Annotated in this window: 53 protein-coding genes and 2 pseudogenes (2 of these 55 cut by a window edge); 29 read left to right on the top strand and 26 right to left on the bottom strand. The window is 69.5% G+C overall.

What is annotated here, in order from left to right:
• From PBV52_RS20295 to PBV52_RS20285, 3 genes are all read right to left on the bottom strand, one after another.
• Positions 1 to 721 carry the 5' portion of a MerR family transcriptional regulator gene (locus PBV52_RS20295; RefSeq protein WP_274239960.1) on the bottom strand. Its footprint begins 149 nt before the window's first position, so the window shows 721 of its 870 coding nt (coding positions 1-721); the start codon lies at positions 719 to 721; the stop codon falls past the left edge of the window.
• Positions 722 to 786: 65 nt separating this feature from the next.
• Positions 787 to 1290: a glutathione peroxidase gene (locus PBV52_RS20290; protein ID WP_274239959.1), complete on the bottom strand. Its 504-nt coding sequence runs from the start codon at positions 1288 to 1290 to the stop codon at positions 787 to 789.
• Positions 1291 to 1299: 9 nt separating this feature from the next.
• A complete protein-coding gene (locus PBV52_RS20285; protein ID WP_274239958.1) occupies positions 1300 to 2292 on the bottom strand; it encodes a helix-turn-helix transcriptional regulator in 993 nt (330 codons plus the stop codon).
• A gap of 95 nt (positions 2293 to 2387) precedes the next feature.
• Here PBV52_RS20285 and PBV52_RS20280 point away from each other — a divergent pair, with 95 nt between their 5' ends.
• Together PBV52_RS20280 and PBV52_RS20275 are read left to right on the top strand one after the other, a co-directional pair.
• The gene (locus PBV52_RS20280; RefSeq protein WP_274239957.1) at positions 2388 to 3578 is read left to right on the top strand and encodes an MFS transporter; all 1191 of its coding nucleotides are present in this window, start codon (positions 2388 to 2390) and stop codon (positions 3576 to 3578) included.
• Positions 3579 to 3744: 166 nt separating this feature from the next.
• Positions 3745 to 4542: an SAM-dependent methyltransferase gene (locus tag PBV52_RS20275; protein WP_274239956.1), complete on the top strand. Its 798-nt coding sequence runs from the start codon at positions 3745 to 3747 to the stop codon at positions 4540 to 4542.
• A gap of 18 nt (positions 4543 to 4560) precedes the next feature.
• On the opposite strand, the gene PBV52_RS20270 is transcribed toward PBV52_RS20275, so the two are convergent.
• The gene (locus tag PBV52_RS20270) at positions 4561 to 4992 is read right to left on the bottom strand and encodes an SRPBCC family protein (protein WP_274239955.1); all 432 of its coding nucleotides are present in this window, start codon (positions 4990 to 4992) and stop codon (positions 4561 to 4563) included.
• Between the two features lie 165 nt (positions 4993 to 5157).
• On the opposite strand from PBV52_RS20270, the gene PBV52_RS20265 reads away from it, so the two are divergent.
• From PBV52_RS20265 to PBV52_RS20255, 3 genes are all read left to right on the top strand, one after another.
• Entirely contained in the window at positions 5158 to 5388 is a 231-nt protein-coding gene (locus PBV52_RS20265) for a hypothetical protein (RefSeq protein ID WP_274239954.1), read from the top strand.
• 152 nt (positions 5389 to 5540) lie between these two features.
• Positions 5541 to 6452, top strand: coding sequence for a hypothetical protein (locus tag PBV52_RS20260; protein ID WP_274239953.1), 912 nt, complete (start codon positions 5541 to 5543; stop codon positions 6450 to 6452).
• A 151-nt stretch (positions 6453 to 6603) separates the two neighbouring features.
• Positions 6604 to 6744 carry a hypothetical protein gene (locus tag PBV52_RS20255; RefSeq protein WP_274239952.1) on the top strand — a complete coding sequence of 47 codons (141 nt, stop codon included), beginning with the start codon at positions 6604 to 6606 and terminating at the stop codon, positions 6742 to 6744.
• Here the strand turns inward: PBV52_RS20255 and PBV52_RS20250 are convergent.
• From PBV52_RS20250 to PBV52_RS20240, 3 genes are read right to left on the bottom strand one after another with little or no spacing between them, the layout of a single operon-like run.
• Complete coding sequence (locus PBV52_RS20250) at positions 6725 to 7222, bottom strand: DUF3592 domain-containing protein (RefSeq protein ID WP_274239951.1); 498 nt, start codon at positions 7220 to 7222, stop codon at positions 6725 to 6727. The two genes, PBV52_RS20255 and PBV52_RS20250, sit on opposite strands and share 20 nt — an antisense overlap.
• Before the next feature lie 59 nt (positions 7223 to 7281).
• Positions 7282 to 8460, bottom strand: a complete 1179-nt coding sequence (locus tag PBV52_RS20245; protein ID WP_274239950.1) for a DUF6777 domain-containing protein — start codon at positions 8458 to 8460, stop codon at positions 7282 to 7284.
• A gap of 45 nt (positions 8461 to 8505) precedes the next feature.
• Positions 8506 to 8907 carry a hypothetical protein gene (locus PBV52_RS20240; RefSeq protein ID WP_274239949.1) on the bottom strand — a complete coding sequence of 134 codons (402 nt, stop codon included), beginning with the start codon at positions 8905 to 8907 and terminating at the stop codon, positions 8506 to 8508.
• 177 nt (positions 8908 to 9084) lie between these two features.
• On the opposite strand from PBV52_RS20240, the gene PBV52_RS20235 reads away from it, so the two are divergent.
• The 4 genes from PBV52_RS20235 (at position 9085) to PBV52_RS20220 (ending at position 14504) form a co-directional block, all read left to right on the top strand.
• On the top strand, positions 9085 to 9759 hold the full coding sequence (locus PBV52_RS20235; protein WP_274239948.1) for a response regulator transcription factor: 675 nt from the start codon (positions 9085 to 9087) through the stop codon (positions 9757 to 9759).
• Entirely contained in the window at positions 9756 to 11639 is a 1884-nt protein-coding gene (locus tag PBV52_RS20230; protein ID WP_274239947.1) for a sensor histidine kinase, read from the top strand. The genes PBV52_RS20235 and PBV52_RS20230 overlap by 4 nt, the downstream gene beginning before the upstream one ends.
• A 222-nt stretch (positions 11640 to 11861) precedes the next feature.
• Positions 11862 to 12878, top strand: a complete 1017-nt coding sequence (locus PBV52_RS20225; RefSeq protein ID WP_274239946.1) for a DNA-directed RNA polymerase subunit alpha — start codon at positions 11862 to 11864, stop codon at positions 12876 to 12878.
• A 207-nt stretch (positions 12879 to 13085) separates the two neighbouring features.
• Positions 13086 to 14504 carry a DUF234 domain-containing protein gene (locus tag PBV52_RS20220; protein WP_274239945.1) on the top strand — a complete coding sequence of 473 codons (1419 nt, stop codon included), beginning with the start codon at positions 13086 to 13088 and terminating at the stop codon, positions 14502 to 14504.
• A 303-nt stretch (positions 14505 to 14807) separates the two neighbouring features.
• Here PBV52_RS20220 and PBV52_RS20215 read toward each other — a convergent pair whose 3' ends face one another.
• The 3 genes from PBV52_RS20215 to PBV52_RS20205 all read right to left on the bottom strand — a co-directional run bounded on the left by PBV52_RS20215 (position 14808) and on the right by PBV52_RS20205 (position 19544).
• Positions 14808 to 15179: a hypothetical protein gene (locus PBV52_RS20215; protein WP_274239944.1), complete on the bottom strand. Its 372-nt coding sequence runs from the start codon at positions 15177 to 15179 to the stop codon at positions 14808 to 14810.
• A 522-nt stretch (positions 15180 to 15701) separates the two neighbouring features.
• The gene (locus tag PBV52_RS20210; protein ID WP_274239943.1) at positions 15702 to 18008 is read right to left on the bottom strand and encodes a family 43 glycosylhydrolase; all 2307 of its coding nucleotides are present in this window, start codon (positions 18006 to 18008) and stop codon (positions 15702 to 15704) included.
• 105 nt (positions 18009 to 18113) lie between these two features.
• Entirely contained in the window at positions 18114 to 19544 is a 1431-nt protein-coding gene (locus tag PBV52_RS20205; RefSeq protein WP_274239942.1) for a glycoside hydrolase family 43 protein, read from the bottom strand.
• A gap of 564 nt (positions 19545 to 20108) precedes the next feature.
• Here PBV52_RS20205 and PBV52_RS20200 point away from each other — a divergent pair.
• The 3 genes from PBV52_RS20200 (at position 20109) to chvE (ending at position 23906) form a co-directional block, all read left to right on the top strand.
• Positions 20109 to 21104 (top strand): glycoside hydrolase family 97 N-terminal domain-containing protein, encoded by a 996-nt coding sequence (locus PBV52_RS20200; RefSeq protein ID WP_274239941.1) that lies wholly within the window; start codon positions 20109 to 20111, stop codon positions 21102 to 21104.
• On the top strand, positions 21052 to 22251 hold the full coding sequence (locus PBV52_RS20195; protein WP_274249470.1) for a glycoside hydrolase family 97 catalytic domain-containing protein: 1200 nt from the start codon (positions 21052 to 21054) through the stop codon (positions 22249 to 22251). The genes PBV52_RS20200 and PBV52_RS20195 overlap by 53 nt, the downstream gene beginning before the upstream one ends.
• A gap of 569 nt (positions 22252 to 22820) precedes the next feature.
• A complete protein-coding gene (gene chvE / locus PBV52_RS20190; protein WP_274239940.1) occupies positions 22821 to 23906 on the top strand; it encodes a multiple monosaccharide ABC transporter substrate-binding protein in 1086 nt (361 codons plus the stop codon).
• 120 nt (positions 23907 to 24026) lie between these two features.
• Here chvE and PBV52_RS20185 read toward each other — a convergent pair whose 3' ends face one another.
• Together PBV52_RS20185 and PBV52_RS20180 are read right to left on the bottom strand one after the other, a co-directional pair.
• Positions 24027 to 26270 (bottom strand): protein kinase, encoded by a 2244-nt coding sequence (locus PBV52_RS20185; RefSeq protein WP_274239939.1) that lies wholly within the window; start codon positions 26268 to 26270, stop codon positions 24027 to 24029.
• Positions 26271 to 26318: 48 nt separating this feature from the next.
• Positions 26319 to 28670, bottom strand: coding sequence for a protein kinase (locus tag PBV52_RS20180; protein WP_274239938.1), 2352 nt, complete (start codon positions 28668 to 28670; stop codon positions 26319 to 26321).
• Between the two features lie 238 nt (positions 28671 to 28908).
• On the opposite strand from PBV52_RS20180, the gene PBV52_RS20175 reads away from it, so the two are divergent.
• The 7 genes from PBV52_RS20175 to PBV52_RS20145 all read left to right on the top strand — a co-directional run bounded on the left by PBV52_RS20175 (position 28909) and on the right by PBV52_RS20145 (position 33109).
• Positions 28909 to 29250, top strand: coding sequence for a metalloregulator ArsR/SmtB family transcription factor (locus tag PBV52_RS20175; protein WP_274239936.1), 342 nt, complete (start codon positions 28909 to 28911; stop codon positions 29248 to 29250).
• Positions 29247 to 30971, top strand: a complete 1725-nt coding sequence (locus PBV52_RS20170; protein ID WP_274239935.1) for a SulP family inorganic anion transporter — start codon at positions 29247 to 29249, stop codon at positions 30969 to 30971. Before PBV52_RS20175 ends, PBV52_RS20170 begins: the two co-directional genes overlap by 4 nt.
• Complete coding sequence (locus tag PBV52_RS20165; RefSeq protein ID WP_274239934.1) at positions 30968 to 31273, top strand: pyridoxamine 5'-phosphate oxidase family protein; 306 nt, start codon at positions 30968 to 30970, stop codon at positions 31271 to 31273. Before PBV52_RS20170 ends, PBV52_RS20165 begins: the two co-directional genes overlap by 4 nt.
• Positions 31273 to 31689 carry an ATP-binding protein gene (locus PBV52_RS20160; protein WP_274249467.1) on the top strand — a complete coding sequence of 139 codons (417 nt, stop codon included), beginning with the start codon at positions 31273 to 31275 and terminating at the stop codon, positions 31687 to 31689. Before PBV52_RS20165 ends, PBV52_RS20160 begins: the two co-directional genes overlap by 1 nt.
• Positions 31690 to 31726: 37 nt before the next feature.
• The gene (locus PBV52_RS20155; RefSeq protein ID WP_274239932.1) at positions 31727 to 32146 is read left to right on the top strand and encodes an STAS domain-containing protein; all 420 of its coding nucleotides are present in this window, start codon (positions 31727 to 31729) and stop codon (positions 32144 to 32146) included.
• Positions 32147 to 32160: 14 nt separating this feature from the next.
• The gene (locus PBV52_RS20150; RefSeq protein WP_274239931.1) at positions 32161 to 32514 is read left to right on the top strand and encodes a zinc ribbon domain-containing protein YjdM; all 354 of its coding nucleotides are present in this window, start codon (positions 32161 to 32163) and stop codon (positions 32512 to 32514) included.
• A 256-nt stretch (positions 32515 to 32770) separates the two neighbouring features.
• Positions 32771 to 33109: a metalloregulator ArsR/SmtB family transcription factor gene (locus PBV52_RS20145; RefSeq protein WP_274239930.1), complete on the top strand. Its 339-nt coding sequence runs from the start codon at positions 32771 to 32773 to the stop codon at positions 33107 to 33109.
• Positions 33110 to 33131: 22 nt separating this feature from the next.
• Here PBV52_RS20145 and PBV52_RS20140 read toward each other — a convergent pair.
• The 3 genes and pseudogenes from PBV52_RS20140 to PBV52_RS20130 all read right to left on the bottom strand — a co-directional run.
• Positions 33132 to 33227, bottom strand: a pseudogene (locus PBV52_RS20140) (DUF6126 family protein); the annotation flags it as partial.
• A 39-nt stretch (positions 33228 to 33266) separates the two neighbouring features.
• The gene (locus tag PBV52_RS20135) at positions 33267 to 33833 is read right to left on the bottom strand and encodes a Uma2 family endonuclease (RefSeq protein ID WP_274239928.1); all 567 of its coding nucleotides are present in this window, start codon (positions 33831 to 33833) and stop codon (positions 33267 to 33269) included.
• 1007 nt (positions 33834 to 34840) lie between these two features.
• Entirely contained in the window at positions 34841 to 35788 is a 948-nt protein-coding gene (locus PBV52_RS20130; RefSeq protein WP_274239927.1) for a hypothetical protein, read from the bottom strand.
• Between the two features lie 683 nt (positions 35789 to 36471).
• Between PBV52_RS20130 and PBV52_RS20125 the strand changes: the two genes are divergently transcribed.
• The gene (locus tag PBV52_RS20125; protein WP_274239925.1) at positions 36472 to 37563 is read left to right on the top strand and encodes a transposase; all 1092 of its coding nucleotides are present in this window, start codon (positions 36472 to 36474) and stop codon (positions 37561 to 37563) included.
• A 149-nt stretch (positions 37564 to 37712) separates the two neighbouring features.
• Here the strand turns inward: PBV52_RS20125 and PBV52_RS20120 are convergent, their stop codons facing one another.
• Positions 37713 to 38759: a LuxR C-terminal-related transcriptional regulator gene (locus tag PBV52_RS20120; protein WP_274239923.1), complete on the bottom strand. Its 1047-nt coding sequence runs from the start codon at positions 38757 to 38759 to the stop codon at positions 37713 to 37715.
• A 94-nt stretch (positions 38760 to 38853) separates the two neighbouring features.
• On the opposite strand from PBV52_RS20120, the gene PBV52_RS20115 reads away from it, so the two are divergent.
• Positions 38854 to 39330: a hypothetical protein gene (locus PBV52_RS20115; protein ID WP_274239920.1), complete on the top strand. Its 477-nt coding sequence runs from the start codon at positions 38854 to 38856 to the stop codon at positions 39328 to 39330.
• Positions 39331 to 39429: 99 nt separating this feature from the next.
• Here the strand turns inward: PBV52_RS20115 and PBV52_RS51760 are convergent, their stop codons facing one another.
• The 6 genes and pseudogenes from PBV52_RS51760 to PBV52_RS20090 form a co-directional block, all read right to left on the bottom strand.
• A complete protein-coding gene (locus PBV52_RS51760) occupies positions 39430 to 39696 on the bottom strand; it encodes a hypothetical protein (RefSeq protein WP_346283463.1) in 267 nt (88 codons plus the stop codon).
• Between the two features lie 135 nt (positions 39697 to 39831).
• Positions 39832 to 40022: pseudogene (locus PBV52_RS51415) on the bottom strand (DNA-formamidopyrimidine glycosylase family protein); the annotation flags it as partial.
• A gap of 255 nt (positions 40023 to 40277) precedes the next feature.
• Positions 40278 to 40649: a hypothetical protein gene (locus tag PBV52_RS20105; protein WP_274239919.1), complete on the bottom strand. Its 372-nt coding sequence runs from the start codon at positions 40647 to 40649 to the stop codon at positions 40278 to 40280.
• 195 nt (positions 40650 to 40844) lie between these two features.
• Positions 40845 to 41069 (bottom strand): cold-shock protein, encoded by a 225-nt coding sequence (locus tag PBV52_RS20100; protein ID WP_274239916.1) that lies wholly within the window; start codon positions 41067 to 41069, stop codon positions 40845 to 40847.
• Positions 41070 to 41273: 204 nt separating this feature from the next.
• Positions 41274 to 41762, bottom strand: coding sequence for a DUF6650 family protein (locus PBV52_RS20095; RefSeq protein ID WP_274239915.1), 489 nt, complete (start codon positions 41760 to 41762; stop codon positions 41274 to 41276).
• Between the two features lie 271 nt (positions 41763 to 42033).
• Positions 42034 to 42522: a hypothetical protein gene (locus tag PBV52_RS20090; protein WP_274239913.1), complete on the bottom strand. Its 489-nt coding sequence runs from the start codon at positions 42520 to 42522 to the stop codon at positions 42034 to 42036.
• 804 nt (positions 42523 to 43326) lie between these two features.
• On the opposite strand from PBV52_RS20090, the gene PBV52_RS20085 reads away from it, so the two are divergent.
• The 3 genes from PBV52_RS20085 to PBV52_RS20075 all read left to right on the top strand — a co-directional run bounded on the left by PBV52_RS20085 (position 43327) and on the right by PBV52_RS20075 (position 45437).
• Positions 43327 to 43920, top strand: a complete 594-nt coding sequence (locus tag PBV52_RS20085) for an RNA polymerase sigma factor (RefSeq protein WP_373921888.1) — start codon at positions 43327 to 43329, stop codon at positions 43918 to 43920.
• 1 nt (position 43921) lies between these two features.
• The gene (locus PBV52_RS20080; protein WP_274239910.1) at positions 43922 to 44869 is read left to right on the top strand and encodes a CU044_5270 family protein; all 948 of its coding nucleotides are present in this window, start codon (positions 43922 to 43924) and stop codon (positions 44867 to 44869) included.
• Positions 44870 to 45236: 367 nt separating this feature from the next.
• Entirely contained in the window at positions 45237 to 45437 is a 201-nt protein-coding gene (locus tag PBV52_RS20075; RefSeq protein ID WP_274239909.1) for a hypothetical protein, read from the top strand.
• A 164-nt stretch (positions 45438 to 45601) separates the two neighbouring features.
• On the opposite strand, the gene PBV52_RS20070 is transcribed toward PBV52_RS20075, so the two are convergent.
• Entirely contained in the window at positions 45602 to 46195 is a 594-nt protein-coding gene (locus tag PBV52_RS20070) for a hypothetical protein (RefSeq protein ID WP_274239908.1), read from the bottom strand.
• Between the two features lie 441 nt (positions 46196 to 46636).
• On the opposite strand from PBV52_RS20070, the gene PBV52_RS20065 reads away from it, so the two are divergent.
• The 4 genes from PBV52_RS20065 to PBV52_RS20050 all read left to right on the top strand — a co-directional run bounded on the left by PBV52_RS20065 (position 46637) and on the right by PBV52_RS20050 (position 49463).
• Complete coding sequence (locus PBV52_RS20065) at positions 46637 to 48415, top strand: IS481 family transposase (protein WP_274249465.1); 1779 nt, start codon at positions 46637 to 46639, stop codon at positions 48413 to 48415.
• Between the two features lie 201 nt (positions 48416 to 48616).
• A complete protein-coding gene (locus PBV52_RS20060; RefSeq protein ID WP_274239907.1) occupies positions 48617 to 48952 on the top strand; it encodes a hypothetical protein in 336 nt (111 codons plus the stop codon).
• Positions 48952 to 49260 (top strand): hypothetical protein, encoded by a 309-nt coding sequence (locus PBV52_RS20055; protein WP_274239905.1) that lies wholly within the window; start codon positions 48952 to 48954, stop codon positions 49258 to 49260. The genes PBV52_RS20060 and PBV52_RS20055 overlap by 1 nt, the downstream gene beginning before the upstream one ends.
• A gap of 35 nt (positions 49261 to 49295) precedes the next feature.
• Entirely contained in the window at positions 49296 to 49463 is a 168-nt protein-coding gene (locus PBV52_RS20050; RefSeq protein WP_274239903.1) for a hypothetical protein, read from the top strand.
• A gap of 274 nt (positions 49464 to 49737) precedes the next feature.
• Here PBV52_RS20050 and PBV52_RS20045 read toward each other — a convergent pair whose 3' ends face one another.
• Positions 49738 to 49992 carry a helix-turn-helix domain-containing protein gene (locus PBV52_RS20045; protein WP_274239902.1) on the bottom strand — a complete coding sequence of 85 codons (255 nt, stop codon included), beginning with the start codon at positions 49990 to 49992 and terminating at the stop codon, positions 49738 to 49740.
• 543 nt (positions 49993 to 50535) lie between these two features.
• Here PBV52_RS20045 and PBV52_RS20040 point away from each other — a divergent pair.
• The gene (locus PBV52_RS20040; RefSeq protein WP_274239901.1) at positions 50536 to 52983 is read left to right on the top strand and encodes a SpoIIE family protein phosphatase; all 2448 of its coding nucleotides are present in this window, start codon (positions 50536 to 50538) and stop codon (positions 52981 to 52983) included.
• 734 nt (positions 52984 to 53717) lie between these two features.
• On the opposite strand, the gene PBV52_RS20035 is transcribed toward PBV52_RS20040, so the two are convergent.
• Positions 53718 to 55364 carry an MFS transporter gene (locus PBV52_RS20035; RefSeq protein WP_373921887.1) on the bottom strand — a complete coding sequence of 549 codons (1647 nt, stop codon included), beginning with the start codon at positions 55362 to 55364 and terminating at the stop codon, positions 53718 to 53720.
• A 160-nt stretch (positions 55365 to 55524) separates the two neighbouring features.
• On the bottom strand, positions 55525 to 56103 hold the end of the coding sequence (locus tag PBV52_RS20030; protein WP_274239900.1) for a hypothetical protein. 741 nt of this gene lie beyond the right edge of the window; 579 of the gene's 1320 nt are visible here — the last part of the coding sequence; its start codon lies beyond the right edge, outside the window — the gene reads right to left on this strand; the stop codon is at positions 55525 to 55527.

The raw sequence follows: 56103 nt of genomic DNA, 5'->3' as shown, positions 1-56103 counted from the left end.
GCGGATGGGCCACCTGCGCCTTGGTGATCCGGGCGTAGGCCAGCCGCTGGGCCGGCTCCACCCGTACCTTCGTCTCCCGCGCCCGGCCCTGCTTCTCGACCCACGCCCGCGCCGCCGCCTCGTCGGCCACCGGCACGCACGACTCGGCCGGCCCGTCGCTCTCCATGGACACCTCGGAGTGGTAGACGACGAACGGCGCCGCCGTGCTTCCGCCGCACTCCCGCGCGCCCTCCTCCAGCCGGCCCAGCGACGCGCCGATCCAGGTCGGCAGCTCACCCGCCAGGATGTGCCGGGCCTCGCTGATCACCACCTGTTCGGGCACGTCCACCGTCTCGACCACGAACTTCCCGTACATCTCGGAGCTCCTCCCCGACAGTCGTCCACGGAGGTACTCGGCGAGCGTCCGCTGCCCGGCCACCCGCGCCTCGACGTCCGCCCAGTAGGCGGTGAGCCGGTCTGCCGCCGCGGCCCCGTCCGGTGCCTCGACGACCTCCGCGACCCGCGCGAGCGGCATGTCGAGCTGGCGCAGGAGCGCCACCAGACGGGCGCGCTCGACCTGGCCGACGCGGTAGTAGCGGTAGCCGCTGACCTCGTCGACGTGCGCGGGTGGCAGCAGTCCGAGGCGGTCGTACAGGCGCAGTGCCTTGGCCGACAGCCTGGCCCGCGCGGCGAACGCGCCGATGGTGAGCAGTTCGTCGTCCACGGCCTCATCCTCCGTCACCGGGCGGCTCTTTGGCCCGGTGCGAAGGACGCTCCGCCCTGCCCCAGGGGCAAGGTCAACACCGGCTAGGCGAGCGCGCCCTCCAGCGCCGCCACGATCTCCGCGGCCTCCGGCTCGGTCTGCGGCGAGAAGCGGGCGACGACCTTGCCGTCCCGGCCGATCAGGAACTTCTCGAAGTTCCAGCGGATGTCCCCGCTGTGCCCCTCGGCGTCCGCGAAGCCGGCCAGGCGGTCGTAGAGCGGGTGCCGGCCCTCGCCGTTCACCTCGACCTTCTCGGTCATCGGGAAGGTCACGCCGTACGTCGCCGAGCAGAACTCGGCGATCTCCCCGGCGCTGCCGGGCTCCTGGCCGAGGAACTGGTTGCAGGGCACGCCGAGCACGGTGAAGCCACGCTCCGCGTACTGCTCCTGGAGCTTCTCCAGGCCCGTGTACTGCGGGGTCAGGCCGCACTTGGAGGCCACGTTCACGACGAGCACGGCCTTGCCGGCGTACTGGGAGAGGTCCGCGGAGCCGCCCTGGAGGGCGCCGATCTCGACGTCGAGGGGGGATGCGTTGGTGTCAGCAGTCATAGGCGGATGCTAGCTCCGGTAGGTGCCGGGCCTGTGGCCCGGCCCCGCCGCCTTCACGAGCACCTCCCCGGCCGCCGTACGCGAATACAGCACCGACCGCCCCGCCCGCCGCCGCTCCACCAGCCCCGCGTCCAGCAGCACCCGCAGATGCCGCCCGACCGAGCCCAGCCCCTGCCCGGTCACGGCGACCAGCTGGGTCGTGCTCACAGGGGAGTCGAGGAGTACGAGCACGGCGGCGCGCGCGGGCCCGAGCAGGGCGCCGAGGCTCGCGGGGACCGTCCGGGCGCCGGGGTCGGCGAGGGCGCCCGCGCACGGGTAGATGACGGCGTACCGGTCGGGCTCCTCCCAGGAGACCCAGCCGCCCTTCGGCGTGACCGGTACGAAGACGAGTTCGGCGCCGGAGATCTCGCGGGGCGGGTACTCGTGCAGATTCACCTGGAGCCGGTTGTCGCCGAGCCAGCGCGTCCGCCCGGGCCGCAGCGAGTCCAGTACGGCCGCCCAGCCGCCCCGGCTCACCTGCGCGGTCCGCGCCACCACATCGGCCTCCAGGACGCGCCGACGCCGGTCCCAGTCCGGACGTACGGCCTCGGTCCAGACGTATGCGAGGAGCGCGGCGGCGCGTGCGGGCAGGTCGTCCCGGTCCAGTACGGCGGGGAGGGGGCCGGCGAGGGCGACGGTGAGGTGGGTCCGGGCCTGGCCGGGGTCGGCCGCGCGCACCCGTGCCACGCCCTCCTCGAAGGGCTCGCGGTCCCTCGGGGTCGGGGTGAGGAAGTCGGCGATCCAGTCCTTGCCGAGCCCGGCGTGGACGAGGTGCGCGGTGACCGGGTCGGCGGCCAGGCGGGCCCGGTAGGCGGGACGGTGCGCGTCCAGCCAGGCGCGCTCGCCGGGGTGGGCGGCGCTCCCCAGGTGCAGCAGCTTCAGCGCGGCGAAGGTCTCGGCGAGCGGGGAGAGGACGAAACGGCTGCCGGCGAGCGTGTCGGCGTTGATCTGCCACCAGCCCATGCCGCCCCGCCCCCCCCCGCCTCCCGGTCCACGCCGACCTTTCGCACCCGCGCGAAACAATAACGACCTGTCGCCGGCCCTCTCAGACTCCGCCCATGCGCAGCTATCGACAGCTCTTCCGCACCCCGGAGTTCACGCCTCTCTTCCTCGCCTCCTCCGCCAACGTCCTGGCCCAGACGATCAGCGGCCTGGCCCTCGGCACGCTGGTGTTCCGGGCGACGCAATCGCCGCTGCTGTCGGCGGTGAGCATGTTCGGTCCGTCGCTGGCGCAGATGCTCGGGGCGACCTTCCTGCTGTCCGGTGCCGACCGGCTGCGCCCGCGGTCCGCGCTGACCGGCATCTCGCTCGTCTTCGCCGCCGCCACGGCCGTCCTCGCGCTGCCCGCATTTCCCCTCTGGGCGGTCTTCGCCGTGATTCTCGGCCAGGGCCTGGTCGCGTCGCTGGGCGGGGGAGTCCGCTGGGGGCTGGTGAACGAGATCCTCTCCAAGGACGGCTTCATGCTGGGGCGTTCGGTCTTCAACATGATGGCCGGGATCGCCCAGATCGTCGGATACGCGACGGGCGGTCTGCTGGTGGCGGTGCTGTCGCCACGCCTGTCGCTGCTGTTGTCGGCGGCGCTGTACGTCGTGGCGGCCGCCGTCCTCCGGCTCGGCCTGACCCCGCGCCCGCCCCGCGCCCAGGGCCGCCCGTCGGTCGCGGCGACCTGGCGCAGCAACGCCCTGCTGTGGTCCTCCCGCCCCCGCCGCCACGTCTACCTCGCCCTGTGGATCCCCAACGGCCTCGTCGTCGGCTGTGAGTCCCTCTACGTCTCCTACGCCCCCGACGCCGCGGGCACGTTGTTCGCCTGCGCGGCGCTGGGGATGTTCGTCGGCGACGTGACGGTGGGCCGCCTGGTGCCGCCCCGGCTGCGCCCGCACCTCGGCATCCCCCTGCTGGTGCTCCTGGCCCTGCCGTACCTGTTCTTCGCACTGCGCCCGACGTTGCCCTGGGCGGCCGTCGCCGTTGCCGTGGCCTCGATCGGCTTCGGCGCGAGTCTCGTCCAGCAGGAGCGCCTGATGGCCCTGACCCCGGACGAACTCAGCGGCCACGCCCTGGGGTTGCACGGCTCCGGGATGCTCACGATGCAGGGAGTGAGCGCGGCGCTGGCGGGGTCCGTGGCCCAACTGACGTCTCCGGCGACGGCGATGACGGTGATGGCCGTGGCGTCCCTCGCGGTGACCCTGGCGCTGACGGTGGCGAGCCTGCGCCACGCGGAGGAGGGCGGGCTGGTGGTCTTGGACCAGTGACGGTCACCGGCGGATGGCCAAAACCTCACGGTGCGTGAGGTGTTTCCGCGCCAACTCGGCGTCGGTCAGGGGGAGTTGGGCTTAGGTTGGTTGCTGTTTTGATCACCGGCACCGTCCGCGCCATCCGCACCGTCCGCGCCATCCGCCCCGACCCCAGGAGTTCACCGTGCCCGACCCCCACTCCCGGATCGACACCTCCAAGCCGCACTCGGCCCGCTTCTGGAACTACTTCGTCGGCGGCAAGGACCACTACGAGGTCGACCGGCAGATCGGGGACGAGATCAAGGAGATCTTCCCGGGCCTGGTCGATGTGGCCGTGTCGAGTCGCCGGTTCCTGGGCCGGGCCGTACGCCACCTGGCCGGCGAGGCGGGCATACGGCAGTTCCTGGACGTCGGCACCGGCCTGCCGACCGCCGACAACACGCACGAGGTGGCCCAGCGCGTGGCCCCGGACGCCCGGATCGTGTACGTGGACAACGACCCCATCGTGCTGGCACACGCAAACGCCCTGCTCACGAGCACCCCCGAGGGCAGGACGACGTTCGTGGACGCCGACCTGTACGCCCCCGAGGCCGTCCTGGAGGCCGCCGCGGGCACGCTCGACCTCTCCCGCCCGGTCGCCCTGATGATCCTCAACACCCTCGGCCACGTCGCCGACTACGACCAGGCCCGCGACCTGGTACGCCGCCTGCTGGCCGGTCTCCCCTCGGGCAGTCACCTGGTGATCAGCGACAGCACGGCCACGAGCGAGGGCATGATCGCCGCGTCGGCGGCGTACAACGCGAGCGGCGCGGTGCCATACCACGTCCGCAGCATCGGCGAGATCGCCGGCTTCTTCGACGGCCTCGACCTGGTGGATCCGGGCGTGGTCCAGGTGCCCGAGTGGCGCCCCGACGCCCACGGCCCGGCGGACATCGCGACGGCTGCGGTGGACGCGTACTGCGGGGTGGGCCGCAAACCCTGAGCTACGGTGCGCGCTCACTCACCGCCCTTGTTCCACGTACTCCTTGAACTGCTCGAGATCACTACGGACGAGCCGCTCGATGGCGCTGGCCTGGGCGAACCCCTTCGGCCCGCCGAAGGTCTCCCTGACCGTGCCGGCGTCGTACTCGACCCGTGCCTGTACGCGGGTGCGGTTGCGGTCGATCGGCAGCAGCGAGAAGGAACCCGCCAGGTCAGGAGCGCCCGTGGTGCGCCACTCCAGCACACGTTCCCCCGCCCGATCGGAAACCTCGGCCTCGAACTGCCGGGCCTGCCCCCCGGCCTCCACGTCCAGACGCGCCCGGCCTCCGGCCTCCGTACGGGCGTCACGCACTCCCGCCAGGAAGCGCGGATAGTCGTCCACCCGGTGAAGGCTCTCCCAAGCCGTGTCGATCGGAACGCCCACATCGACGTGTTCTTCGAGGGTGCTCATGGCCCACCTCCACGTCCGGCTCACAAAGCATGACCTGCTGCTTCCAGTGTGCGCCCGGTGCGCTTCGGGCGGCCCGCCCCGCCCCTTCGGCCCCGCTCCACCGCATCGCTCCACCATTGCCGCAGCGCGGCGCACCCTGACGCCAGGCGCGTCGTTAGGGTCGTCATGAAGATCATCGCTACCGCCGCGCTTGCCGCCGCGACCCTCATCCTGACCGCCGCCGTCCCCGCTTCGGCAGACGGGGACCACGGGAATCGCCAGGTCGAGCAGAAGAGCTCGCCCGGCACTGTGACCACGCCCGAGAACCGCATCCCCATGAGGATCAACGTCGACGAGAGTGCGGAGAGCGACCTCCAGCAGGGAATCCTTCCGCGCATCGTGGGCCAGCTGCTCTAGCGGTACCGCGGGGCGCGGAGCCGGGTACCGGGTGACGGCGGAGACCGTCGTGTCCCCGCCGTCGGCGGCCGCTCACCGTCCCGCCGAGGCGACACATGCACCAAAGGTGCAAAAATCGATACGGACCTCTGTGGGCGCGGAGAGGGACGCCGATGGATCTGGACACTGTCGCCGACGAGCTGTACGGCCTGCGGCCGGAGGAGTTCATCGCCGCCCGCGCCACACATGCGGCCGCAGCCCGCACAGCCGGCGACCGCGCCCTCGCAGACCGGATCACCAAGCTGCGACGCCCGAGCCTGTCGGCCTGGGCCAGCAACCTCCTCGTCCGCGCGCACCGCGGCGAGGTCGAACCGCTGCTCCGCCTCGGCGAGGGGCTGAGACAGGCACATCGCAACCTGGACGGCGCCCAGCTGCGCGAGCTCAGCCGCCGGCAGCGGGTTCTGATCAACGCGCTGTCCCGGCAGGCCGGACAACTGGCCGCGGCGGCAGGCCACCCGATCAGCGATGCCGCCCAGCATGAAGTCGAGGACACCCTGCGCGCCGCCCTCGCGGACCCTGATGCCGCCCAGGAATGGGCGAGCGGCAGACTCAGCAAGCCCTTCAGCGCCACCACCGACTTCCCCGCGATCACCGAGAAGGCGGCCCCGCGCCGCGCCCCCGCCGCAGCGCCTCCGACCGAATCCCCGTCATCCCCTCCATCCTCTTCACCCCCTCCACCCCCTCCTCGTGACCGCAAGGCCGACGCTGACCGGCGCAGGCGTCTCGCCCAAGCCCGCAAGGACGCCGACGAGGCCGCGCGGGAACTGCGAGCGCGGGAAGACGAGGCGGCGAGCGCGAGCCGGGAGGCCGACGCGGCCAGGAAACACCTGGATGAGACGCAGCGACGCGTCAGTGAGCTGACCGCCGAACTGCAACGGGCCAGGGACGAGCAACGACAGGCACGCTCCGCCGAGCAGGCGGCACGCGACCGGGTGCGCACGGCCGATCGGCAGGTCCGTGAGGCGCGCCGCCGGGCGGAGGCCGCTGCCGCGGACGTCGAGCGCCGCACGGGCCGCACAGCCTGAGGCCCCCGCCTCCAGCGTGACCACCGATCGACGTCAGTCCCGTCCGGACTCCCACCGAGCGACTGAATCCACCGGCCGGGCAGCGTGTCTGTCAGGCGGGGCGGCCGGCTTGGCGCAGGGTGGTCGGTACTGCCGCCCTGGAGGAGGAACCGTGAAGCGTCGTGTCGTCGCCGCCTTGGCCGTTGCCATCGCCGGGCTGATGCTGTCCGCAGTACCGGCCGCGGCTCAGGCCGGCCATGGCGAAATCGGGCGCGACGAGTGGAACTTCTTCATCACCAACGTCCACCTGTAGGCACGGCCTGGGAACGCCGCCGCCCAACCGTGGCAACGGCCGTCCCGACCCCCGCGATCACCAGCCCGATCCCACCGAAGACCAGCGGCAGCAGCCACAGCGAGGCGAACCCGTTGATCCGCGCGTCCTCGGGGGAGTCGGCGCGGTAGAGCACCTCGACCCGCTCGCCCTCCTCGTACGACGGTGGATTGGAACCCGTCGAGCTCCGGAACGTCCTCGACGTGCCGTCCGCCGACGTGAACTCGACCACCGGATACGCCACGGGCTCGTCGTTCGCCCTCTTCCTGCGGGATGCGCCGTTGTCGTCGTCCCGCCACTCCAGCGCCACCACCGTGCCCGGGGCACGCTCCGCATCGACCAGGAACGACACCGACATCCCCGCCAGGATCAACCCGACGACCAGGAACACCGCCCCGAACGCGATCGCCCCGAAGGCGACCCACCGACGGGCCCCTCGCCCACGCACCTGAACCTGCACGACGTCCCTCTCACTCGCCCGGAGTGAGAGGGACGTTATCTCACGATGATCAGCGCGCTTCAGGAGCTGCTGCCGAACAGGCCTTCCGACGGCGGGGGTTCCGGCGCGGGGGGTGTGTCTCCCGGTGTGGCGACGTCCGTCGGCGTCGGGGTGGCGAGCTCGCCGGGCGAGGGGATCACTTCCGGGTCGGTCACTTGCGGATCGGTCACTTCGGGGTCGGTCACTTGCGGATCGGTGGTGGCCGGAGCGGTGGCCACGGTGAGGGTCACCGTGCTGGATGCCGGGACCGTTTCGCCCGCGGCGGGGCTCTGGCCGAGGACGGTGCCGGGGCCGGCCGTCTCGGAGGGCTCCTCCGTCGTTTCGACGACCAGGCCCTGGTCCCGCAGGATCGCCGCGGCCTCCTCGACGGAGGACTGAGTCACGTCGGGCACCTCGACGTCTCCGCCGTCGCCCTCGCCGCTTGTTTCGCCGCCCGGGTCCTCGGGCAGGGCGGTGTCCCGCGTACCGTCCGAGCCCACCGGCCGTTCCAGGCCGGCGTCCGCCTCCTGGACATCGACCAGCCGGAACGTCCCGACCTCGTCCCCGTCATCAGCGGGCTCGACCTTGACGACCTTGCCGCGGTCGTACGACGCCCACTTCTTGTTCGTACCCTTGAACTCGACGTCGGCCCTGTCGACATCGTGCTCGAACGCGCCCAGCGGATTGCCGCAGCTGCACTGCACCACGGGCCTGCCGTGCAGATCGACCAGGACCGCGATGCCGGCCTCCAGGAGCGCCTCGAAGGCGACCGCCTTGCCCTTCTTGTAGTCGTGGTTCTTCACCAGCGTGTCGTTGCGCAGCAGAACGGGTGTCAGTTTCCCGACGAAGTCCCCGATCTCGTCGATGCCGATGCCCTGCGTCCCGGCCCACTCCAGCGCCTTTTTGCGGTTGGCGCGGTCCTTGAGGAACTCGACGAGTTTCCCCTTGTCGCAGCTCTTGTCGTGCCGTGTGCCGCCGTAGAGGCCGGGCCGGTTGCCCTTCTGCACGCCTCCCCCGAGGGCGAGTGCGTCGCTGATCGGATGGTCGGCGGCGAGTCCGAGTGCGTCCGCGAAGAAGGGCGCGGCGGCCGGAGCCCCGCGGGCGATCGCCTTGACGGCGATCCTGGTGGCCGGCGCGCACGCGGTGACGGCCGGTCCGACGATGCTCAGGATCGCGGCGAGCAGGACCGCGATCCTGATGATCCCCCGTTTGTCGCTCATGGTTCTCCTCGTTCTCCTCGCTGAGAAAGTGGCTTTCGAGCGGTTTCAGGTGAGGGCCGATTCCGGTGCCGGGCGGGACAGGACCAGGGCGATCACGACGACGGTGACCACGATGAAGACCGCGACGACGGCCACGCCCCACGCCGGTACGCCGGTGACGAACAGCGCCGGGAGCGCGGTGATCGCCGACAGGATCCGGGACCCGGCGACCACGCGGGAGCCGGTGCGGTTGGCGGTGCGCCAGGTGTAGACGACGGCCACGACCGTGATCAGTCCGAGGACGGCGTCGGCGACGATGACGCCTGCCGGCGGCCCGGGTTCGTCGCTGTCCGGCGCCCAGACGCCGACCACGTTGATCATGTCGAGCAGCCCGAGTGCTGCGGCGAGCCCGAGGCCCACCTTGTTCTTGCGGCTGAGCGTGGGGCCCGCCGCTTCGGTCCGGCTCATGTCGGTTCCCCCGTACGGGTGTTGGGGCCGCCGGTGCGGCGACCCGGTGGACCGAGCATCGCGGCCGGACCCCTCGGCGCGCATCGTCAGAACCTCCCGGCTCCCCGGGAGGATTTCCCGGACCGGGAGGAAGGGAGAACTCTCCCGGCCGGGAGACCCGTCGGCCATCATCGGGACATGACCTCCCCCGCCGGTCCGATCCGGGTGCTCATCGCCGACGACCATCCCGTCGTACGACGCGGTATGAGCGCGCTGCTGGCCTCGCTGGCCGGCGTGGAGGTGGTGGCGGAGGCGGCGACCGGCGAAGAGGCGCTTCGGGAGGCCCAGTTGAGCCGCCCCGATGTCGTAGTGATGGACGTTCAGATGCCCGCGCTGGACGGGGTGGAGGCGACCCGGCGGCTGACCGCCCTGCTGCCGGACGTGGCGGTGCTCGTGGTCACGATGTTCGAGGACGACGAGACGGTGGTGTCCGCGATGCGCGCCGGTGCCCGCGGCTACCTCCTCAAGGGCGCCCAGCAGGAGGAGATCCTGACCACGCTGCGCTCGGTCGCGGCCGGGCAGTACGTGATCGCGCCCGCTGTCGCGGCCGCCCTCCTCGGCCGTCTCTCCCCGGCGGCCGCCCCGGCCGACCCGTTCCCCGAACTGACCCCCCGCGAGCGGGAAGTGCTCGATCGCGTGGCCCGGGGATACTCGAACGCCCGGGTCGCGGCCGACCTGGCGCTGGCCGAGAAGACCGTGGCGAACCGGCTGTCCGTGATTTTCCTGAAGCTGGGCGTGAGCGGGCGGACCGAGGCGGTGATCCTGGCGCGGCAGCACGGGCTGGGCGGCGACGCGCCGGAGGCGGGGCCGTGACGGTACGGCGCCTGAGGACATGGGTCCTTCTCTCCCTTCTCTCCCTTCTCGCCACCGCGGCCCTCGCCTCCCTCGGGTTCGCCCCGCCCTCCTCCTCCGAGCAGTGGGCGATCTGGGCGGTGATCGTCGGCACGTTCCTGGCGCTGTGCTGCGGGGCGGTCGCCGCCCGCCGCCCCGGCTCGGCGGCGACCCCGTTCCTCGGTGCGTCCGCGGCCGCCCTGCTGGCCGCCCCGCTCACGCTCGCCGCGGGGGCCCACGCGCTCGCCGTGGCCCTGGCCGTCCTCGCGTCGACGGTGGCCCTTCCGCTGGCGGCCCTGCGCGTCGTGCCGAAACGGCCGCCGTCCCGGCTGCTGCTCTGCGCGGACCTGGCCGTCGGCGGCACCGGCGCCGGATGCGCGGTCGCGGCGGTGGCCGGTGTGGAGAGCGCTCAGGTGACCGCGGCGATCGCCGCCGGGACCGCGATGCTCGCGGGGACGTGGGTGCTCTTCGAGGTCACAGCCGGGGACGACCGGCGCCGCGTGCTGTGGCTGGTCCTGGGCGCCGCCGCGACCACGCTGGGCGGCATGCTGCTGTTCGCCGCCGAGAACTCCCTGCCCATGGGGCCGGTGGACACCGTCGTCGCCACCAGCGCGGTGTCGCTGCCGTTCCCCCTCGCCGTCACCGTCGCGCTCGTCGCGCCGCGCAGGGCCGACGTACGGGTCGTGATCCGCGGGGCCACCGTCCTGATCGTCATGCTCGCGCTGAGCGCGGCGGTGTACGAGGGGGTCGCGGCGGTGTGGGAGCTGGTGGTGGGATCCCGGCCGGGCAAGGGGGTGCCGGCCCTGCTGGCGGCCACGATCGCCGCCGGGTACCAGCCCGTACGGCAGCGGGTCGAGGCGAGCATGGACGAGATGCTGTTCGGCAGATCGGCCGACCCGGTCGAGACGCTGACCCGGCTCGGCACGGACCTCACCGCCGGCGCCCCGCCGCCGCTGTGGCTGCACACCCTGCGCTCCACCCTCGGCGTGCCCGGCATCGCCCTGCGTCAGGACGGGACCGCGGTCGCCACCGTGGGCACCATGGACGACGGCCACACCACACGCACCGCCCTGCGCGCGGGCGCCGAACACGTCGGCGACCTCGAGGTGTGCCTCCCGCCCGGGCACCTGCGGCTACCCCGGTCCGCGACAGCGGTGCTCGAACTGGTCGCGGCACCGCTCGCCCAGGCCCTGCACGCCGCGCGGCTCAGCGAGCAACTGCGCGTTTCCCGCGGCCGGGTGGTGACCGCGCTGGAGGAGGAGCGCCGCCGGATGCGCCGTGATCTGCACGACGGTCTCGGCCCGGCCCTGACCGGCATCGCCTACACCACCGACGCCGCCGTCAACCTCATCGCCACCGACCCGGAGCGCGCCGTGGAGACGCTGCGCGGGCTGCGCGCCGACATCGGCGACGCGATCACCGAGATCCGCCGGATCGTGTACGGCCTGCGGCCTCGTGCCCTCGACGAGCTCGGCCTCGTCGACGCCGTCCGCCAGCGCATCGCCCCGCTGCGCGCCGCCGACGGCCGGCCTCTGACCGTCACGATCGACGCTCCGCAACGGCTGCCACCGCTCCCGGCGGCCGTCGAGGTGGCCGCGTACCGGGTGGCGGTGGAGGCCGTGACCAACATCGCCCGGCATTCCGACGGCACCACCGCCGCCCTCACCCTGGACCTCGCGGCCCCCGAGCTCCTGCGCGTGACCGTCGCCGACAGCGGTCAGTGCACCGAGAGGTGGACACCCGGCGTGGGCATCCAATCCATGTACGAACGCGTCGAGGAGATCGGCGGCACCCTCACCATCCACACCACCCCACAGGGCGCCACCATCACCGCCGACCTGCCACTCGTCATCCCTGCCTGACGGTGTGGTCGGCGGGGGTGTCGGCGGGGGTGCCGGTGCCGCGGGGTCGCCGGCCGCGAACGGCCCCCGGACAAGGAATCCGTGACCTGCGGAAACGCTGAGCGCTGCCTTCATGTCGCGGCGACAATCGCTCATGCGTCAGGCTGGAGGCGTACCTGCCCGTACCCTTCGTGGTGTCTACGGCGTCACATAGCGGGCGCAAAACACTGGAGGCAATACCTCGTGCTGATTGCTCAGCGTCCCTCGTTGACCGAAGAGGTCGTCGACGAGTTCCGGTCCCGGTTCGTGATCGAGCCGCTGGAGCCGGGTTTCGGTTACACCCTCGGCAACTCCCTGCGTCGTACGCTCCTGTCCTCGATTCCGGGTGCGGCGGTCACGTCCATCCGCGTCGACGGTGTGCTGCACGAGTTCACCACCGTGCCGGGCGTCAAGGAGGATGTCACCGACCTGATCCTCAACATCAAGCAGCTGGTCGTCTCCTCGGAGCACGACGAGCCGGTCGTGATGTACCTGCGTAAGCAGGGTCCGGGTCTGGTCACCGCCGCCGACATCGCGCCCCCGGCCGGTGTCGAGGTGCACAACCCCGATCTGGTCCTCGCCACGCTGAACGGCAAGGGCAAGCTGGAGATGGAGCTCACGGTCGAGCGTGGCCGCGGTTACGTCTCCGCCGTGCAGAACAAGCAGGTGGGCCAGGAGATCGGCCGTATCCCGGTCGACTCCATCTACTCGCCGGTGCTGAAGGTCACGTACAAGGTCGAGGCCACGCGTGTCGAGCAGCGCACCGACTTCGACAAGCTGATCGTCGACGTCGAGACCAAGCAGGCGATGCGTCCGCGTGACGCCATGGCCTCCGCCGGTAAGACCCTGGTCGAGCTGTTCGGTCTCGCCCGCGAGCTGAACATCGACGCCGAGGGCATCGACATGGGCCCGTCCCCCACGGACGCCGCCCTCGCCGCCGACCTGGCGCTGCCGATCGAGGAGCTGGAGCTCACGGTCCGTTCGTACAACTGCCTCAAGCGTGAGGGCGTCCACTCGGTGGGTGAGCTCCTGGCGCGCTCCGAGGCCGACCTCCTCGACATCCGTAACTTCGGTGCGAAGTCGATCGACGAGGTCAAGGCGAAGCTGGCCGGCCTGGGTCTGGGCCTGAAGGACAGCCCGCCCGGATTCGACCCGACCGCCGCTGCCTTCGACGCGGACGACAACGCGGACGGGGGTTTCGTGGAGACCGAGCAGTACTGAACGCTGCACCGGTTCGCGGGGGAGCCGGGACGACAGAAAACAGCTCCCTCGGAGATCACTCCGAGGGAGCTGTTCGATACGTATTGCCTGGTCAGGCGTGCAACCCCCGGCCGTCCGAGGCCGAATAGAGCAGCCCCCTACTAACGTCAATGTTAGTAACTGTGATGTTAGTATCCATGCTGGGGTGGCACTCTGGAAGGCGACGGCATGGCAGATTTCGTGGGCAGGCGGCACGAGCTCGAGACGCTGGATCGTGAGCTGGGCAAGGTGACGGCCGGGGTCGGTGGGGAGCGGCCCGGGCGGTGCGTGATGCTCCGAGGGCGTCGCCGGGTGGGTAAGTCGCGGTTGGTGGAGCGGTTCGCCGAGAAGTCCGGTGCGCCGTTCCTCTTCTATGCCGCCACCGGGGCGTCGCCGGGGGCGGACCTGGAGCGGCTCAGCCAGGATGCGCAGTCATCCAGCCTTCCGCTGGCGAATCTGCTGTCCGCGGCACGCCCGGCGAGCTGGGATGCCGCCTTCGACGTACTGGCGGCGGCACTGCCGCACGACCGGGCGAGCGTGGTCGTCATGGACGAGGTGCCCTACTTGATGGATGCGGAGGGCGCCTTCGAAGGCATGCTTCAGCGGGCCTGGGATCGAGTGCTGGAGAAGAAGCCGGTTCTGCTGGTTCTCATCGGCTCCGACCTGTCGATGATGGAGGCGCTGAACGGCTATGGACGCCCGTTCCACCAGCGCGGACGGGAGATGGTGCTGGGTCCGCTCAACCCGGCGGAGGTGGGCGAGATGCTCGGCCTCGATCCCGCCTCGGCCTTCGACGCGGCCCTGATCACCGGTGGACTGCCTCTGATCTGTGCGGAGTGGACGCACGGCGCCGGGATGTGGGAGTTCCTGCGGGCGGCACTCAGCGATCCCGTCTCGGCCTTGCTGGTGTCGGCGGAGCGCTCGCTCGCCGCAGAGTTCCCCCAGCAGGTCCAAGCCCGCACCGTCCTGTCGGCGATCGGCAGCGGTGAGCGGACGTTCTCCAATATCGCCCGAGCCGCCGGTGGGATCGGGGCGACCCCGCTCCAGCGGTCGTTGGGGATCCTTGCGGACAAGCGGGTGATCGCGGCGGAGCTACCCGTGTCCACGCGGCCTTCGAAGGATCGCCGCTACCGGGTCGCGGATCCCTACCTCCGCTTCTGGCTGAAGCTCCTGGGTCCCGCCATGGAGGAGATCGAGCGGGGCCGGGGTGACCTGACTCTGCAGCGCATTCGCGAAAACTGGACCAGCTGGCGCGGCAGGGCCGTTGAACCTCTGGTGCGCGAGGCGCTGACACGGCTGCTCCCCGACGCGAGCCTCCCCGCCGCCCCTGCCATCGGCGGTTACTGGACCCGTACCAACGATGTGGAGATCGACATCGTGGGAGCGGACCGCGCCCCGATCGCCAAGGAGCTGTTGTTCGTCGGCTCGGTGAAGTGGCTGGAGAACTCCCCGTTCGACCGGCACGATCTCGCGGCGCTGCACCGACACCGCGCCGCGCTCACGCCTGATCCCGTGCCCGTGATCGCTGTCTCGCGCAGCGGGATCGACTGCGCGGGGCTCGACGCTGCGTACGGCCCGGCGGAACTCCTCGCGGCGTGGTCCTCCTGAGCACGCCGGGACGCATGTCGGCGGCGGCGTTTCCGGTTGAATTGTTCAACGCAGTGCGCAGGATGGTGAATTCGGCCTTGTTCAGGGTGCCGTCCCCATCGGCGTGTCAGCTTCCCGTCCCCGTACGCGTCCATCATGGCGAAGATACGGCCCTCGCAGCGGTCAAGGGAGCTGCAAGCTCAGAGGCTCTCCCATCTATCGGATGGAAGAGCCCCTGACCAGGTGTTTCTCTAGGCCCTGGCCGTCCCCGCGTCCAGGGCCCATGACGGGGCCCGGGGGGCCCGGCGCCGAGACCCTTGCGGGCTACTTGCCGAGGACGACGGTGTTGTTGCAGCCCTGGCTTGAGCCGAGGGTGGTGGTCTGCGTGCCAGGCGAGCCCTCGCCGTTGTTCCGGTTGCCCTCCCGGCCGTTCTGGAACCCGGTCTGGCCCTGTACGTCGATGTTCTCTTCGGTCGTGCTGCATGACGTGCTCTGGCTGATGAGGAGCGTCTGGCTCTCTTTACCGACGCGCTTGTGCCCGTGCTTGTGCCCGTGCTTGTGGCCGTGCTTTTGTCCCTGCTTGTGTCCCTGCTTGTGTCCGTGCCCCTGCCCGTCGGCGTAGGCGGTGCCGGTGCCGAGGAAGCCGATGGCGCTGAGGAGGACGGCCACGACAGCGGTCTTGCGATGCTTGCGCATGTCTTCTCCGAGCGTTGAAGCGGACGCGTACGCGATCCGCCACGTCATAAGTTGACGAGAGGTTAATGCGCAAATATCCGATATCTGCTCGTCGGCACGCCGGATAGTCTGACCAACGAGCAAGGGTGTCGGCCCCGCGGTCGGCCCAAGTGCCCTGTACGGCAAAGGCATCACGAAGCCGAATGCGGGCGTAGGCGCTCCGCGCAGAACCACCCGTGTGGCCGCGCCATGAGCGCGAGGCGGCCCAGGCTCTTCGCCACTGACGCAGGGCGCCGACGAAACTCCCGTGCAGCGTGGACGAGTTCGTCTCACGGCGGCGCATCTCGACGACGTCCCGGACGGGAGCACGTCGCTCCTTCCGTCGCGGTCTCCACCGGAAGCTCCCGGACGCCGAAGACCGTCTCCAGCGGTGCTGTGCCCTTACGGCTCGGCTCGCCCGTAGCGGCATCGAACCAGCCCTGGGTGGGGCTGTGACCTGGGGAAACGTAGGCGGCAGGGCAGCCGGCGAGTGAGGGAATGCGGTCAGGCCCAGGGGGTGACCGCCGTGAAGGAACTGTCGGCGCGGAAGGTGGCGTTGTCCTGGTAGGGGTCGATGCGCAGCTCGTAGCTGTAGTGGCGGAGGTAGCGGCCGGGGTAGTTGTACGACTCCAGGCTGACCGAGCCGGTGGCCGAACCAGGCCGGGCGCAGTAGGTGGCGTCCTTGTCGAACGTGGCCGTGCCGTTGTTCGCGTCGAAGCGGATCCGGTAGTCCTTGTGGCGCAGGTAGCGGCCGGAGGAGTCACGGAACGAGTAGCAGGTGGAGTCCGCCAGGCCGGGGACGACGGCGAACGTGGCGCTCTGTTTGACCGCCGTGGTGCTGGAGGTCGTCACCGGGTCGAGGTAGCCGAGGCTGTCGGAGCGGACGGCGGCGTAGCGGCCGGGGAAGTTGACCGACTGGAGCGAGCGGGTGGTGTTCGTCGGCAGAGTGGGGAGCGGTGCGATGCTGCTCAAGGTGGGGACGACCTTCTTGATCAGGCCGTTCGAGTCGAACTCCAGCTTGTCGATGGTGGTTTCGCGGTGGGTGCCGTCTCCGCCGGGGATGGCGAAGCGGTGGTAGGCGATGTACCAGTCGTCGGTGTTCGGCACCTGCACCACGGAGTGGTGGCCGGGGCCCTTGATGCCGAGGGCGAGGTCCTTCTCCAGGAGCACGCCCCGGTTGGTCCAGGGGCCGGTGGGCGAGGAGCCGGTGGCGTAGGCGACCCGGTAGTTCTCGTCGCGTGTGTCGCCCTCCGACCACGTGAAGTAGTAGGTGCCCTTGCGCTTGATGATGAAGGTGCCCTCGGTGAAGCCGCTGGGGGTGATGTTGGTGACCTTGGACGCGTCGAAGGAGACCATGTCGTCGTTCAGGGGGACTACGTACGCCCGGCCGTTGCCCCAGTAGAGGTACTGCTTCCCGTCGTCGTCGGTGAAGACCGCCGGGTCGATCATCTGGCCGGTGTAGGCGCCGCGGGCGATCAGGGGCTTGCCGAGCGGGTCCCTGAACGGGCCGGTGGGCGAGTCGGAGACCGCGACACCGATGTTCGTGTCGGCGGAGTAGTAGAGGTAGTACTTCCCGTTCTTCTCGGCCGTCGTCGGGGCCCAGGCCCGGGTGTCGGCCCAGCTGACGTCGGGTCCGAGGTCGAGGATGACGCCGTGGTCCTGCCAGTGGACGAGGTCCTTGGAGGAGTACGCCTTGAAGTTCGTGCCGCTCCAGCCCGCGAAGCCGTCGGTGGTCGGATAGATGTAGTAGGTGTCTCCGAACCGGACGATGTTCGGGTCGGCGGTGAGCCCCGGCAGGACCGGGCTGTTCATGATCAGCGCCTCGACCGTCCAGGTGCGCTTCTCGCCGTCGGAGCCGGTCACCTCGTACGTGAGCGGCTTGGTGAAGTCGCGCGGGGTGCCGGAGGCCGGGCTGATGGACGCGCCGTTGACGAGGGAGAACTGCGGGGCGAGCGCGGTGAGGTCGGTGCCCTCGGTCAGGGGGAGGGTGATTTTGCTGTGGGCGTCGTCGACGATGGCGTCGATCTTCAGCGCGGGGTGGGTGGCCGTGGTGATGGCCGTGGTGTTCCCGCTGAGTTGGACGACCTCGCCGGGAGCCAGCGCGCGGTTGTAGACGCGGAAGTCGCGGATCTTGCCCTTGAAGAGCTTGTCGCTGGTGTAGAGCGACTTGCCTATGTAGTTGGCCGTGGTGGTGCCGGACCCGATGGAACCGGGGGTGACGGTGACCGACGTATTACGGGCCACCTCCACGCCGTCCTGGTAGAGGATGCCCGTGTTGCCGGTCTGGGTGTAGGTGACGTGCTTCCAGACCGAGCGCGGCAGTGGGGCGGAGGTCCGGGTGTTCTGCTCGGTGGTCCAGTTCCCGGAAGCGATGCCGGTCCGGAAGGCGTCGCCGGTGCTGAACAGGTACCCGTTGCCACTGCCGTTGGCGGAGTTGCCGAAGCCGTAGAGGAAGTACGGCGTGGTCTGGGTGGCGTCGATCTGCACGTCCATCGAGACGGTGATCGCGTTCATGCCGCTCATGATGTTGTCCGGCACCTTGATGTAGGTGCTGGAACCGTTGAACGTGAGCCCCTCCCCGGAACTCGACCAGCTCGCGGTGCCGTTGACGGTGCCGCTGCGTCCGTTGCCGGAGGCGTCCACCGCCACGGTGCCCGAGGTGGCGTCGAGTTTGTACCAGAGAGCCAGGCCGTCGGTGATCTCCGCCGCCTGGGCGGGGGCCGCCGGGCCGACGACGCCCACCATGAGTGAGGCGGCGGCCATGGCGGCCAGAGCGCCCTGCCGGAATCTCCGGCGGCACTGAAGTCTCACGCTGTGCATGATTCACATCCCCTGAAGAAGACATGCCTGAGGAGGGGGACGCGGCGCCTCGGCCGAGGCGCCGCGTCGCCTGAGGGCGCCGGTATCCCTGTCAGGTCAGCTCGTCAGACGGAAGGTGGCGTCGCTGCGCCCTGTCGCGGTGGTGATCGTTTCGAGCTTCAGCAGGTACGCGTAGTGACGGATGTAGCGGTCGGGGTGGTTGTACGACTGGAACGACGACCAGGACGAGTCGGCGAGTCCGGCGACCTGTCGGAACGTGGCGTCCGCGGCGAACTGGCTGGTGCCGTCGTTGTAGACCAGTTGGAAGTCGGCTCCGTCGTGGCGCAGGTAGTAGCCGGGGAAGTTGACCGACTCGAAGGAGACGGTGCCGGTGCCGGCCAGGCCGGGCCGCTGCCGGAACTGGGCGTCCTGGTTGGTGACGTTCTGGTCGATGCGCACGTCGAAGTTGCTGTGCCGCACGTAGCGGTCCTGGTAGTTGAAGGACTGCAGCCGCTTGCCCGGGACGTTGGCCCAGCGGGCCTGGATCCGGGCGTCCTCGGCGGCCGTCAGGTTCAGGATCGAGCCGTGGCGCTTCTTGGTGCCGCCCAGGTTGTAGCTTCCCGACGCGGGGAGCTTGTAGGTGCCGGGGCTGGACGGGTTGGTCGTCGTGACCGGCATGTACCCCCTTCCGGAGGCGTACTGGTCGAGGTACAGGGTCCACTCGTTGCGGTCGCGGAACTTCATCCACATCGGGCCTTCGACCTGGGAGCCGGTGAGGCCGATGCCGGAGAGGTTCCCGAGGTTGGTCCACGTACCGAGGATCGAGTTGCTGCCCTCAAGGGTGATCTGGCCGTCACCGGAGGCCCGCACGTAGCGGTAGTTGCCGACGCCGGACGGCACCTCGACGATCTGGGTGTCGATGATTTCCTGGCTGCCGGGGCGATCGATGTAGATCTGCGGGGTGGTGATGGAGCGGAAGTCGCTGGTGTGGGCGTAGTAGATGCGGTGCTTCGTTGCGCCGTTGAGGGGCTTGTTCGTCGCCCAGTACAGGACGTAGTCGTTGGTGGCCGGGTTCCAGATCGCTTCCGGCGCCCACGCGTTGCGCCCGTCGGGGATCGCGCCGGCGACGTTCAGCAGCCACGGCGCGGACCAGGTGACCAGGTCCGTCGACTCCCACACCACCAGACTGCGGCTGCCGTCGTTGATGGACTGACTCCACGTCTGCCCGCAGTCGATGCACAGGTCGGTCGCGATGATCCAGTACTTGCTGCCATCGGGAGAGCGCACCAGTGCGGGGTCACGCACCCCTCGCGTGCCCACGGTGGAGCGCAGGGTCATCCCGCCCCCGTTGAGGTCGTTCCAGTTCAGACCGTCCGCGCTGTACGAGAAGTACATCTGCTGACCGGTCGACCCCTCCCCGATGAAGTGCGTCATCAGGTAACCCGGGTCGGCCGCGGCGGCCCGCTGAGGTGTGGTCACGACTTGGGCTGTGAAGAGCAGGCAGGCGGCGACGAATATCGCCGCCAGCCGGGAGAGAACCGCGGGCATATGCGTTCCTGTCTTTCTGGAGTGCCATGATCGGGTGCAGGTGAGGTCGAGGGTGAGGACCGGCATCCGTACCGCTGGGGCAGGACCGGCTCCGTGCGACGTGGGACGTCGCGTCATGCCGGTCAGCGGCCGACAAGCCGCGGTTTCCGCGTGGGCATGGCAGCGACCGGAGAGCCCGAAGGGGCGGTGTGCCGGAGGCGGGTGCGCAACACGGGCTGTCCCCTTTGACGGCCATGGTTCGAAAAATCGAACGTTGTTCGCAGGTTCGAGCAGAAGATAGGTGTCAGTCAGGAGCGCGTCAATGGAACTGGCCAGTTCGATTCCCTGCGTTCGCATCGGATGTGCCCGCGACGAGGGTCGGGACGACGCTGTGGTGCGGTGCGCGACCTACGAGTCGGGGCGTGACAGCGGGCGGGTCGTGCCGGCCTGTCGACGCCGAACATCAGCGGCAGGACAGCGTGCGGGAGGTTGTGTCGCACTCATGCCACCCACCAGCGGAGACAGACATCCGAAGCCGCGGGAACGGCCATCGCCGTCCTCGTCACCGTGGGTTCGGTCAGCGCGGTGCCCGCATCCGCTGCCACGCCGGGGACTTGGACCTCGGTCCAGCCCGGTGTTCCGCAGACCGGCTGCGACGGGGTGCGCGCCACCGTGGCGCTGGACGCGAACGGCGCCCTCTCGCTCGGCGCGACCTGGAACTGCGGCGAAGCTCTGAAGCCCGCTCCGATCGGGCTGGTGACCAGCCAGGTCGACTACACCACCGGACTGGAGTTCGTCAGCCGCACCGATTCGCCCATCTCGTACAACTACCAGGTCATGGCGGGGAAGTCCCGCGTCCGGGCGCGGTCCGCGACCGAGACGAGACTGGTCTTCGCCAAGGGCTCCGCGCGGATGACCGTGCACGTCCGCACGTCCGCGGAGGGGCTGGCGCTGCGCTACGAGATGCCGTCGGGCGCGACGGTGCTGCGCGAGGCGACCTCGTTCGAACTGCCTACCGACGCCCAGCTGTCCCGGCAGGTGTTCAGTCCCGATCACGAGACCGGCTACGTCACCTCCCCGGTCGCCGACGTGGCGACGGGCTCCTACGACATGGGCATGTTCGCCCAGCACACCAACGGCGCGCGGGTACTGCTCGCCGAGTCCGGTGTGGACGGTGGCTACTCGGGTGGCCGCTTCACCCACACCCAGGGCACCGGCCGGTTCACCGTGGCGCTGGCCGACGGACAGATCGCGCGGTCCGGCGCGTTCACCACAGCGTGGCGCACTGCCGCCATCGGCAGCACGGCGACGGTCGTGGAGTCCACGCTGGTCGACGACGTCGCGCCCGCGTCGAAGATCTCCGACACCTCGTGGATCAAGCCGGGTGTCGCCGCGTGGCCGTGGCTGGACGGCATGGCCGCCACCCAGCGCGACCTGAACAAGCTTCCTGGTGGACGACGGATGGAAGGACGCCCAGTCGATCATTCCCGAGCTCGTGACCTACGCCCGGGAGCGCGGCGTGCGGATCATGCTCTGGTATCACTGGCAGGACCTGGACACCGCCGCCGAGCGGGAGGCTGAGTTCACCAAGATCACCGGGTGGGGTGTCGTCGGCGTCAAGATGGACTTCATGGGTTCAGAGACCCGGGCCCGTCAGCAGTGGTACGACGCGGCCCTGGCCGACACGGCCCGGCACAAGCTGATGGTCGACCTGCACGGCTCGCGCCTGTCCGTCGGCGTCCACCGCACCTGGCCGCACGTGCTGACCAACGAGGCCGTCCGGGGCGAGGAATACCCCGGAGGCCGGGACATCGGACACGTGGCCGCGATCCCGTTCACTCGCGGCGCACTCGGCCCGGCCGACTACTCGCCGATGAGCTTCCAGCAGCGCAACCCGAACAGCGACGCCGCCGAACTCGCCCTCGCCGTACTCCTGGACAGCGGCATCATGCTGCCCGGCAGCCGCATCCCGGACTACCAGGCCCGACCCGAGGCACAGCGGTGGCTGCGCATGCTGCCGACCGTGTGGGACGAGACGAAGTACGTCTCGGGCGACCCGAACTCCGGAGGGGTCATCGCCCGCCGCAACGGCGACCGGTGGTTCGTCGGCGCGTTCAGGCGCGGCGCCGCCGCCACCATCACCTACCCGACCACGTTCCTCGGCACCGGTACCTGGCACGCGGAGATCACCACCGACGGCTCCGCAGGCCTGACCCGCACCAGCAAGGTCATCCAGGCCGGCGACACGCTCAGCGTTCCGGCAGTCGCGGGCGGCGGCCATGTGGTCAGGCTGACCAAGGTCCCGGCCATCCCGACCGGGAACCGCACGGTGACCGTCGCCGGCAGCAGCCACGTACTCGACGTGAAGAGCAGAAGCCTCGCGAACGACGCCGAGATCATCCGCTGGCCCAGCAACGGCGGCACCAACCAGCGCTTCGCCTTCGTGCCCCTCGGCGACGGATACACGCGGATCGTCAACCAGGCCAGTGGCAAGGACGTCGTCATCCGGTACGCGTCCCGCGACGCGGGCGCGAAGGCCGTCCAGTACCCGTACGAGGCCAATGCGAACGCCAACGACGAGTGGCTGGCGGAAGACGCGGGCAACGGCCGTATCCGGCTCCTCAACCGCCACAGCGGTTTCTACCTCACCGCGGGCAACGCCCAGGGCGATCAGTTGGAGCAACGCCCGTTCGACGGCGCCGACCACCAGTTGTTCACCGTCTCCTGAAGCCGCTGGACAGAGACAGGCGTTCGGATCCCACCACCGGCCGCATGGGCACCATGCGGCCGGTGCCTTCGGTTTTCGCTCTCTTGCCTTGTTTTGCCTGATCAGGCCGCACGGCCTCCGTCTCGCTCGCGTGGTCCAGTAGCCACACCTTCCGTAACCGTTCCTGTTCGCACTGTTGACACCTCACGCGCTTCCCTTTAACGTCGCGCCAGCATTTCGAACAAGTGGCTATATTTCGAACGTCGAAAGGCGAGTGCGCAGTGTGTCGCCGGAATCAGCACGCATCTGGTCGCAACGCGGCACCGACTCGAACAACGTGCCGGGCCGACCTGACCCCGACGAGGGCGCCGAGCTGATCCGTCACGGCTCACGGCCCTGGCTGAAGTGCGGTCTGTCCAGGCGCCCGGGGTCTGCGGGACCTGACCCTCGACGCCGCCCCGGAGCGGGTGCGGCGCGTCCCGCTCGTTCTCGACCTGCCTGCCGACTGCCCGGCCCGCTCCACGGCTCCCCCCTCGATGCCTGATACGCCGTCATCCCCTCACCGACGAGAAGAACAAGGAACAATCACCATGTTCAATCGAAGAACCGTCCTCGCCGGAGGCGCCTCCCTCGCCCTCACCCTGTCCGCCTGCGGTAAGGGCAGCGAGAGCGGCTCAGCGGACAGCTCCGAGGGCGGTACCGTCGGCATCGCCATGCCGACCCGGTCGTCCGAGCGCTGGCTCACCGACGGCAAGAGCGTCGTCGAGGACCTCAAGGGCAGGGGGTACAAGACCAAGCTGGTCTACGGCGACGACGACCCGAAAGCCCAGGTCTCACAGATCGAGAAACTGATCCAGCAGGGCGTCGACGCACTGATCATCGCGGCCATCGACAACAGGTCGCTGAACGGTGTGCTTCAACAGGCCGCCGACGCGGACATTCCGGTGATCTCCTACGACCGGCTCATCCTCGGCACCAAGAACGTCGACTACTACGTTTCCTTCGACAACGAGATGGTCGGTCTGATCCAGGCCCACTACATCATCGCAAAGCTCGGCCTGGAGGACGGCAAAGGCCCGTTCAACATCGAGTTGTTCGCCGGTTCCCCCGACGACAACAACACCAAATTCTTCTTCGACGGTTCGATGACGCACCTGCAGCCGTTTCTGGACAGCAGGCAGTTGGTCGTCCAGTCCGGCGAGACCGAGCTCAAGCAGATCACCACCCCGCGCTGGGACGGGCCCACCGCGCAAAAACGCATGAGCGGCATCCTCACCAAGTGGTACCGCAGTGAGCGGGTCGACGCCGTCCTGTCGCCGTACGACGGCATCTCGAGGGGCGTCCTGTCCGCGCTGAAGTCGGGCGGCTACGGCTCCGACACCAAGCCCCTCCCCGTCATCACCGGTCAGGACGCCGAACTGGCGTCGGTGAAGTCAATCATCGCGGGCCAGCAGTCGCAGACCGTCTACAAGGACGTCCGTCGGCTCGCCGAGGCCGCCACAACCATGGTCGACGACATACTCAAGGACAGAGTGCCGTGGGTGGACGACTCCACGGGTTACAAGAACGGCGTCAAGGCCGTGCCCGCAGTCCTGCTGCAGCCCACGAGCGTCGACAAGACCAATTACGAGATCCTTGTCGAGGACGGCTACTTCACCGCCGACGAGCTCAAGTAGCGGCACGGCCTCTACGTGACAGCGCCTGCACGACTCCTGCCGCTGCTGGGAAGAGATGGCGGCCAGCACTTCACGATCGCCGTGGCGACGCCGGCCGCCTCCTGGCTGGTTACGGCTTTCCTATGGCGCGTGGCCGGTGAGGACCGTGCCGTCATCAAAGGCCAGGTAAACGACTCCGCCGCCGAGCAGAGCCTGTGGTGTGCCTCTACTGTCTGGCCAGCCTCGGTATGCCTGTGGTCCGTCGATCACGTCGCCGCTGTCTATGGCGCGGGTCGTGACGCCATCTGCCGCGATGGTGAGGAAGCGCTCTCCCGACAGCAGCACGGTCAACTCCTGGGATTCGCCGTCGTACGGAACGGACCAGAGCTGCTTGCCCGTCGAGACGTCAGCGCCGACGAGCGCCTCGCCCATGAGCCCGACAGCCCTGTCCTCGTCGCCGACGGCGAGAACCGTGTCCATCGGTAGGGAGGACTTCTTCCCGAGGGTCCGGGCGTCCAGGACCTCGCCTGAGCACAGCACCTCGTCCCGGTGCGGAAGGAGCGGCATGCAGTGGGAAACTCCGTCAACAGCCCGGCCCTGCGCGGTATCAGCGGAAAAGCTGCCGGACTCGCCGGGGGCCACGAGCCGGTCACCGGCGATCTTCATGTCCTGCGGGAAAGCGCCGTGCCTGACGAACTCCCACAGTTTCTCCCCGTTCTCGGCCCGGTAGGCGCGGAACAGCATGTCGCTCGAGCTGTCCGCTCCTGCGGACCCCATGTAGGAGACGTAGACGACGTTGCCGTCCGCCAGCGCCTTGACCGGTTCGTAGCCGGGGTCGCCCTGCCACTTGTCGACTGCCTTGCCGTCGGAGAGTCGCAGCACCGCCACACCGTTGCCATCTCCGTCAGCGGTGTACACGCGGTCGCCCACGATGGCCGGTGTGAAGGCAAGCTGGGTGCCGTTGCGATAGTCGTGACGCCACTTCCGTGCACCGCCGGCCGCGTCGAGGGCCTCCAGCCGGTAGGCAGGCTGATCGGGGGTGCCGACAACGACAGTGCACAGCAGGCGGTCCTGGGCCAGGGCACAGTTGGCGGGGGCGCCGGAGAACTTGGCGAGCCAGGGGCGCCAGCCGGAGGGGCGGTTCCTGGGGCTGAGGGCGTCGGCGGTGAACTCGATGGTTTCTCCGGTGATCGCAGGGGGCAGCCGGTTCTGGGCTGTGGTTGCGGTGGCTGACGGTGAGGCCGAGGCAACCCGGCCCGACCCGCCTCCGCTGTCGGACACGAGCGGGGGCAGCAGTGCCACCAGTGCGCCCGCCGCCGCCACGGTCGCCACGACCGCGGCGATGCGCGGTCCCCAGCGGCGAGGCTCCCGGCTGTCGGTCGGCACAGGCGAGGACAGTGGGGCCTGAGGTGGCGGTGGCGGCAGATCGAGGGCCGCGGTGTCGTATCGCCTGATCTCCACCTCGTACTCCGCGATCAGTTCTTTGACGATCGGCGGCCAGCGGAACGGCCGCTTCCCCACACGGGATTGAGGTCCGGGGCGGGGTGGTGGGCCGTCGTCGAGGAGGTGGACCAACTCGCTTGGCGTCGGCCGCCGAGCCGGATCGGGCCGCAGACACGCCTCGACCACCGCTCGCAACTCCGTCGGCACCCGTTCCAGGTCGGCCTGGCCCTGGGCGATCCGGTGCAGGACCGCGGCGGGTTCGCCGTCGTCGAACGGTCCGAGGCCGGTGGCGGCGAAGCACAGCACCGTACCGAGGCAGAAGACGTCGGAGGCGGTGGTGAGCGCCGTGTGCCCGGTGATGTGCTCGGGCGACATGAAACCGGGCGAGCCGACCACCACGCCCACTTCGGTGAGCACAGTGGCGTCGAAGGCGTGGGCGATGCCGAAGTCGATCACCTTGGGGCCTGCGGCGGACAGCAGCACGTTGGCCGGCTTCAGGTCGCGGTGCAGGATCCGGGCACCGTGCACCGCCCGCAGCGCACGGGCCAGGTCGGCTCCCAGAGCCCGTACGACCGGAACGGCCAGCGGACCGCACCGGGCCACCGCCTCGTTGAGCGGTGGTCCGGCGACGTACTCCGTAGCCAACCACGGCGGGCCGGTGTCGGAGTCCGGGTCGGCGTCGGTCAGCGCAGTGGTCCAGGGGCTGCGGACCCGGCGGGCGGCCTCGGCCTCACGACGGAACCGCAGGCGAAACTCCCGGTCGAGTACGAGGTCGTCGCGCACGGTCTTGACCGCGGCCAGCGGCCGCTCCGGCACATCGTCGCGCCGTCCCAGATAGACCGTGCCCATGCCGCCGGAGCCCAGTTCGGCGAGCAACCGGTACGGGCCGATCCAGCGTGGTGCATGTCCGTGACAGTGACCGGCGTCGAGCGGTCGCAGCATCCTTGTACCTTCCCTCGCTGCCTTGCCTTGTGCGTACCTGTCAGTGCGTCACGACAGCTTCAGGGAGCTGACGGTTCCGTCGTGGTACGCGACGTACACGACCCCGCCCGCTGCCAGGACTTCGGGCGCCCACACGGCTCGGGTGACATCCACGGTGACCACCGGCTTCGTCCGGATGCCGGGAGCTTCCTCGACCGGCACCGTCCGCGCCTCTCCTGTGGTGGGGAGCACGTGCAATGAGGCGTTGTCCGCCACGACCGCGGTGTCGCCGACGAAGACCGGGGGCGAGGTGTAGAGGTCCTTCAACGGCCCGGTCCCTCGCCCCTCACCGGACTTGGAGTGGGCGTCGGTGTGTCCGAGCCGCACGACGCGGTCGCGGACCTGGTCGTTGATCAGCAGGTCGTCCCCACTGACCGCGCCAACGGAGTTGGTCTCCGGCGACTCGCCCGACCTGTACGCGGCCGGCAGCGGAATCTTGCGCGCCACGGGTTCCAGCGTGGTTGCCGACAGGAGCCGGAAACCGCCCTCGCCGTCGGGGCAGTAGACCTCGCCGCCCCGCACACGGCCGTCCGGGCAGTCCGTGCCCTCCTGGGGGACGGCCTTCTCCTCGCCGGTCGCGGCGTCCAAGGCCAGCAGCCCGCCGTCGCCGTTGACGTAGACCAGTCCGCCGTCGTACGCGACGACGCTGAACAGGCCGTTGTAGTAGGCCGCTTCGGGTACGTCACGTGTGGAGATCGGCAGCGACCACAGACTGCGCCCGCTGCCGGCGTCGTAGGCGAATACCTCGATCCCATCCCCGTTCCGCAGCGTGAAGAAGACCCGGCCGTCCGCGGCCAGCATCTTGCCCTGCGGCTGCCCGAGCCCGCCCTGCGGAAGGTCCTTCTCCCAGCGCAGTTCCCCGCTACTGACCGCGCGGGCCCGCAGTTTCCCTTCCTCGGTGGACAGCACGGCATCACCATCGACCACGGGGTTGCTGCCGTCGCCCGGGATGTACAACCCGTGCCCCGCGCTGTACCCCGGCGGGTAAGCCGGGTGCATCAGCCGCGCCCGCCACAACTGTCGTCCATCGGCGGGCGACAGGGCCTGCAGGCTGCCGTCGTCCATCAGACGGCACACCAGGACCCCGTCCCCCAAGGTGCAGTTCACGGGCTTGCCCGACAGCTTCGTCGACCACTCCCGCCAGCCCTCGGGACGCTGTGACGACAACTGTGGGAAGACCCTGCCGCGGTCCGGGCCGCCGAATTCGTCGACCGCCGTCTGCCTGACCCGCACGGACCCGCTGCTGCCATCGCCGGAGCCGGAGTTGCCGTCGGCCTCCTCCGCGCCCCGCTGCGCCAAGCCTGACAGCAGATATACGCCGACAGCGAGCATCCCCACAGCGATCGTGCCAACCCCCGCTATGACATAGCGGCGCTTACGCGGTCGCCGCACATCGGCCGAGGGGCGAGCGGTCACGGTCGGGGCGCTGTGCAGCGGGGAAACACCCGGCATCGTGGGCACCGGCTGTCGGAAGGCAGCCGCCTGGCGCTCGCATACACCGATCAGTGCCTGTACGGGCTCCGGCCAGGGAGTGGGCCCACCGGTCGGCGCGCCGCCGTCGTCGAGCAGACGCTCCAGCTCACGTGTGTCCGGCCGCGCTGCCGGGTCCTGGTGCAGACAGGCCGCGACGAGATCCCGCAACTGGCTCGGCACGTCCCGCAGATCGTGCTCGACCTGGGAGATCCGGTACAGCACAGCGGCCATCGGACCGTCCCCGAAGGGGCCCTTACCGGTCGCCGCGAAACACAGCGACGCTCCCAGGCAGAAGATGTCCGAGGCCGCGACGACGTGACCGGCGCCCGCGACATGCTCCGGTGACATGAATCCCGGAGAGCCCACCATCGCCCCCGTCGCCGTCATCGTCGACGCCCCGAAGGCCCGCGCGATGCCGAAGTCGATGACCTTCGGACCGTCCGTCGCCAGCAGCACATTGCCGGGCTTCAGATCCCGGTGCAGCACCTGCGCGTGGTGAATGACGCGCAGCGCCCGCACCAGGTCGAGCCCGAGCCGGCGCACGACAGGCACCGGCAGCGGGCCACATTCGCGCACCGCTCGCTCCAGGGATGGCCCCCGCACGTACTCGGTGGCCAGCCATGGAACCGGCCCGTCCGCGTCACTGCCCAGCAGCCGCACGGTGAACCGGCTCTCCACCGCCCGCACCGCGGCGATCTCCCGCCGGAACCGCGCCCGGAACTCAGCATCGGGCGCGGCATCTCGCCGTACGACCTTGACTGCGACCAACTCACCCGTGCCCGGTGCGACCGCGAGGAAGACCTCCCCCATACCGCCCGAGCCGAGGCTCGCCACCACCCGGTACCGCCCCACGAACTGCGGAGCGCCCTCCCGCACGTGATCCAGCACTCGGCACGTCCCCCGTGACTCGTCCCATGCCTACGATCTCCGGCTGCCCATTCCAGCACGGCAACCACACACGGACCAGGCCTGATCCGCTCGCACAGATCTGCCAATCGCTCATGCGGAATTGCAAAATTTCGCAATTGGCTAGATGCTGGGTTGGCTGTGTTCGCTATCCGGTAGTCGTGGGCACGGCCTTTGTGTCCGCCCCAGTGGTGGGGTTCGTAGGGGAAGCCGAGGGGTTGTGTCCGTTCCGCTGTACCAGGCCAAGGCCGAGTTCTTCCGGATGCTGGGGCATCCCGTGCGGATACGGGTTCTGGAGCTGCTGCAGGACGGGCCGATGCCGGTGCGGGACCTGCTGGCCGCAACCGAGGTGGAGCCCTCCGGCCTGTCCCAGCAGCTGGCGGTGCTGCGCCGTTCCGGGATCGTCACCTCGACCCGGGAGGGCTCGACCGTTGTCTACCAGTTGGCGGGCGGGGACGTCGCGGACCTGATGAGGGCCGCGCGCCGGATCCTGACCGAGATGCTTGCCGGACAGGGCGAACTGCTGGCCGAGCTGCGGGAAGCCGAGGTCACCGGGCGATGACCTCGGCCATTGGCCGGGCAACGGCCCGGCTCACCGCACTGCTACCCACCCGCACCGACCTGGCGGACACACGGCGCGACCCCCGGCGGGACCTGCTCGCCGGAGTGACCGTGGCGATCGTGGCCCTGCCGCTGGCGCTCGGCTTCGGCGTCTCCTCCGGTCTCGGTGCCGAGGCCGGGCTGGCGACCGCCGTGGTCGCCGGCGCGCTCGCCGCGCTGTTCGGCGGATCCAACCTCCAGGTGTCCGGGCCCACCGGGGCCATGACCGTGGTGCTGGTGCCGATCGTCGGCGAGTACGGTCCGACCGGCGTACTGACCGTCGGGCTGATGGCGGGCGTCATGCTCGTGGCGCTGGCCGCGCTGCGGGCCGGCAAGTACATGCAGTACGTGCCCGCACCCGTGGTGGAGGGCTTCACCCTCGGCATCGCCTGCGTGATCGGACTGCAGCAGATCCCGAACGCGCTCGGCGTGCCCAAGCCCGAGGGCGACCGTGTGCTGGTGGTGACCTGGCGGGCTGTCGAGGAGTTCGCGAAGGACCCGAACTGGACCGCGGTCGGCTTCGCGACCGCGGTGGCCGCGGTCATGCTGGTCGGCGCTCGCTGGCGGCCGACCGTCCCGTTCTCGATCCTCGCGGTCATCGGAGCCACGGTCGTCGCCCAGGTCGCGCCCTTGGACGCGGCGCAGCCGATCGGGGATCTTCCGTCCGGGCTGCCCGCGCCCTCGCTCGGCTTCCTGGACGTCGGTTCGCTCGGCACCCTGCTTGCCCCGGCCGTGGCCGTGGCGGCGCTTGCGGCCCTGGAGTCCCTGCTGTCCGCCTCGGTGGCGGACGGCATGACGGTGGGGCAGAAGCACGACCCCGATCGCGAGCTGTTCGGTCAGGGGTTGGCCAATATCGCGGCCCCGCTGTTCGGCGGGGTGCCCGCGACCGGCGCGATCGCCCGGACCGCGGTCAACGTCCGCACGGGCGCCGGCTCCCGGCTGGCCGCCCTGGCCCACGCCGCGATCCTCGCTGTGATCGTCTTCGCCGCGGCGCCCCTCGTTTCCAAGATCCCGCTCGCTGCCCTCGCCGGCGTGCTGCTGGCCACCGCGGTCCGCATGGTCGAGGTCGGCTCGCTTCGGGCGATGGCCAAGGCCACCCGCTCGGATGCGCTGATCCTCGTCCTTACCGCGGTCGCGACCCTGGCACTGGACCTCGTGTACGCGGTGATCATCGGCTTGGTCGTCGCGGGGGCCCTCGCTCTGCGCGCCGTGGCCAAGCAGGCCCGATTCGACCAGGTGCCGCTCGACCGGGGCGACCACAGCGCCGAGGAACACGCCCTCCTCGCCGAGCACATCGTGGCCTACCGCATCGACGGCCCCCTCTTCTTCGCCGCCGCGCACCGCTTCCTGCTGGAGCTGACCGAGGTGGCCGACGTACGGGTCGTCATCCTGCGCTTGTCGCGGGTGTCGACCATGGACGCCACCGGCGCGCTGGTCCTCAAGGACGCGGTGGAGAAGCTGGCGCGGCGCGGCATCCTCGTCCTGGCCTCGGGGATTCGCTCCGGCCAGCGCCAGGTCCTGGACTCCGTCGGTGCGCTGGAACTGCTGCGGCACGACGGCCGGGACTACGCCACCACCCCCGAGGCGATCCGGGCCGCTCGCGAACATCTGGAGACGGCCGGAGTCTGGACCGCCGTTCCCGCCCAGAAGCCCCGAACCTCCAGCGAGGAAGCCGTCCGATGAGCACTCTGTGGCTGCTGGAAGGCAGCAGCCCGGGACGGCCGGTGTACCAGCAGCGGGAGCTGACCGTCGTACGGCCGGCCCGGCATGTGTGGGAGTACGGCCGACTGATCGTCCGGGCCCCAGTCCAGGCGGCGGCGGTCCCGGCCACGGTGACGTACGACGTGGAAGAGATCCGCGCGGTGCACGGCACGGGCTGGACGGTCACCGTCCACGGCCCCGCCGATGTGCTCAGCGACGACACCCTGCTGTGCCTGCACCCCCAGAGCGTCACCGGCTTCCGCCTCACCCGCGTGGAGACATGATGGCCCCCGTCCTCGACGCCCTTCCGTACCGGCACGTGCTCACCCTGCCCAACGAGCCGTCCGCCGTCCGCCTCGCCCGCGAGACCGCCGAACAGGCACTGGTCGAGTGGGAGATAGATCTGCACCGGCCCGTCGTGGACGCGGCGCTGCTGATCCTCAGCGAGCTGGTGACCAACAGTGTCCGGCACGCCGCCGAACTGTCCCCACAGATCATGGTCATGTATGCGGCGAGCGGAAGCCATCTGGCCTTCGCCGTCCACGACCGCCACCCCCACCAACCGCCGCTGCACCAAGCCGCAACCGGCACCAGTGGCGGTCTCGGCACGGTCATGGAGCTCACCCGGCAACTCGGCGGCACCGTGGCCGTGCACGGCGACGCCGACGGCAAGAGCATCTGGATAACTCTCCCCCTCTGACCTCAACGGGGCCGTACACGCAAGGAAGTTCACCGTCATGACCATCGAGTGGCGCTACACCGTCGAGGACGACTTCGGCATCCTCTCCGTCGCCGGCTACCTCGGCCCGGATGCGGTCCGCCGCTTTGGCGGCGCCGTCGGCTGGGCCGTCGCCCGCGGCACCGGACCGGTGGTCCTCGACCTGAGCGAGCTGCGCGGCTGGTCCGCAGAGGGCCAGCTGGCGATCACCGAGGCCGCACGCCGCCTCGCCCAGGCCGGCCGGAGCCTGGAACTGGCCGCCATCCCCGCCGACGGCTCCCTGGTCCCGCCCGGCGACTGCCCGGACATCCCCGTCCACTGCGACCTGGCCACCGCCCTCGCCACCCACGCCCGGCACATGTCACCTCCCCAAGAGGCACAGCAGGCGTGGCGCACCGACGGCTGGCCCACCCGACCCACGTATCCGCTCACTGACTGAAAGACCCACGTGCCATGAGTGAAAACCTTCCCCCCTGCCCTGAATGCTCCAGCGCCTACACCTACGAGATGGGTGCGCTCCTTGTCTGCCCCGAGTGCGGGCACGAGTGGTCACCGTCCGAGGCGTCCGCGGACGGCACCTCCGGCAGCAAGGTGATCAAGGACGCGGTCGGCAACGTGCTCGCCGACGGTGACACCGTGACGGTGGTCAAGACGCTGAAGGTCAAGGGCAACCCGACCGGCATCAAGGCGGGCACCAAAGTGCGCAACATCCGCCTGGTCGACGGCGTGGACGGCCACGACATCGACTGCAAGGTCGACGGGTTCGGCGCCATGCAGCTCAAGTCCAGCGTGGTGAAGAAGGTCTGACCCGGCCCTCGCCGTGCCGGCCGCCCGGGACGACGTCCCGGGCGGTTTCACAGGCGCATGGCCTCTGATTCGAGCGGCTTGGATCCTCGCATCCGGGTTCGGCGTAGCCGGCGCCGCAGGCGAGGATGGGCCGCATGTTCTTGACGAGCGAAGCGAGGTGGGGGTCCCCCCGCCCGAAGGGTGGGGGAGGGTGGATGCGATGCGCCGAGCTCCGACCGGTGGGGACGTGCCGTTGCGTCGGGGAGGGGCCGGCACGATGAGTACGCCGCTGTACCAACTGAAGGCCGAGTTCTTCAAGACTCTCGGCCACCCGGTCCGTATCCGCGTCCTGGAGCTGCTGAGTGAGCGTGAGCACGCGGTGGCGGAGATGTTGCCCGAGGTGGGCATCGAGCCCGCACATCTGTCCCAGCAGCTCGCTGTGCTGCGGCGGGCGAATCTGGTCAAGACCCGCAAGGAGGGTTCGACCGTGTACTACTCGCTGACCAGTTCGCAGGTCGCGGAGCTTCTGCGGGTCGCACGGACGATCCTGTCCGGGGTGCTCGCCGGGCAGGCCGACCTGCAGGCCGCGCAGGGCGAGGAAAGGCCGCCGTCGTAGCCACGGCCCTCACGAAGCCTGCGATCCGGTGGGTGCCGAAGATGTAGAAGAAGGTGCGCAGCGCGACGCCACGCTCCTTCTGGCTCTCGGCGTCCCCGTCCTTCTTCGCGTCGCTCACGCATCGCTCACGCGCGGTTGGCTGCCGAGCAGCGCCTGGTCAGATCTGGCCGAGGTCGATCTCCACTGGGAAGGGGGCCACTGCCTTGAGGACGCCGGTGAACACGTCTCCGTTCCGGTAGGTCCTTGTCGCGGGGTCGAGAACGTAGGTGTAGACGAGAGGAACGCCTGTCGCGGCCTGCTCGATGCGCCAGTAGAAGGCGATGCCTGCCTTGGCGTACTGGTCGACCTTCACGATCCGGTCGGTGGTCTCCGAGCCTGGCGACACCACCTCCGCGACCAGCAGCACGTGCTCGGGGCGGGTTGGGGTGATGTCGATGGTGTCTGCCTGGTACACGACGACGTCGGGGCGGCGATTGGTGAGAGGGACGTCCTGAAGCCGGACGTCGAAGCCGGTGTCGGCGTTCCACTCCGGGCCCGCGGCGGCATCCAGGGCGTTCGCCAGAATCCGGGCCAGACGGTTGAGCCGCTTGGACGCACTGGGGCTCACGACGACCATCCCGTCCACGATCTCGATGCCGGCGCACTGTTCCTCGGACCAGGAGTCGTACTCCTGCGCCGTGATCTGCTCATGCATCCACGCCGGGGCCATCATCTCGGCCGTCATGAAGCACCTCCCGGACACTGTGCCGCGGCCCGATCCCGCTGGATCGAGCGTACTGTCTGCCGTCCGCCCGGCATGCTGATCTCGCTCACGTCCCCTCCCTGTCGGCCGGCATCCGACGAGCGAGCCCACGACGAGTGAGACACCGGCGCGTTGGACTCGTCACCGGGGGATCGGAACAGACGAGTGGCACCACTGAGACGGTGCAGGCTGCCCTGGCCGAACGGCGGGGCGCCACCCTCGCCGGTCTGGCCGGTGAGCGGTACCCGTCGCTCACGCAAAACGGCCCCGGACGAGGAGTCCGAGGCCGGGTGGGAGCCCTCCCTGAGGGATAAATCCCAGGTCAGAGCGGTAATGCGTTGCGCCCCCGGCAGGATTCGAACCTGCGACACCCGCTTTGGGAGTTTCCCCGGACGGTGCTGTGACCTGCGGAAACGTCGAGCTCAGGCCTGGAGGGTGCAATACAGGAGCTTGGGCATATCTGTGATCAACAGACGGTGGCCGCCGGTGGTGGCCGAGGCGGTCCAGGCCCAGGCGCCGAGGGGGAGCGGTGCCCGCCGCGTACTTCGCCCGTGCCCGCCCCGCCTGCGGAAACGTCGGCATCTGCTGAACCCGTTCTGCGCGGCACTGCCTTGTGGGCATCGACTGGTCGTGCTGATAGCGCCACTGACAGCCCGTCCGGTTCGGTAGAAGATCGCGCTCACGACCTCCCGGAGATCACAGGTTCCCGGGTCTCCCGTCGCCGACCGCCCCACACGGTCCTGTTTCCAGGCCGTGATCATCGGCTCGATCAGTACCACGAACGAGTGATCACGAACCGGGAGGGAAGGGGCTTAACGCCCTCTCGGACGATCACATACCCAACAACGTGACAACGCCGTGCGCAGGGCGACAGACATGCCAGCCGGTGAACGATGCCGGAAAGCCGTATGCGGGAGAACCGCACGTACGGTTCGAAGCGGCGGGGACTGGACACGGAGCGGCAGCCACCGCGCCAGTCCCCGACGCTACTAGGCTCGGTTTTGGGCAAGCGCCGGGTTCTGGGTGGGGGTGTCGGTCGGGGCCGGGACGTCCTTCCCGGCGTTCTCCGGCGCGCCGAACCAGGCCACCGCGACCGCGCCCGAGACCGCCAGGACGAAGCCGGTCACCGCCAGCCAGGCGAAGCCGGGGCGTGAGGCGTCCCCCAGCCACCAGACGCCGATCATGCCGGGCAGCACGGTCTCGCCGACCACCAGCGCCGCCGTCGCCCCGTTCACCGAGCCGATCTGCAGCGCGACGGTGTGCAGGTACATGCCGCCGATTCCGGCGACCAGAATGGCGTACAGGGCCGGGTCGGTGAGCAGCGTGGCCAGGTCGAACGGATCGATCCCGTTCAGCACTCGCACGCCCACGCCGAGCGCGCCGAAGCCGAGACCGGAGAGCAGACCGGCCAGGATCGCGGCCCGGGAGCCGAGCCGCCGGACCAGGACCGTGCCGCCCGCCATCAGTAGCAGTGAGATCGTGAGGAGCCACCAGTGGGTGGTGATCGGCGTGTGCCCGCTGCCCTCAGGGCCCGCCGCGCTCGCGAGCAGCACCAGCGCCGAGCAGACGACTGCGATCGAGGTCCACTCCGCCCGGGTCAGCCGGATGCCGAGCAGCTTGACGCTCAGGACGGCCGTGATGATGAGGTTGGCGCTGATGACCGTCTGGGAGAGGAACAGCGGCAGCAGGCGGGCGGCGAGCGCGCCGAGTCCGAAGCCGACGAAGTCCAGGACCGTGCCGACGACGAACTCCCAGGTCATCGCGGCCTGGGCGGTGGAGGAGAGACTGGGGCCACCATGCGTGGTGACCTGTCCGGTGGTGTGCCCGGCGGCGGCCGCCTCGCGGCGGGCCGACTTGCGGGAGCCGACGGCCTGGAGGACGGAGCCCGTGCCGTAACAGATCGAGGCCGCAACGGCGGTCAGGAGTCCTATGAGCACCGAGCACTCCGTTCAGGGGGTGGTTCCTGGCTGTTCTCCCTGCCAGACGCGGGATCGACCGCCCGCGTTGCGCGGACCGGGTCTGCGTCGAGATGGACGTGAAGAAGGCCGTCCGGCATCCCGCAGGGGACGCGGCGTAACGATCAAGCGGAGATGCTCGCTACGTGTTCACGCTGGAGTACGTACCTGCGCTGTTCGGTTACTGAGGTTCGCCGCGTGATGTCGTAGCAGGCCACGGGCTGCGACCGTCAGCAGCGGAGACACCACCACTGCGACCACACAGGACCATCGGCTGCTGCCGTCCCTGAACGACGAGTCGTACGGGGATCTCGCCGGGCCTGCGCTCAACCCCCTACAGCGCCGCCCTGGGGCTCGACCGGGGCCGGTCGCGTCAGGTCCACGGAGCCGGCACAGAAGTCGTACCGGGATGCCGCCGAAGATGGTGTCCGACCGTCGGCCGCTCGGCGGTCGGCGCCCCACCCTCTCCACCGGTCTTTCCGGGCAGGGTGCCCGGTACTTCAGGACCGGGGTGAATGCCCGTTCCCGCGTAGCGGGGCAGGGGTAGCTGGATCGCCGCCGGGGCGATCCGGCGTACCGCCCGACTCGGCGGCGCGGCGCACTACGGAGATCAGCCATGAGTTCAGGGACGCGGCAACGAGTGGCTGGCCGCCGGGAACGCCGACGTGCAGCAGCAGGCGCTCAAGGACTTCGCCAAGGCCAAGAACGCCCGCTTCACCTCCGGGTTCGGTGAGCCGACCTGGCGCAAGAAGTTCAAGCACGAGGGCTTCCGTGTCGTCGGCACCGCCCGTGTGCCCGAGTGCGACGAGGACGGCTCGGCGAAGCTGAACACGAAGACCGGCAAGCAGGTCATGGGCCGGTCCGTCGTGGTGCAGAAGCTGAACCGGCGGTGGGCTCAGGTGAGGGTGCCCGGCTGCGGCTGGGTCCGCTTCCGTCTCAGTGTGAAGGGCAAGGGCGCGAAGCTGCCCGACGCGAAGACGTTCCGGGTCACCTTCCGCAACAGGCAGTGGCATGTGGCGTTCGCCGTCATCCCCGATCCGACCGGGGCACCCGGCACGGGTGCGGTCATCGGCATCGACCGGGGCGTGACCATCACCGCCGCCCTCTCCGACGGCCGCACCCTGGACTGCCCCCAGCTCACCACCCGGGAACGCGCCCAGATCCGCAAGCACCAGCGGCGCGCAGCCCGCGCCCCGAAGAGCAGCGAGCGGAAGAGTGCCGAGTACGCGAAGGTCGCCCGGCTCAAGGCCCGCGAGGCGAACCGCCGCAAAGACTGGTGCGAGAAGACCAGCACCATGCTCGCCCGGTCGTACGACCTGGTGCGGTTCGAGAAGCTGAACATCAAGAACATGACCCGGTCGGCCAAGGGCACGGTCGCCGAGCCGGGCAAGAACGTCGCGCAGAAGCGGGGCCTGAACCGGAGCATCCTCGCCCAGGGCTGGGGTCTCCTGCGTCAGCGCACCGAGCACAAGGCCCCCGGACGCGTCGAAGACGTGCCCGCCCCGTACACGAGTCTGCGGTGCAGTGCCTGCGGATGGATCGAGAAGAACTCGCGCGAGAGCCAAGCCGAGTTCGTCTGTTGCTCCTGCGGCTTCACCTGCAACGCGGACACCAACGCAGCAACCAACGTCGCGGCAGGACAGGGCGGGATTCCCCGCCCCCGGCGAACAGCCGGTGCCGGAGGGACAACACCGCCCACACCGCGGTTGAGTGTCCGTGAACCTCAGCCCAACTGGGTTGGAATCCCCCTCTTTTAAGAGGGGGAGGATGTCAACTGAACGTCACCCGCAGCCGCAGCCGCCCAGCCGCCAGCCGCCACGGAGGCCTCACCCGCCAAGGCTTCCTCACCCAGTCTGGACGAGGTATCCACCAGAAACGGACATGACGCCCTCCAGGAGGTGAGGGCTCACGCTCCGAGGGCGCGTGCGAGGAGCATTCCCCGGGTGTTGGTCGAGGTCTTGGCGAAGATCGATTTGAGGTGGTCCTGCACGGTGAGCTCGGAGAGGGACATCCGGCAGGCCACCGTGTGGTTGTCGCCGCCCCTGGCCAGGTGACTGAGCAGGTCGCCCTCGCGGGGGCTCAGGGCGAAAGCCCTGGCGAACACCGCGAGCCGCTCGGTCGGTGAGGTCTCCTCGATGGTGACGGCGATGGCCCGCCGCCGGGCCTGCGGAGCCGCGTCGCCGATCCGCGCGGCGCTCAGGGTCAGCCACAGGCCGTCCGCCAGGTGAACCCGGGAGCGCGGCGGGTGCGCATCGACTCCCGCCTCGAGAGCCAGCAGCTGGGCCGCGACGTTGTAGGCGCTCGCGGGCACCGCCGGGCGGCCGTGCTCGGGCGGCACCAGCAGGCTCAGACAGGCGTAGGTCTCCGGGGTCTGGGCCAGCACCAGCAGGTCGGGGGAGAGCAGCAGCACCAGCGGACCCGGGCGCGGGGCGTGGGACGGTCGTACGACGAAGGTCCCCGCCTGGATGCGGCGCAGCGCCGTGGACACCGGGGCGGTGAGACGGGCCAGGTACGCGGCTTCCGCGGCGCTGAAGGCCCGGTCGCAGCGGTACAGGTCGAGGAAGCCCCAGCAGCCGAAGCGGTCCTTGAACACCAGCGAGGCGATGTCCCGCACGCCGTAGTCCCGCAGCAGTTCGCGCCACAGCAGGTTGCGGGAGGGGTCGGGGAGATCGCTCAGCAGAGCGACGCCGTCGAGTGCCGTCCAGCGGTCGAGCGCGGTCAGGTATTTCAGGCGGGTCATCTTGGGCAGTTCCGGCAGGCACGGCACGTCGGCGACCGGTGAGCAGCCCACGGCGGTCTCGGGGTCGGTGAGAAGGAAGGCGTACGCGTCGAAGCCGGTGGCCGTCCGCAGCTCGTCGAGGAGCCGCACACGCAGGCTCCGGGAGTCGCCACCGGCCTCGCAGAGGCGGACGACACGCTCGTGCGACCGCGCGTAGGCGATAGGAACCGCCATGTTTCGAGCGTACGACGCAATTCCCCACATTTCTGGGATGGGCCGCGCCCCGGGCCGCCGTCCAGGATGGAGGGACCGGACCCAGGAGCAACCGATGAGCAGCAAACCAAATCTCCCTGCGACGGCCGACCCCGTCGCGACACCTCGACGCAGGCTCGGAGCCGGCACCCCCTGGCGTAAGGTCCTGGTCGCGACCGCGCTCGCCGCCACGGCCGCGCTCAGCACCGCCGCCCCGGTCGGGGCCCAGACCCAGCAGGGTCAGGTGGTCGTGTGGATCGACGACAGCTTTGGCGGCGGAACCGTCACCAGCCAGCCGGCCGGGATCAACTGTCATGTGGTGGCGTTTCTGAACCCGTATGAGAGCGAAGAAGGGCGCCCGGGCCAGACCGGCACGTGCTCCGCGAGCTTCCCGGTCGGAACGACTGTCACCTTCATCGCCACGCCCGATCCGGGTTCTCACTTCAACTCCGCCGACCCACCTCGCCTGACCGTGGGGGCACCCGGCTACAACACGGCCTGGATCTCCTTCTGCCCGGACCCGGAGGCCAGCCCCTACTGCTGGTACTACTGACACCTCACGCACCACACCGTCGTACGGCCCCCAGGCGGGAGCGGCGTAGCGGCTCACCGCAGCGGGGGCAGTGCGGGGACGGGTTGTCGCGGTGGCCGGTCAGCCAGGAGTGGCGGAGTGGGACGCGACCGGTGGGGATCGCGGAGTGCAGGGTGCGGCGCATCTGGGTGTAGAGGCGGCGGCGGTCGGCCTCGGTGAGGTCGTTCGAGTGGGTTTCGAGTGGGTGCTGGGGCGTACCTTCGCGCGCCAGAGGATCTCGTCGGCGAGCAGGTTGCCCAGTCGGGCTACGACGGACTGGTTGGTGAGGACGGTCTTGATGCTGCCGCGGCGTGCGGAGAGCGCGGCCTCGAACTCCTCGCGGTCCATCGCCAGCGCGTCCGGTCCCTGGCTTTCCAGCAGCCGTACGACATCGGAGTCGTCGTCGGCCAGCCACAGGCCCCGGAGCTTGCGCTGGTCCCGGTAGCGGAGCCGGCGGTCGGCGCCCACGGTGAACAGGACGCGGTCGTGGGGCTCGGCCGGTTCGTCGGGGTGAGCGAAGAACAGGCGGCCGGTCATACCGAAGTGCAGGTGGGGCCGCCGGTGTGGGCCAGGAGCCACTTGCCGCGCCGGTCCGCCTTGGTGAATCGCCGGCCCTCCAACACGTCGCTCAGTTGCCGGGCGCTCACCCCGTGCAGGACGCCCGCGTGGCGCACGTCGACGCGTCGGACGACCCGGTCCTTCGCACAGGACTCGGACACCCTCCGGAAACCTCGACGTCGGGCAGCTCAGGCATGAAGGACGGCCTTCCGCAGGAGGATGCCGTACACCTTCACATGTGTCCCCCCCCCATTTGAGGAGCTTCTCTCGTCCTCTCGTCCTCTCGTCGTCGGCTCAGCGCCTCTTGAACTCCACCGGCCCCGCGTTCATCTGCACGGTCCCGTCGACGTGGAGGACGGGCCGGCGTTCCGTCATGCGTCCGCTGCAGTCCCGCCGGTGCCCTGATCACTGCGGCCGAGAACGGCAGCGGCCCGCCGGGGAGGCGGCGGTTGAGTGCCGGCCGCAGGATGAAATAGATCTTGTGGATGCTGTTCGCAGCGAGCGCTTGGCAGACGTGCTTCTGCGCGGTCGTCGGGTCGGTCTTGCCGTTGCGGGTGGCCTTCCCACTGTTCCTGGCACTGGCGGAGACGGGCGCAGAAGAGTTCCAGTATCTCGGCCGTGAGCTTGCCGGCCTTCAGCGTGCCGAAGGTCGGCTTGAGGTAGTTGCGCATGATGCCTTCGGCCCGCTCATACGACGTCTCGTCGAGCTCGGCGACACCGAGCCGGTCGAGCAAGAAGGCCACGCTGGCCTGGTAGCCGGATCCGTTGGACGCGGACTCTCCGAACGGGCTTGAGCTTGGTGTTCGCCATGCTGTGGAACCTACTGGCGGCCAATGCCACGGCTACGACGAACAGCGCGCCTACCCGAGAGAGGTAAACGCGCTGGTCAGACACTGTGCCCCCGGCAGAATCGAACCTGCGACACCCGCTTTAGGATGTCAGGCTGGCCGAGGCACTATGTTCACTGCCCGGTAGACGTAGCCGTCTTGCTTGAAGCCAGGGGCTTCCCATTGGAGATCTACGCGTTGCCCCGGCGACAGCGTATGGAAGCCCTTCGTCTGGATGTCGGAGTAGTGGCCCCAACAACCGCCGGGTGTCTCGGGAGAGTCGAGTACCCCCCACCCTTCCTCGTCGTGCCACTCACGGACAGTCGCAGTCACCATGCGGTGACTATACGAGTGCCGGCTGCCGACGTATCGGGGACCTCAGCTTGGGAAGCTGCGAGCATTTGCGGCTGGTTCGGGCACTGACCTGGGCGAACGGCTGAGGTGTGACCACTCCGGGGCGAGTCTCTTTCACCGTGGTTCCCCGCTGTTCCCCGTCGCATCTGGTGCGGTAGTGGTGCACGTGGGGACGTCGCCGGACACCTACTCGTCGTCGATGTCAGAGGCGGGAAGGATGTCCGCCAGCTCCTCCGATAGCTCAAGCTTGTAGCGGGCAGCGATGACGCCTAGCTGAATCCCGAAAACCGCGCGTAGCTCACCAAGCGCCGCACCGAATGTGGCGCTCTCAATGCGTCCGCGAACATGTCCCGAGTGGTTGGGACCCGCGGCGTCCAGAAACCGCCGGCAAGCGGCTCGCATGGCCTTGAGGTTCTCTGCCAGGTCGTCCCCAGTGTCAGGCTCCATCAAGATCTGGGTCAACGTCTCCCTGATCTGGAGCACCGATGCGACGCAGTGGTCTGGCTCCTCGACTGCGTGAATGACGGCACGCGGCATTGTGAGGACTCTGCGGTCCTCCAGGTAGACGACAACCTTCTTGGCCATGGCCCGCTGGGGAAGCGGCAGGTCCCAGTCAACTCCGCCGAGCGGCGTGCTGAAGCCTTTGATTCGTCGCATGACCTCCAGAATCTTCACGCTCGGCATCCTAGGTAAGCCCGCGAGCGGCTGGGCTTGAAACAGGTGGCATGGCTTGAAGTGCTACGCGCACTCTTTCCAACTGTGGTGGTGGGGCAGAGGGTCGGGTGCAGGGGCGTTCACCTGCGTTCATGGGCGGTTGGCAGTCGGGGCGGCGACCGCACTCGGTCTTGTTTGAACGGCCTTGAACGCCGCTGAATGAAACGGAAACTGAGACGGGCCCCTGCCTGCGTGGCCAGCTGCGTCGGCGACTTGGCTCGCCACTGGTTGGTCAGTCGGGCAGCGCACCCGGCTCGTCGACATCGGGGCCGAGGTCAGTGGCGGCGGCCAACGCATGGGCCGCGGTAGTGAGGTCGTTCTCCCATCTGAGGAGCTCGTCGGGTCCGATCCATTCGCTGTAGTCCGCTGCGGCGGAGAGGAACCGTGTCTCCTCCCGGGTTCGGGCCGCGACTGTCATCGACAGCCGATCGGCTACGTTCTTGGGGCTCAGCTCGCCTTTCGCGAGGCCGAACGCGAGGCTCACCAGGAGACAACGGCCGGCCGTCTCCTCGTCGGGAAGAGGTATGCCGAGTTCGCCCAGGGCCAGCACATACAGTTGTCGGATCTCAACCGGGTCGCTGCGGCGCGGGAGTCCGGCCAGCTCGCGCAGGGCAGGGGAATCACGTCCGTCGGCAAGCGAATGCGCAGCGAGCATCGGGAGTTCCTCGGGAGGGAGTGTCTCCGCCACGTACTGCCAAGCGCTGTGCCGCAACCGGTCCATGCGCCCATCGTGGAGGGCGACGAGACGGACTGGCCAACCGATTGCTGTCGTGGGGCAATGACCTCTTCGTCCCGAAGCAACTTCGGCGGGGGGTGCTGCCTTGGACTGATGTGGCTCTGAGCTGCGCTGATGGTCCGCTGACGTACGCCGAAGTCCGCCGGTGTTCGTCGGCGTTGTCACGCAGTTACACACTCAGCCTCGTTGCCCTTGTGGTGCGGGAAACACCGGTGCGGGGGTGCTGACGGCTGTCCTACGATCATTCTGCCTGCGTCGGCCGGCGCGCTTTAGACCCGCAGCACAGGCCCGCTGTGGAGGGTGCCAGCCCGTTCGAACCGGGTGACGTGGGCTGACATCTGCTGGGCGGTCCGCTGCGAGATTTGCCATGTGCCGCACCCGAGGACAGTCAGCCACGACGGCGGGCGTGCCAATCGACAAGGCGCGCGTGTGCCTTGCTGTACCCCGGCGACCTCAGCCACGCTGTCGGTCTGTGCTTGAGTGCTCTCAATCCAAGGACCATGGTGACCTGCGACGTTGTCGTGTCTCCATCCAGAGTGCCCGCCCCTCTCGGTAGGTCCTGGTGTTGGTGCGGGGTGAGTACTTCTGAGCATGACCATGTCCCAAGCCTCCAGAGTGGAGCGCCGCTGTCCGGATTCTGGCGGCGAGAGCTGGTGGGCTGTCCGGGCACACGAACTGGCGCATCTCCGTGCGAGCGGTTCAATACCTGCGCGTGAACCCTCCTGGCCGCTTCGGACAACAGGGGGTGGAATGCACTCCACTCCTATTGCACGAAGAAGCGAGGGCCTCGTGGGGGATCCACCCACCGACGACGCGTTGGTCATCCAGGAATCCCTGGAGCGGCCGGAGATATTCGCCAGGCTTTACGACAGACACGCCGCCGAGATCCACCGGTATGTGATGCGCCGACTGGGCGACAGTCACGCCGACGACATCACGGCGCAGACCTTCCTCACCGCCTTCCGCAACCGCGCCCGCTACGACGTCGCGCGCGCCAGTGCCCGGCCGTGGCTCTACGGCATCGCCGGCAACCTCATCGGCAACCACCGCCGCTCCGAAGTGCGGGCGCTGCGGGCGCTGGCCCGTACCGGCGTCGACCCGGTGGCCGAGTCCTGGTCGGAACGGGCCGACGAGCGGGTGACGGCCGAGGCCTCGCAGCAGGCGCTGGCCGGGGCGATCGCGGCCTTGCCCGGGAAGGACCGGCATGTGCTGCTGCTGGTCGCCTGGGCGGACTTCACTTACCAGGAGTGTGCCGACGCCCTCGGGGTGCCGGTCGGCACGGTCCGCTCCCGGCTGAACCGAGCGCGGCGCAAGATGCGTACGGCGCTCGGCGCCGACCCCACCCTCGTAAGCGACCACAACGGGGCGGTAACCCATGGATGACATGACCAAGATGCACGAGCTGCGCGCCGATGCGCCGACGCCGGACCGGGTGCGGCTGGCTCCCGGCCGCCAGAAGCTGCTGGGAGCAGCGCAGCAGGGCTCTGCCCGCAGGATGCGGCTGGACTGGCGCGTGACGGCTGCGGGGGTCGCCACGACGGTGATCACCATCGCGGTGCTGGTGACCATGCTCGTCGGTGGCGATGGACCCGAGCGCGGCGTGCAGCCTGCCAGCCCCGACCTGACGTCCGCAACGGCACTCCTGGAGCAGGCGGCGGAAGTGGTGTCGCAGCAGCCGGATCTGCATCCGCGCGACGGCCAGTGGGTCTACCTGAAGACCGCGCAGTGCCAGCACGGAGCGTCGGACGCGGCGCCCGATGCCAAGCCCGAGGTGAGCGAGGAGTGGGTCCAGTACGACAGCCCCGTGAGGGAGGACGACAAGGACGGCGACAACGAGCCCTCGCAGCGGCGGCTGTATCGCCTGCTCGCCTCGCTGCCGGACGACCCCGCCGAGATCCGGAAGCAGGCGGCGGACATGTTCCCCATGGGCAAGGACACCGGCTTGACGGGTGAGCAGCGCGAGACCTTCGCGCTCCTGGCGATCCTCGACGAGGCCTATCCCGTGCATCCGCAGGGGATGGCCAAGCTGTACCGGGCCCTGGCCGCGGACCCCGGGATCGAGGTGGTCCCGCACCTGGTGAAGGACCCCATGGGGCATGACGCCATCGCCATATACCCGGACCTGGGCAGCAAGGCCGTTCAGCGCCGGGAGTACCTCCTCGACCCCGACACCTTCCAGTACCAGGGGAACCAGTCGGTCGCGGTGCGCGACTACGAGGAGAAGTATGAGGACGGCTCGTCGGCTGGGCCCTCGCGCAAGAAGGGCGAGGTCACATTCTGCGAGATGAAGACGACCCAGTCCCTCGTCGACCGGGACGGCGAGAAGCCCTAAACCGGCCGGGCGGGGCGGCCCACAGGCCGCCCCGCCCGCCGACCGAGCCCAAGGCCGTACCGGGGCGCAACACCGCCTGGAGTGTCTTGCCTGTAGTACGGAAGTCGGGAGAGCCTGTTACTCCGTCCAAGGAAGCGCTCTGACTTGGTTCGTTGTGACCGGGAATCAAGCCGCCAGCGATCTTGAAAACCGTCGTGGCAGCGATGTCACCGTGGGTTCAAATCCCACACCCACCGCACGTGAACGGCCCCTGACCTGCTGGATCGGTCAGGGGCCGTTGGCATGTCCTGGCACCGCTGTCGCCCGGTGTTCCCTGTGGTTCCCCGGCCGGGCGGGCACGAAAGGGGCACGGATAACCTCTGTGGCCATGGCTGCTGTTGACCCGACTGACCCGCAGAGTGAGCAAGAGATGGGGCGGATCGCCTTCTGGCTCGCTCCCGATGACCTTCGCTGGCTGGCAAGACATTGCTGCTGCGGCCCAGAAGCATCGGACGAAGATCGTGATCGTTGCGGCCGGATCCGCTTCCGGGCCAGCGCTGCCCTGCACAAGCAGGGGCTTACCGACTGAGAGTGCCGCCCCGGGGTCAACTTTGACCTCGCGGCCTCATCCTTATCAGGTCGATCACGAAGCCCCTGTCACCCAGACATCGCCCAGCTCTGAGGCGATCTAACGGCCGCCGAGAGCCGTATCAGTCCGGCTCCGTACAGCGTTGTTGGTGTCAGCCGTTGGTGTCAGACGTCACGGGGCGACTCGGCAGTTGGGTTAGTCGGGAACCGCAAGGGGCCATGCCCAAATGCTCCGTACTGCACCTTCGAGGGCGCTTCGCCGGGAGCCGGGTTCGGCATCCTGGGCATCCCCGTCACGTGGGAACGGGCGTTCCAGCCCGCACGGAAGAGATCTGCAAGGAGATCCTCGATCTCATCAGCCGTCTTTTCCATGCTGGCGATGGTCATCTTCGAGACGGAGAGGCCGATGGACTTCTTGAGCGGCTTCATCGCCGCAAACCCATCTCCCTCCTCCTCGGGCGCGAAGAGCGAGTGCACGACCCGATTGCGCTGATCCTTCAGAGCGCGTGCTCTGGTCAGGCAGTCCTTTACCGCGGCCTCGTCCTCCGCCGGAACCTTTCTGATCTCAAGTGCCAGCTTGCAAAGGTCAATAAGCCGGTCAGTTCCCTCGGCGTTGGCGTAACTGATCAGTGTGGGCTCAGGCGCGAGGGAGCCAAGCAGGCCACGCAGTGCGCTGTCGAGGCGAGCACCCGCGAGTGTTACGCGGCCTACCGCCTCAAGAAGAGGATTGCGCTCTCTACTGACTTCCTCTGCTGTCATGAGCGGCATGCTATGGGCCACTAGTGGGTGGTGCGTCGTATTTTCACTTCGAGGCACCTGCCCACTCCACCCCTCACCCACCACCATTCCTGAGCGCCCCCGCCGGAGGCACTGCTTTGAGCGTTGCCGTGCTATGCGGTGATCGACTCATGGCCACGGGCCCTATCCACATGTGGGCGCGCGTCGGCGGCGGCAGCGCCGAGCGGGCCGAAGGCAGGAGCGCGGGCGCAGCCAGAGCCGGGAAGCGCGCCCGGCGGAGCGGAGCGCAGCCGGGGCTTGAACCAGTAGAGAAAGTTGTAACTCAGTCGTTCGCGTGGGGCTTGTCTTGTCTCGGTTGATGCTTGACGCTGTGGCCTCACCTGATGCTTGACACCGCTTGCCTCGGCTTGGCTGTGCGCCTGGATATGGCGCATGGGGAGGGTCGGGGCCGTGCTGGTGGAGTTGAGCGTGGTCGAGCAGCGGTATCACGCGGTGATGGAGGTTGCCGCGGGGGTTCCGGTCACTCAAGTCGCGGCCAGGTATGGGGTGTCGAGACAGTCGGTGCATGCCTGGGTACGCAAGTACGAGCGGTCGGGCCTGCCGGGCCTGGTGGACCGTTCGCACCGTCCGGTCTCGTGTCCGCACCGGATCGCCGGGGAGGTGGAGGCGGTGGTGTGTGAGCTGCGGCGCCGGCATCCCACCTGGGGTCCGCGCCGCCTGGTGCACGAGCTGGACCGCAGGGGCATCACACCGGTCCCCTCCAGGGCGACCATCTACCGGGTCCTGGTCCGCAACGGCCTGGTCGAGCCCGGGGTCCGCAAGCGGCGCCGGTCGGATTACCGCAGGTGGGAACGGTCTGCGGCGATGGAACTGTGGCAGATGGACATTGTCGGCGGCATCCTGCTCGCGGGCGGCGGCGAGTGCAAGATGGTCACCGGGATCGACGACCACTCACGGTTCATGGTGATCGCCAAGGTGGTCGAGCGGGCCACCGCCCGCGCGGTCTGTCGGGCCTTCGGGGAAGCGCTGATCCGGTTCGGAGTGCCTGAGGAGGTGCTGACGGACAACGGCAAGCAGTTCACCGCCCGGTTCGGCTCCGGACGGCCCGGGGAGACGATGTTCGACCGGATCTGCCGGGAGAACGGCATCACCCACCGGCTCACCCGACCGCAGTCCCCGACCACCACCGGGAAGATCGAGCGGTTTCACCAGACACTCAGACGCGAACTCCTCGACGGCTGCGGCCCGTTCGAAGACCTCGCGGCCGCGCAGGCGGCGGTGGATGCCTGGCTGGAGGACTACAACCGGATGCGGCCGCACCAGGCCCTGGACATGGCCGTCCCGGCGAGCCGGTTCGTCCCCCGGCCGCGGGCCGAGCAGGACGTGTTGCCGGTGGTCCTGCCCGCCCGCCTCGACCTGGTCACTCCTGCGGCTCCGCCGGATCCGCCGCCGCTTGAACCGGCGCCGGTGGCCTGGCCGTTGGCCGAGGGCGAGATCGGTGCGATCGAGGTGGAGCGGCAGGTTCCTGCTTCGGGGAATCTGAGCCTGCGCGGGCAGCAGATCTGGTTCGGTCCGGCCCTCGCCGGCACCACGGTCACGTTGCGCATCGACGTGAACCGGCTGCATGTGCTGATCGGCGGGGCACGGCACAAGACGCTGCCCTCGAAACTGTCCGGCCGGGACCTCAAAGCCCTGCTGGCCAGCGGCGATGCCCGTCCAGCCGGACCCTGGCCCGATGATCCCGGCCCGGCCGACGACTCCCCGAAGGCGGTGGAGGTCGATCGCACCGTCAACGCGGTCGGCTACGTCGGCCTGGGCGGCGACAAGGTCCTCATCGGCTGGCCGTTCGCCGGACAACGAGTCACCCTGCGGCTCGACGGACGGATCCTTCAGGTCCTCGACGAACAGCGGGTCCTCAAGGCCACCCTGCCCAGCCCGCTGCCGCCGTCGGCCTGCAGTCGTCTGCAGGGCGGCCGTCCGGCCGGCCCTCCACCGCTGCTGCCACCGCCCGGCGAGCAGATCGCCGAGCGCACCGTCAGCAGCACCGGCGGCTTCGTGGTCGCCGGACAACGCATCCAGCTCGGCCGCGGCCATGCCCGCCAGATTGTCACCGCCCACCTGGACGAGACCAGCATCCGCATCTTCCAGGGAACCGAGCTGATCACCACCGTTCCCCGCGTCACCAGGAAGGAGGTGGTGGTCCGCAACTCCGGCGAACACAATCGCCGAAAGATCGTCTAGGGCAGACGTCAAGCATCACCCGACGCCAACCCGTCAACCATCAACTGAGACTCGACAGGCCAGCGCGCGTCGGAGCTGGCTATGGAGATCGGACTCCTGGCCGCCTGACGGCACCGACCCAATCTGGGTCGGCGGTCGCTATTCAGCGCCCCTACGGTCACGTGTGTGAGACAGAGCACACGTGACCGGGGAGCCGCGAGCATGCCCAGCGACCACAGCCAGCAGGCCCCACCTGCCGCCGGGGCGCTGAAACTCCTGCCGCTCCCCAAGACGTCGACACTGTCGGACGCCCAGCGCCGCGGCGTGAACTGCGCGTGGTGCGCCATCGTCCTCACCGCGGAGACTGCCCGGAGCCTGGGCGCCCGCCCCGCCCCGGGCGGCGGCCAAATGTTCCCCCGCGGCTGCATTTCCTGCGTCTCCTGCGAAGCAGAGCGCGTCTACAACGTGCACTCCCGCAGCTGCCCGCGATGCGCCGCCGGCCGCGCCGAGTGCGGCATCGGGCGCGCCCTGCAGCGCACAACTCTGGAGGGACGCTGATGACCGCGCGCACGCCAGATCGGACGGCGCCCATCGAGGGTGTCGCCCTACTCGTCATCCCGCGCCTGGGCACCCTCTCCGAACGCCAGGTGCGAGGCATCACCTGCGTCTGGGACGCCGCGCTCCTCACCCCCTGCAACGCCGTCAGCCTCGGCCCATGCAGGGCGAGCCGGGCAGGCGAGCGCGTCACCTGGTACCCGCGAGGCTGCCGCTCGTGTGTGGCCGTCGCGGCGCTCATGCAGCTCACCATCCACGCCCGCGCCTGCCCCACCTGCCAGCGTGAAGACGGTGATCCGTGCGACACCTGACGCGTCCTGAATCAGCTCTTCAGGGAGTACTCGCGATGACCTCGGCACAGAAGGCGCTCTTCGCGCTCGGCGACCACTGCTACGCCTGCCCCACCTGCAAGCCGATCTGGCAGGGCGACACGGCCCTTCATCAGCCGTGCTCGATTGCCGAACTGCTGTATCAGCAATGGCGAAAGGTCTTCAAGGAAGTGCGCACGGCATGATCTGCGGAGACTGCGACAAGGCGATCCTGTCCGGCGAGCCGTACAGGACGTACAACATCCCGTCCCCGTCTGGGCCTGGCACGACCGTGTATTTCCACAAGCGGTCCTGCAAGAAGGTGCCGGTCCAGACAACGCAAGGTCCGATACGTCGTTACTGAGCCCCCGCTACCGGTGCCCGCCGATCGCGCCGGTAGCGGGATGAAGCGCGGCCGATCCGACCCCGAGGTTGGCCGCCGGGCCCGCCGCCGCGCGTCCCCCTGTCGTCGGCGGCGGGTCACCCCTCGAGGTCGGCCAACGAGATGTTGAGGACCCACACAATGCGGAGCACAGTGCCTAGCTTCGCCTCTTCGCCTGCCTCGACGTACTGGAGCGTGCGTCGGTCGATGCGGGCCGCCTGCCACACCTGGTCCTGGGTGAGGTTCTGGCGGAGCCGCTCGGTGCGAAGACGTTGGCCGATGGCGTAGCGGCGTTCGGTAAGCCAGTCGCCGTCATCGGGCAGGTCGCGCACTCCCCCCTCCTCGGTGGTCACCCGACACAGGCAACCCCCGCCCTCCTACGGGAGTGCGGGGGTTGTTCGTGTCCGGGCTGGCCTGCGGAAACCTCATGATCGGTTAGGAGGTATTTAGGAGATCAACTCTCGTAGTGAGGGTGTATCCAGGCCGTAGTGAGTGTGTAGCCAGAGTGGGCATGCGGGGCACGAGAAAGACCCCGGACCTCCCTGACCTGGAAGTTCCGGGGCCTTAGCCCTGATCACAGGTGTGCCCCCGGCAGGATTCGAACCTGCGACACCCGCTTTAGGAGTCTTTTCTGATCAAGGCGGTGACCTGCGGAAACGTCGGTCGCAGAGCGTCTGGCTCGGGAAAACACCCCTCCGTGGTTCTCGCCTGTTCACGGGGTTTCCCGTCCTGATGTGTGCTGAATCCGTTCCGTGCCGCCCGTCGACCTGCGTGCGAGCGCGAGGAGAGATACAAGTGAGAAAGGAGCCGACGCGACGGATACGACGTTTCGCCGCCCTGCGGTCTCTGTTGAGTCTCCCCCGGACCCGAGAGTCCGGGGGCAGGATGGGCGATGAATGGACATGGAGAATGCCGGCCCCCTCGGAAACGGACTCCATCACTTTCCGGATCAGGTCACCTCGGCCACGGCAGTCGTCGACGCGCGGGGGATCGTGACAGGGTGGAGTTCCGACGCACAGCGGGTGCTCGGGTACCGGTACGAGGACGTCGTAGGGCTTCCCGCGGCGCGTCTGCTCGGCGGGAAAGCCGATGTCATGGCGGATTTCTCCGCGGTTGTCGAGGGACGAGGCGGGCCGACCCGGTTGAGGCACCAGGGCGGCCACCACGTGGAAGCCGATTTGCGGGCGTACGCGTCACTCGACCGCGAGGGCAACGCGCAGTGGCTCATCGTGGCCACGTCGCCACAGCGGCCGAGTCGGTATCGGGAGCCACGTCCGCACAAGGACGAGGCGATGACAGAGCAAGCCTTCGCTCAGTCCCACCTGCCTGTGATGATCTACGACGCCGAGTTGCGGGCCTTGCGCGGGAGTGTCGGCGCGACCCGCGAACTGGGCCTCACGCAGGAGCAGATACGCGGTCGGCGCGTCACCGACATCCTGCCTCCCCACATCTGTACCACGGTCGAAGAGGGCATGCGCAGGGTGTTCGAGACGGGAGAACCGGAGCGGTTCCAGGTGCATGGCCGGCCGCGGCGCGGAGCGCGCGAGAGGTACTGGGCCGTATCCGCTTCCCCCGTGAGGACCCCGGCAGGACAGGTGCGACATGTGCAGCTCATCGCGCTCGACGTCACCGAACAGCACCGGGCCCGGGAGCGGCTCGTCCTGCTGAACGACGTCAGCGAACAGGTGGGCAGCACCCTCGACGTGACGCGCACGGCCCAGGAGATGGCCGATGTGGCGGTGGGGCGGCTCGCCGACTTCATCAGCATCGACCTGCTGGACGAGCTGTTCCGCGGCGTCGAGCCCAGTCCGTCCGTCACGGGCTCCGTCGCGCTGCGCCGCGCCGCGCAGCGGTCCGTCCTCCCCGGCATCCCTGAGGCGCTGATCCAGCCGGGCGAGGTGGACTACTACCCGGAGTCCTCACCCCCCGCCCGCTGCCTGGCCACGGGGCGGGCGTCGCTGCACCGCACCCTGGACGAGGCCATCGAGAGCTGGCAGGTCGCCGACCCCGAGCGCGCGAGGAAGGTCCGCGACTTCGGGATGCATTCGATCATGGTCATCCCGCTGCGCGCCCGCGGCATCACGCTCGGCGTCGCCGTACTCGTCCGCCACCGCCGCCGGGACTCCTTCGACGAGGACGATCTGCTCCTCGCCGAGGAGATTGCCGCACGCGCTGCCGTGGCCGTGGACAACGCCCGACGGTTCACCCGCGAGCGGACCACCGCGCTGGCCCTGCAACGAAGCCTGCTGCCCCAGCGGCTCGACGCCCAGGAAGCCGTGGAGGTGGCCTACCGCTACCTCCCGGCCCGGTCCCGGGCAGGGCTGGGCGGCGACTGGTTCGATGTGATCCCGCTGTCGGGCGCCCGGGTCGCCCTGGTCGTCGGAGACGTGGTGGGCCATGGCCTGCGCGCGTCCGCCACCATGGGGCGGCTGCGGACCGCGGTACGCACGCTGGCGGACGTCGACCTGCCCCCCGAGGAGCTCCTCGTCCATCTCGACGACCTGGTCACCCACCTCAGGGTGGAGGAGGACGCGGAAACGGATCCCGAGCTCGAGACCGTCACCGATCTCATCGCCACATGTCTGTATCTGGTCTACGACCCGGTCTCGCGCCGCTGCGCCGCCGTCGGTGCAGGCCACCCCCCGCCCGCCGTGATCACTCCCGACGGCAAGGCCGAGTTCATCGATCTTCCCGTCGGCCCTCCGCTGGGAGTGGGCGGGCTGCCTTTCGAAGCGGTCGAATGGGAGGTGCCCCAGGGCAGCCTCCTCGCGCTGTACACAGACGGCCTCGTCCAGGTCCCCGAACACGACCTCGGCAGGGGCATGGCGCTGCTGCGTCGGCGCCTGGAGCGGCCCGCTCACTCGCTGGAGGAAACCTGCGACGACGTGGTCCGCAGCCTGCTCCCCGCACAACCGTCGGACGATGTCGCACTGCTCATCGCCCGCACCCGAGCCCTCGACGCGGGCCAGGTGGCCACCTGGGAGCTGCCTTCCGACCCGGCCGCCGTGGCCGACGCCCGTGACAAGGTCTCCCGTCGCCTCGCCGACTGGGGACTGCACGAGGTGGTCTTCACCGCCGAGCTGGTGGTGAGCGAACTGGTCACCAACGCGATCCGCTACGGCACCCCTCCCGTTCAGCTGCGCCTGATCCGCGACACCGCGCTCATCTGCGAGGTCTCCGACGGCAGCAGCACCGCCCCGCACATGCGGCGAGCGCGCATGTTCGACGAGGGCGGGCGCGGTCTGCTGCTCGTCGCTCAGTTCGCCGAGCGTTGGGGCACACGCCACCGGGCTGGAGGGAAATCGATCTGGGCCGAGATCGGCCTTCAGGACGAGCGGTCATGACGGTGCCCGACCGCCTGCGGCCGCCGTCCATCCCTCCGCGCCACCCAGCCCGGAACGGTCATGGCAGTCGGGCCAGACACCTGCTCTTGCCGCGCACCGCGTGCACGCGCCACCCGCGCGAACGCCGCGCCCGAGCCCGACGAGGCCCAAGGTCCTGGCGCGAAGCCTGTGGTGCCCTGCACTCCGGAGAAACGTCGGGGCCGGGGCGACCCGTGCCCTCACGCAAACGGCCCCGGACGAGGAGTCCGAGGCCGAATAGAACGCCTCCCCGGGGGAGAAGCCCCAGGTCAGTGGCGTAACGCGTCGTGCCCCCGGCAGGATTCGAACCTGCGACACCCGCTTTAGGAGTGGGGTCGGACCCTTGCCGGGGGGTGCCTGATGGTGCTATGTGGTGTGGTTCTGCCTGGTCAGCGCATTTCGGCATGAGGGGAAGGACCGGCGTGTGACGGCTCGTCTCACGCCGTCCGCTCACGCATCGCTCACGCGTGTGGGGCGTTCTCACCTGCGGCGGAGCAGGCACGGCGGTCCGTAGCCAGGCGTGTAGGGCTCGCGTTCGACCGGCCGGCGGCGCCGGAAACGCTGGTCCTGCGTATCCCGTCATCTGCTTGATGATGTGCATCGTTTCTGCTCTCGGGCTCTGTCGACACGTGGCTGCCGGACCCATCGCAGGGGGAGGGGCATCGTCCGCGACTCGTGTGACCGGCGCGGGCGATGCCCCTCTCCTTGCCGCCCGGTCAGTTGCGGCGGAGCCTCATGGGCTGGGCGGTGCCCGCCGCCTGGGCGTTCCCGGCGGAGGCGTCCGGGTGGGGGTGTGGTGCCACTCCTGCGGTCCGCGCTGCGCCGGTCCTGGTCTGCTGCTTGGGGCGGCGCAGCAGGACGACCGCGCACACCGCGGCTATCAGGGCCAGAGTGGCGGCCACGATGAGGCACAGCCGCAGGCCGTCGAGGAGGGAGTCGCCCAAGGCGCCGTAGACCTGGTTGGCCGTGGAGCCGAGGTTCATCCCGGCGACCGCGCCCAGGCCGCCCTCCTTGGCGGTGGACACGATGGTGTGGGCCTGGCTGCCGGTCACACCGGCGTCGGCGAGGTGGCCGGGCAGGGTGCGCACGGCTCGGGTGGACAGCAGGGCTCCGAGGACGGCCGGGCCGAGCGCGCCGCCGACCTGGCGGAAGGCGTTGTTGGCGGCCGAGGCCATGCCCGCCAGATGGTGCGGCACGGCGGCGACGGCGGTGGCCGTCATCGGGGTGGTGACGAGGCCGATGCCGATGCCCAGCGTGATCAGCCGCCAGGCGATGGAGCCGTAGGAGGTGTCGGTGTCGAGGTTGGTCATGGCCAGCAGGGAGCCGGCGATCAGGAGCAGACCGACGCTGATCATCCAGCGCGTCGGGACGCGGTGCATGAGCCGTCCAGCCGGGGCTCCGGCCACGATCGCGGCGACCGGGACCAGCAGCAGCCGCGCGCCCGCCTCCAGCGTGCCGAGCTGCTGCACCATGCCGAAGTACAGGCTGAGGACGAAGAAGAAGCCGATCAGGCCGAGGAACGTGATCAGGGCGACCAGGGCGGTTGCGGTGAAGGCCGCGCTGCGGAACACCGCCAGGTCCAGCATCGGGCTGGCGCTGCGCTTCTCCACCACGACGAACGCAATCAGCGCGACGACGCCCAGCGCCAGGGCGGCGACCACCTTGGTGGCGGTGAAGGAGTCGGCGCCGCCCTCGATCACGCCGTAGACCAGGGCGGTGACGGCGACTGCCGCGGTGATCTGGCCGGGCCAGTCGAGCTTGCGTCCGTGCGGGGCACGCGAGTCGGTCAGCAGCGGGGCGGCGACGGCCATCGCGACCAGCGCGAGGGGGACGGACAGCAGGTAGATCCAGCGCCAGGCGAAGTGGTCGAGGATGACGCCGGCGATGACCGGGCCGACGGCCAGCGCCGCGAGCATGGCCATGGCCCACATGCCGATGAACTTCCCGCGCTCGCGGAAGTCGGGCACCGCGTGGCTGATCAGCGCCAGCGTGGTGGGCAGCAGCGCGGCCGAGCCCAGACCGGCCAGGGCCTGCCCGGCCCACAGGGTCTGGATGTTGTGCGCGCACAGGGCGACCGCCGCCCCGGCGGCACAGCAGAACAGGCCCGCCTGGAAGACCTTCTTGCGGCCGTGGACGTCACCGAAGACGCCCGCGGTGAGGATGAAGGCGGCCATGGGCAGGACGAACGCGTCCTGGACCCAGGACAGTTGGGCGGTCGAGGTGTGCAGTGCCCGCTGGATGGCGGGCAGGCTGACGGCGACCGTGGTGATCGGCAGGTAGGCGACGAACACACCGAGGCAGGCCATGACGATGGTGGCCGCCCGCCGGTCGGTCGGCCTGATCGCCGTTGTGGTGGCGTTCACGGAAATTCCGCTTTCTCCCGTGCGGCGTGGTGTGCCGCGGTCGGTTGGGTGGGGCAGAGGTTGGTGCACGGGGGCTGCCGTGCCGGGGGCGGGCAGCCCTGACCTGCGGGATGTTGCCGGTGGCGTCCCGCAGGCGTCGGTGGGTGGGGTTCTCCGCGGCTTACGCGGCCGGTTCGGACTCGGCCCGGTACGCGGCCAGGTGGGCGTGGAGCTCGGCGCGCGAACGGACGCGTTTGAAGGGGGCCTTGGCGACGGTGGCCCGGATGAGCTTGACCGGGTCGCCGGGATTACCCCAGGCGACCTCGACCTGCGTGCCGATCTCGGCGTCGGCGACGTTCAGCACGGCCAGGGAGAGCATCTTGCGGAAGTAGTAGCTGTAGCCGCGCGAGGTGGCCGTGCCGGCAAGGACGCCGTCGCGCTCCACTCGGTCCATCCAAAGGTGGCCGCGCAGGTCGCGGGGCATGTCCATGAAGGTATGGTGCGGGCCGTCGCCGTACAGCGAGCGGTGTACGTCGAGGACGTCGTCGCTGTTCCACACCAGGGTGCGCAGCACCCGCGCGGGCTCGGCCAGCCGCTCCTTGAGGACGGCATCGCCGAGGAAGGTGTGGTCGAAGCTGATCTGCCTGGTCCAGCCGAGCTCGACCGGATCGCGGTAGTAGTCGTGCAGCGACTCGCCCTGGAAGCTGCCGGCGATGAACGCCCGCGGGATGTGCCAGGGCGAGCTGAGCAGGTGGGCCAG

It is taken from the genome of Streptomyces sp. T12, from assembly GCF_028736035.1.
Taxonomy (GTDB): domain Bacteria; phylum Actinomycetota; class Actinomycetes; order Streptomycetales; family Streptomycetaceae; genus Streptomyces.
This window is presented reverse-complemented; position numbering and strand designations above follow the sequence as displayed.

Excerpts from the sequence above, each read along its gene's own strand:
- PBV52_RS20290 (WP_274239959.1), bottom strand. The coding sequence starts at position 1,290 with ATGACTGCTGACACCAACGCATCCCCCCTCGACGTCGAGATCGGCGCC.
- PBV52_RS20285 (WP_274239958.1), bottom strand. The coding sequence starts at position 2,292 with ATGGGCTGGTGGCAGATCAACGCCGACACGCTCGCCGGCAGCCGTTTC.
- PBV52_RS20280 (WP_274239957.1), top strand. The coding sequence starts at position 2,388 with ATGCGCAGCTATCGACAGCTCTTCCGCACCCCGGAGTTCACGCCTCTC.
- PBV52_RS20270 (WP_274239955.1), bottom strand. The coding sequence starts at position 4,992 with ATGAGCACCCTCGAAGAACACGTCGATGTGGGCGTTCCGATCGACACG.
- PBV52_RS20265 (WP_274239954.1), top strand. The coding sequence starts at position 5,158 with ATGAAGATCATCGCTACCGCCGCGCTTGCCGCCGCGACCCTCATCCTG.
- PBV52_RS20260 (WP_274239953.1), top strand. The coding sequence starts at position 5,541 with ATGGATCTGGACACTGTCGCCGACGAGCTGTACGGCCTGCGGCCGGAG.
- PBV52_RS20245 (WP_274239950.1), bottom strand. The coding sequence starts at position 8,460 with ATGAGCGACAAACGGGGGATCATCAGGATCGCGGTCCTGCTCGCCGCG.
- PBV52_RS20240 (WP_274239949.1), bottom strand. The coding sequence starts at position 8,907 with ATGAGCCGGACCGAAGCGGCGGGCCCCACGCTCAGCCGCAAGAACAAG.
- PBV52_RS20235 (WP_274239948.1), top strand. The coding sequence starts at position 9,085 with ATGACCTCCCCCGCCGGTCCGATCCGGGTGCTCATCGCCGACGACCAT.
- PBV52_RS20220 (WP_274239945.1), top strand. The coding sequence starts at position 13,086 with ATGGCAGATTTCGTGGGCAGGCGGCACGAGCTCGAGACGCTGGATCGT.
- PBV52_RS20215 (WP_274239944.1), bottom strand. The coding sequence starts at position 15,179 with ATGCGCAAGCATCGCAAGACCGCTGTCGTGGCCGTCCTCCTCAGCGCC.
- PBV52_RS20205 (WP_274239942.1), bottom strand. The coding sequence starts at position 19,544 with ATGCCCGCGGTTCTCTCCCGGCTGGCGGCGATATTCGTCGCCGCCTGC.
- PBV52_RS20195 (WP_274249470.1), top strand. The coding sequence starts at position 21,052 with ATGCTCTGGTATCACTGGCAGGACCTGGACACCGCCGCCGAGCGGGAG.
- chvE (WP_274239940.1), top strand. The coding sequence starts at position 22,821 with ATGTTCAATCGAAGAACCGTCCTCGCCGGAGGCGCCTCCCTCGCCCTC.
- PBV52_RS20185 (WP_274239939.1), bottom strand. The coding sequence starts at position 26,270 with ATGCTGCGACCGCTCGACGCCGGTCACTGTCACGGACATGCACCACGC.
- PBV52_RS20170 (WP_274239935.1), top strand. The coding sequence starts at position 29,247 with ATGACCTCGGCCATTGGCCGGGCAACGGCCCGGCTCACCGCACTGCTA.
- PBV52_RS20165 (WP_274239934.1), top strand. The coding sequence starts at position 30,968 with ATGAGCACTCTGTGGCTGCTGGAAGGCAGCAGCCCGGGACGGCCGGTG.
- PBV52_RS20160 (WP_274249467.1), top strand. The coding sequence starts at position 31,273 with ATGGCCCCCGTCCTCGACGCCCTTCCGTACCGGCACGTGCTCACCCTG.
- PBV52_RS20155 (WP_274239932.1), top strand. The coding sequence starts at position 31,727 with ATGACCATCGAGTGGCGCTACACCGTCGAGGACGACTTCGGCATCCTC.
- PBV52_RS20150 (WP_274239931.1), top strand. The coding sequence starts at position 32,161 with ATGAGTGAAAACCTTCCCCCCTGCCCTGAATGCTCCAGCGCCTACACC.
- PBV52_RS20145 (WP_274239930.1), top strand. The coding sequence starts at position 32,771 with ATGAGTACGCCGCTGTACCAACTGAAGGCCGAGTTCTTCAAGACTCTC.
- PBV52_RS20135 (WP_274239928.1), bottom strand. The coding sequence starts at position 33,833 with ATGACGGCCGAGATGATGGCCCCGGCGTGGATGCATGAGCAGATCACG.
- PBV52_RS20120 (WP_274239923.1), bottom strand. The coding sequence starts at position 38,759 with ATGGCGGTTCCTATCGCCTACGCGCGGTCGCACGAGCGTGTCGTCCGC.
- PBV52_RS20115 (WP_274239920.1), top strand. The coding sequence starts at position 38,854 with ATGAGCAGCAAACCAAATCTCCCTGCGACGGCCGACCCCGTCGCGACA.
- PBV52_RS51760 (WP_346283463.1), bottom strand. The coding sequence starts at position 39,696 with ATGGACCGCGAGGAGTTCGAGGCCGCGCTCTCCGCACGCCGCGGCAGC.
- PBV52_RS20100 (WP_274239916.1), bottom strand. The coding sequence starts at position 41,069 with ATGGTGACTGCGACTGTCCGTGAGTGGCACGACGAGGAAGGGTGGGGG.
- PBV52_RS20090 (WP_274239913.1), bottom strand. The coding sequence starts at position 42,522 with ATGGACCGGTTGCGGCACAGCGCTTGGCAGTACGTGGCGGAGACACTC.
- PBV52_RS20080 (WP_274239910.1), top strand. The coding sequence starts at position 43,922 with ATGACCAAGATGCACGAGCTGCGCGCCGATGCGCCGACGCCGGACCGG.
- PBV52_RS20075 (WP_274239909.1), top strand. The coding sequence starts at position 45,237 with ATGGCTGCTGTTGACCCGACTGACCCGCAGAGTGAGCAAGAGATGGGG.
- PBV52_RS20070 (WP_274239908.1), bottom strand. The coding sequence starts at position 46,195 with ATGACAGCAGAGGAAGTCAGTAGAGAGCGCAATCCTCTTCTTGAGGCG.
- PBV52_RS20060 (WP_274239907.1), top strand. The coding sequence starts at position 48,617 with ATGCCCAGCGACCACAGCCAGCAGGCCCCACCTGCCGCCGGGGCGCTG.
- PBV52_RS20055 (WP_274239905.1), top strand. The coding sequence starts at position 48,952 with ATGACCGCGCGCACGCCAGATCGGACGGCGCCCATCGAGGGTGTCGCC.
- PBV52_RS20050 (WP_274239903.1), top strand. The coding sequence starts at position 49,296 with ATGACCTCGGCACAGAAGGCGCTCTTCGCGCTCGGCGACCACTGCTAC.
- PBV52_RS20040 (WP_274239901.1), top strand. The coding sequence starts at position 50,536 with ATGGACATGGAGAATGCCGGCCCCCTCGGAAACGGACTCCATCACTTT.